49 protein-coding genes (2 of these 49 only partly in view) are annotated in these 57,671 nt (G+C 66.0%); 33 read left to right on the forward strand and 16 right to left on the reverse strand.

From position 1 onward, the window contains the following. Together BMX78_RS09895 and BMX78_RS09900 are read left to right on the forward strand one after the other, a co-directional pair. On the forward strand, positions 1 to 145 hold the 3' end of the coding sequence (locus tag BMX78_RS09895) for a glycoside hydrolase family 1 protein (protein WP_091419029.1). The gene continues 1,088 nt to the left of window position 1, outside the view; only the last 145 of its 1,233 coding nucleotides appear in the window; the start codon falls outside the window, past its left edge; its stop codon occupies positions 143 to 145. Next, a complete protein-coding gene (locus BMX78_RS09900) occupies positions 142 to 960 on the forward strand; it encodes an SDR family NAD(P)-dependent oxidoreductase (protein WP_091419030.1) in 819 nt (272 codons plus the stop codon). Before BMX78_RS09895 ends, BMX78_RS09900 begins: the two co-directional genes overlap by 4 nt. An 18-nt stretch (positions 961 to 978) precedes the next feature. Here the strand turns inward: BMX78_RS09900 and BMX78_RS09905 are convergent, their stop codons facing one another. Then, positions 979 to 1,701: an SDR family NAD(P)-dependent oxidoreductase gene (locus tag BMX78_RS09905; RefSeq protein ID WP_091419032.1), complete on the reverse strand. Its 723-nt coding sequence runs from the start codon at positions 1,699 to 1,701 to the stop codon at positions 979 to 981. Positions 1,702 to 1,784: 83 nt separating this feature from the next. Between BMX78_RS09905 and BMX78_RS09910 the strand changes: the two genes are divergently transcribed. Both BMX78_RS09910 and BMX78_RS09915 read left to right on the forward strand, forming a co-directional pair. Beyond that, the gene (locus BMX78_RS09910; RefSeq protein ID WP_091419034.1) at positions 1,785 to 2,450 is read left to right on the forward strand and encodes a GntR family transcriptional regulator; all 666 of its coding nucleotides are present in this window, start codon (positions 1,785 to 1,787) and stop codon (positions 2,448 to 2,450) included. Continuing rightward, complete coding sequence (locus BMX78_RS09915) at positions 2,447 to 3,622, forward strand: MFS transporter (protein ID WP_091419036.1); 1,176 nt, start codon at positions 2,447 to 2,449, stop codon at positions 3,620 to 3,622. Before BMX78_RS09910 ends, BMX78_RS09915 begins: the two co-directional genes overlap by 4 nt. An 18-nt stretch (positions 3,623 to 3,640) precedes the next feature. On the opposite strand, the gene BMX78_RS09920 is transcribed toward BMX78_RS09915, so the two are convergent. From BMX78_RS09920 to BMX78_RS09970, 11 genes are all read right to left on the reverse strand, one after another. Then, positions 3,641 to 4,213, reverse strand: a complete 573-nt coding sequence (locus tag BMX78_RS09920) for an MOSC domain-containing protein (RefSeq protein ID WP_091419038.1) — start codon at positions 4,211 to 4,213, stop codon at positions 3,641 to 3,643. A gap of 5 nt (positions 4,214 to 4,218) precedes the next feature. Further along, positions 4,219 to 6,624, reverse strand: coding sequence for an ATP-binding cassette domain-containing protein (locus BMX78_RS09925; protein ID WP_091419040.1), 2,406 nt, complete (start codon positions 6,622 to 6,624; stop codon positions 4,219 to 4,221). Positions 6,625 to 6,718: 94 nt separating this feature from the next. Further along, complete coding sequence (locus BMX78_RS09930; protein WP_091419041.1) at positions 6,719 to 7,138, reverse strand: VOC family protein; 420 nt, start codon at positions 7,136 to 7,138, stop codon at positions 6,719 to 6,721. Further along, the gene (locus BMX78_RS09935; RefSeq protein WP_091419043.1) at positions 7,135 to 7,584 is read right to left on the reverse strand and encodes a helix-turn-helix transcriptional regulator; all 450 of its coding nucleotides are present in this window, start codon (positions 7,582 to 7,584) and stop codon (positions 7,135 to 7,137) included. Before BMX78_RS09935 ends, BMX78_RS09930 begins: the two co-directional genes overlap by 4 nt. A 128-nt stretch (positions 7,585 to 7,712) precedes the next feature. Continuing rightward, positions 7,713 to 8,840, reverse strand: a complete 1,128-nt coding sequence (locus tag BMX78_RS09940) for a Gfo/Idh/MocA family protein (RefSeq protein ID WP_170850763.1) — start codon at positions 8,838 to 8,840, stop codon at positions 7,713 to 7,715. Further along, on the reverse strand, positions 8,825 to 9,523 hold the full coding sequence (locus BMX78_RS09945) for a ThuA domain-containing protein (protein ID WP_091419046.1): 699 nt from the start codon (positions 9,521 to 9,523) through the stop codon (positions 8,825 to 8,827). Before BMX78_RS09945 ends, BMX78_RS09940 begins: the two co-directional genes overlap by 16 nt. Before the next feature lie 51 nt (positions 9,524 to 9,574). Further along, on the reverse strand, positions 9,575 to 10,579 hold the full coding sequence (locus BMX78_RS09950; protein WP_091419048.1) for a sugar phosphate isomerase/epimerase family protein: 1,005 nt from the start codon (positions 10,577 to 10,579) through the stop codon (positions 9,575 to 9,577). Between the two features lie 5 nt (positions 10,580 to 10,584). Beyond that, entirely contained in the window at positions 10,585 to 11,793 is a 1,209-nt protein-coding gene (locus BMX78_RS09955) for a Gfo/Idh/MocA family protein (RefSeq protein WP_091419050.1), read from the reverse strand. A gap of 12 nt (positions 11,794 to 11,805) precedes the next feature. After that, the gene (locus tag BMX78_RS09960) at positions 11,806 to 12,711 is read right to left on the reverse strand and encodes a carbohydrate ABC transporter permease (RefSeq protein WP_091419052.1); all 906 of its coding nucleotides are present in this window, start codon (positions 12,709 to 12,711) and stop codon (positions 11,806 to 11,808) included. Next, the gene (locus BMX78_RS09965; protein WP_091419053.1) at positions 12,711 to 13,613 is read right to left on the reverse strand and encodes a carbohydrate ABC transporter permease; all 903 of its coding nucleotides are present in this window, start codon (positions 13,611 to 13,613) and stop codon (positions 12,711 to 12,713) included. Before BMX78_RS09965 ends, BMX78_RS09960 begins: the two co-directional genes overlap by 1 nt. Before the next feature lie 5 nt (positions 13,614 to 13,618). After that, positions 13,619 to 14,938, reverse strand: a complete 1,320-nt coding sequence (locus BMX78_RS09970; RefSeq protein WP_091419055.1) for an extracellular solute-binding protein — start codon at positions 14,936 to 14,938, stop codon at positions 13,619 to 13,621. A gap of 294 nt (positions 14,939 to 15,232) precedes the next feature. On the opposite strand from BMX78_RS09970, the gene BMX78_RS09975 reads away from it, so the two are divergent. From BMX78_RS09975 to BMX78_RS23095, 3 genes are all read left to right on the forward strand, one after another. Continuing rightward, positions 15,233 to 16,285, forward strand: coding sequence for a LacI family DNA-binding transcriptional regulator (locus BMX78_RS09975; protein ID WP_091419056.1), 1,053 nt, complete (start codon positions 15,233 to 15,235; stop codon positions 16,283 to 16,285). 25 nt (positions 16,286 to 16,310) lie between these two features. Next, on the forward strand, positions 16,311 to 17,222 hold the full coding sequence (locus BMX78_RS09980; protein ID WP_091419058.1) for an aldose-1-epimerase: 912 nt from the start codon (positions 16,311 to 16,313) through the stop codon (positions 17,220 to 17,222). 179 nt (positions 17,223 to 17,401) lie between these two features. Further along, positions 17,402 to 17,815, forward strand: a complete 414-nt coding sequence (locus tag BMX78_RS23095; protein ID WP_170850764.1) for a CBU_0592 family membrane protein — start codon at positions 17,402 to 17,404, stop codon at positions 17,813 to 17,815. On the opposite strand, the gene BMX78_RS09990 is transcribed toward BMX78_RS23095, so the two are convergent. Next, entirely contained in the window at positions 17,790 to 19,076 is a 1,287-nt protein-coding gene (locus BMX78_RS09990; RefSeq protein WP_091419059.1) for a glycoside hydrolase family 1 protein, read from the reverse strand. The genes BMX78_RS23095 and BMX78_RS09990 overlap by 26 nt on opposite strands. A 221-nt stretch (positions 19,077 to 19,297) precedes the next feature. Between BMX78_RS09990 and BMX78_RS09995 the strand changes: the two genes are divergently transcribed. The 7 genes from BMX78_RS09995 (at position 19,298) to BMX78_RS10025 (ending at position 28,786) form a co-directional block, all read left to right on the forward strand. Beyond that, positions 19,298 to 20,854, forward strand: coding sequence for an ABC transporter substrate-binding protein (locus BMX78_RS09995; protein WP_091419061.1), 1,557 nt, complete (start codon positions 19,298 to 19,300; stop codon positions 20,852 to 20,854). Between the two features lie 65 nt (positions 20,855 to 20,919). Beyond that, positions 20,920 to 21,873 (forward strand): ABC transporter permease, encoded by a 954-nt coding sequence (locus tag BMX78_RS10000; protein ID WP_091419063.1) that lies wholly within the window; start codon positions 20,920 to 20,922, stop codon positions 21,871 to 21,873. Continuing rightward, on the forward strand, positions 21,870 to 23,960 hold the full coding sequence (locus BMX78_RS10005) for a dipeptide/oligopeptide/nickel ABC transporter permease/ATP-binding protein (RefSeq protein WP_091419064.1): 2,091 nt from the start codon (positions 21,870 to 21,872) through the stop codon (positions 23,958 to 23,960). The genes BMX78_RS10000 and BMX78_RS10005 overlap by 4 nt, the downstream gene beginning before the upstream one ends. After that, a complete protein-coding gene (locus BMX78_RS10010; RefSeq protein ID WP_091419066.1) occupies positions 23,957 to 24,964 on the forward strand; it encodes an oligopeptide/dipeptide ABC transporter ATP-binding protein in 1,008 nt (335 codons plus the stop codon). Before BMX78_RS10005 ends, BMX78_RS10010 begins: the two co-directional genes overlap by 4 nt. A 37-nt stretch (positions 24,965 to 25,001) precedes the next feature. Then, positions 25,002 to 27,287, forward strand: coding sequence for an alpha-L-rhamnosidase (locus BMX78_RS10015; protein WP_091419068.1), 2,286 nt, complete (start codon positions 25,002 to 25,004; stop codon positions 27,285 to 27,287). Positions 27,288 to 27,298: 11 nt separating this feature from the next. Beyond that, positions 27,299 to 28,102 carry a nucleoside hydrolase gene (locus tag BMX78_RS10020; protein WP_170850765.1) on the forward strand — a complete coding sequence of 268 codons (804 nt, stop codon included), beginning with the start codon at positions 27,299 to 27,301 and terminating at the stop codon, positions 28,100 to 28,102. Positions 28,103 to 28,210: 108 nt separating this feature from the next. Further along, positions 28,211 to 28,786, forward strand: coding sequence for a hemerythrin domain-containing protein (locus tag BMX78_RS10025; protein WP_091419071.1), 576 nt, complete (start codon positions 28,211 to 28,213; stop codon positions 28,784 to 28,786). A 22-nt stretch (positions 28,787 to 28,808) separates the two neighbouring features. Here the strand turns inward: BMX78_RS10025 and BMX78_RS10030 are convergent, their stop codons facing one another. Continuing rightward, positions 28,809 to 29,648, reverse strand: coding sequence for a helix-turn-helix transcriptional regulator (locus tag BMX78_RS10030; protein WP_091419300.1), 840 nt, complete (start codon positions 29,646 to 29,648; stop codon positions 28,809 to 28,811). Between the two features lie 87 nt (positions 29,649 to 29,735). On the opposite strand from BMX78_RS10030, the gene ilvD reads away from it, so the two are divergent. From ilvD to BMX78_RS10055, 5 genes are all read left to right on the forward strand, one after another. Further along, complete coding sequence (ilvD, locus tag BMX78_RS10035; protein WP_091419072.1) at positions 29,736 to 31,601, forward strand: dihydroxy-acid dehydratase; 1,866 nt, start codon at positions 29,736 to 29,738, stop codon at positions 31,599 to 31,601. Positions 31,602 to 31,630: 29 nt separating this feature from the next. Continuing rightward, positions 31,631 to 32,095: a DUF8821 family protein gene (locus BMX78_RS10040; protein ID WP_091419073.1), complete on the forward strand. Its 465-nt coding sequence runs from the start codon at positions 31,631 to 31,633 to the stop codon at positions 32,093 to 32,095. Between the two features lie 135 nt (positions 32,096 to 32,230). Beyond that, positions 32,231 to 33,952, forward strand: a complete 1,722-nt coding sequence (locus tag BMX78_RS10045) for an HNH endonuclease (protein ID WP_091419075.1) — start codon at positions 32,231 to 32,233, stop codon at positions 33,950 to 33,952. A gap of 374 nt (positions 33,953 to 34,326) precedes the next feature. Further along, entirely contained in the window at positions 34,327 to 36,729 is a 2,403-nt protein-coding gene (ppsA, locus tag BMX78_RS10050) for a phosphoenolpyruvate synthase (protein ID WP_091419076.1), read from the forward strand. Between the two features lie 18 nt (positions 36,730 to 36,747). Further along, complete coding sequence (locus BMX78_RS10055) at positions 36,748 to 37,581, forward strand: pyruvate, water dikinase regulatory protein (RefSeq protein ID WP_091419302.1); 834 nt, start codon at positions 36,748 to 36,750, stop codon at positions 37,579 to 37,581. Between the two features lie 35 nt (positions 37,582 to 37,616). Here BMX78_RS10055 and BMX78_RS10060 read toward each other — a convergent pair whose 3' ends face one another. Then, positions 37,617 to 38,447, reverse strand: a complete 831-nt coding sequence (locus BMX78_RS10060; protein WP_091419078.1) for an IclR family transcriptional regulator — start codon at positions 38,445 to 38,447, stop codon at positions 37,617 to 37,619. 150 nt (positions 38,448 to 38,597) lie between these two features. Here BMX78_RS10060 and BMX78_RS10065 point away from each other — a divergent pair, with 150 nt between their 5' ends. The 13 genes from BMX78_RS10065 to BMX78_RS10125 all read left to right on the forward strand — a co-directional run bounded on the left by BMX78_RS10065 (position 38,598) and on the right by BMX78_RS10125 (position 54,896). Continuing rightward, positions 38,598 to 41,342 (forward strand): alpha-L-rhamnosidase, encoded by a 2,745-nt coding sequence (locus tag BMX78_RS10065; protein ID WP_091419080.1) that lies wholly within the window; start codon positions 38,598 to 38,600, stop codon positions 41,340 to 41,342. Next, positions 41,339 to 42,331 carry an alpha/beta hydrolase gene (locus BMX78_RS10070; protein WP_091419082.1) on the forward strand — a complete coding sequence of 331 codons (993 nt, stop codon included), beginning with the start codon at positions 41,339 to 41,341 and terminating at the stop codon, positions 42,329 to 42,331. The genes BMX78_RS10065 and BMX78_RS10070 overlap by 4 nt, the downstream gene beginning before the upstream one ends. Beyond that, the gene (locus BMX78_RS10075) at positions 42,328 to 43,272 is read left to right on the forward strand and encodes an alpha/beta hydrolase (RefSeq protein WP_091419084.1); all 945 of its coding nucleotides are present in this window, start codon (positions 42,328 to 42,330) and stop codon (positions 43,270 to 43,272) included. The genes BMX78_RS10070 and BMX78_RS10075 overlap by 4 nt, the downstream gene beginning before the upstream one ends. A 727-nt stretch (positions 43,273 to 43,999) precedes the next feature. Continuing rightward, positions 44,000 to 45,244: an ABC transporter substrate-binding protein gene (locus BMX78_RS10080; RefSeq protein WP_091419086.1), complete on the forward strand. Its 1,245-nt coding sequence runs from the start codon at positions 44,000 to 44,002 to the stop codon at positions 45,242 to 45,244. 259 nt (positions 45,245 to 45,503) lie between these two features. Beyond that, positions 45,504 to 46,241, forward strand: coding sequence for an ABC transporter ATP-binding protein (locus BMX78_RS10085; RefSeq protein ID WP_091419087.1), 738 nt, complete (start codon positions 45,504 to 45,506; stop codon positions 46,239 to 46,241). Continuing rightward, positions 46,238 to 47,116: a branched-chain amino acid ABC transporter permease gene (locus BMX78_RS10090; RefSeq protein WP_091419089.1), complete on the forward strand. Its 879-nt coding sequence runs from the start codon at positions 46,238 to 46,240 to the stop codon at positions 47,114 to 47,116. The genes BMX78_RS10085 and BMX78_RS10090 overlap by 4 nt, the downstream gene beginning before the upstream one ends. Before the next feature lie 47 nt (positions 47,117 to 47,163). After that, positions 47,164 to 48,144, forward strand: a complete 981-nt coding sequence (locus tag BMX78_RS10095) for a branched-chain amino acid ABC transporter permease (protein ID WP_170850766.1) — start codon at positions 47,164 to 47,166, stop codon at positions 48,142 to 48,144. After that, positions 48,141 to 48,911, forward strand: a complete 771-nt coding sequence (locus BMX78_RS10100) for an ABC transporter ATP-binding protein (protein WP_091419092.1) — start codon at positions 48,141 to 48,143, stop codon at positions 48,909 to 48,911. The genes BMX78_RS10095 and BMX78_RS10100 overlap by 4 nt, the downstream gene beginning before the upstream one ends. Positions 48,912 to 49,015: 104 nt before the next feature. Further along, positions 49,016 to 50,014 carry a bile acid:sodium symporter family protein gene (locus tag BMX78_RS10105; protein WP_091419093.1) on the forward strand — a complete coding sequence of 333 codons (999 nt, stop codon included), beginning with the start codon at positions 49,016 to 49,018 and terminating at the stop codon, positions 50,012 to 50,014. A 79-nt stretch (positions 50,015 to 50,093) separates the two neighbouring features. Continuing rightward, positions 50,094 to 51,029 (forward strand): alpha/beta hydrolase, encoded by a 936-nt coding sequence (locus tag BMX78_RS10110; protein ID WP_286138897.1) that lies wholly within the window; start codon positions 50,094 to 50,096, stop codon positions 51,027 to 51,029. Between the two features lie 51 nt (positions 51,030 to 51,080). After that, on the forward strand, positions 51,081 to 51,938 hold the full coding sequence (locus BMX78_RS10115) for a fumarylacetoacetate hydrolase family protein (protein WP_091419097.1): 858 nt from the start codon (positions 51,081 to 51,083) through the stop codon (positions 51,936 to 51,938). Then, entirely contained in the window at positions 51,938 to 53,686 is a 1,749-nt protein-coding gene (locus BMX78_RS10120; protein WP_091419099.1) for an FAD-dependent monooxygenase, read from the forward strand. The genes BMX78_RS10115 and BMX78_RS10120 overlap by 1 nt, the downstream gene beginning before the upstream one ends. Beyond that, on the forward strand, positions 53,664 to 54,896 hold the full coding sequence (locus tag BMX78_RS10125) for a DUF3500 domain-containing protein (protein ID WP_091419100.1): 1,233 nt from the start codon (positions 53,664 to 53,666) through the stop codon (positions 54,894 to 54,896). The genes BMX78_RS10120 and BMX78_RS10125 overlap by 23 nt, the downstream gene beginning before the upstream one ends. A gap of 76 nt (positions 54,897 to 54,972) precedes the next feature. On the opposite strand, the gene BMX78_RS10130 is transcribed toward BMX78_RS10125, so the two are convergent. Beyond that, the gene (locus BMX78_RS10130) at positions 54,973 to 56,043 is read right to left on the reverse strand and encodes a quercetin 2,3-dioxygenase (RefSeq protein ID WP_091419102.1); all 1,071 of its coding nucleotides are present in this window, start codon (positions 56,041 to 56,043) and stop codon (positions 54,973 to 54,975) included. A gap of 167 nt (positions 56,044 to 56,210) precedes the next feature. Between BMX78_RS10130 and BMX78_RS10135 the strand changes: the two genes are divergently transcribed. Further along, positions 56,211 to 57,671 carry the 5' portion of a carboxylesterase/lipase family protein gene (locus BMX78_RS10135; protein WP_091419104.1) on the forward strand. 114 nt of this gene lie beyond the right edge of the window, so only the first 1,461 of its 1,575 coding nucleotides appear in the window; its start codon is at positions 56,211 to 56,213; its stop codon lies beyond the right edge, outside the window.

A 57,671-nucleotide genomic window follows, 5' to 3' on the forward strand; every position in this document is an offset into this window, starting at 1 on the left:
CAACTTCGAGTGGGGACACTGGGAGCCCACCTTCGGCCTGATCGCCGTCGACCGGGATACCTTCGTACGGACTCCAAAGCCGAGCCTGGCGTGGCTCGGCGGGGTGGCCCAACACAACGCACTGGACGCCGGGGTACTCTCGTGACCACCGCGTTCGCCGACGTCTCCGCCGCGCCCCTCGCCGAGCTCCTGTCCCTGGTCGGCCGGCAGGCGGTGGTCACGGGCGGAGCCCAGGGGCTCGGCAAGGCCATCGCGCTCCGGTTGGCGGAGGCAGGCGCCAACATCCTCATCGGTGACCTCAACGCCGACCGGGCGCAAGCCGCGGCAGACGATATAGCTGCACGTTTTCCGGTGCGGGCACTTGGCGCCGCCATGGACGTTGCGGACTCCGAATCCGTCCGCGCCGCCGCTGCATCCGCGGTCGAGGAGCTCGGCGGAATCGACATTTGGGTGAACAACGCGGGCATCTTCCCCAGCGTCCCGGTCCTGGAAACACCGGATGGGACCTGGGAGCAGGTGTTCGCCGTGAATACCCGCGGGGTCTTCAACGGCTCCCGCGAGGCTGCCCGGCACATGACGGGCGCTGACCGGGGCGGCGTCATCATCAACATCGTCTCCACCGCCGGATTCACCGGGACAGCTCCCGGACTCTCCGCCTATGTCGGATCCAAGCACGCCGTGCGCGGCATGACGAAGCAGATGGCCCTTGAGTTCGCGCCCCTCGGGATCCGCGTTCTTGGCGTCGCGCCCACCTTCGTGCCTACTGAAGGCAACATGGCCGCGGCCGCCGCGCATCCGCCCAGCGACTCGGGGGCGGCTATGGCCGTCATGACCAACAGCCTCATTGGCCGGATGGGCACCCCGGACGACATCGCACGCGTTGTCCTTTTCTGTGCGAGCGATTTATCCACCATCATGACCGGAAGCACCCTCCTCGCCGACGCGGGGCAGACCATCTGAGCCTCAGGAGGCGCCGGATCAGGCCAGGCGCTCGCCGGTGATTCCGGCCAGATGGTCCAGGAGCGCGTTCTGGAACCGCTCGTCGCGGGCGGCGTGGTGCGGCTTCTCCCGGTTCTGATGGAACCAGTAGCCGCCGCTGGTGAGCGCCGCCGGGTCGTCGCTCGTGGCGAGCCATTCCTGGGTGAGATGTCCGAGCCGGAGATCGTCCGGGGCGCTGGCGCCGCCCATCCGGGTGGGCACCCAGCCTGGATCGACGGCGTTGCTGAGGACGTCGGGCCATAAACGGGCGACGGCGGCGGCGAGGGCTGTGAGGTAGAGCTTGCTGTCCGAGTAGGTCACGTTGTCCGTGCCCGGTTCGAGCCTGCTGAGCTCGGCGTGCCCGCCGCGGTGCATCCCGCTGCTGAGGTAGACCAGCCGCTGCGGGCGTTCGATGAGCACGGTGAGGAGGTACGGAGCGACAACATTCACCGTGAAGATGTCCGGGCTGTGCAGCACTCCCGCGTTGTGGATGACGGCATCCATGTGACCGATCGCGTTGACCTGACGGGCGAGATCGCGCGTCTGTTCCAGGTCCGAGAGGTCGCCCACCACGGCTGCGGCCCCGCCGTCCACCAGATCCTGGACGGCACCCAACCGGGCAGTGCTCCGTGCATGGACAACAATCTCATGGCCGTTTTCCAGGAGAGTCTGGGCGGTAGCCCGTCCAAGCCCGTCTGCGGATCCGGTGATAAAAACACGCATCCCTACACCTTATCGGTCGCATTCCCCGAGGGAATCATACTTGTATACATCTATACAAGTATGATGGATGCCGGAGGTCGAACATGACTGATTTACCTGCACGGAACACCGGGGCACATTTTGTTTATGCGGAACTGAAACGGCAGATCCTCAGCCTTGAACTGAAGCCGGGGGAGCGGATCTTTGAGCCTGCAATGGCGGCTTCATTGAAGGTGAGCCGTACGCCGCTGCGTGAGGCCATGAGGCGGCTCATCTCGGAGAACCTCCTGGAGCAGCAGCCCACGGGGGCCGTCCTGGTGCCAAACCTGGATGAGGCAGTCATTTCGGAGTTATACGAGGTCCGGGCGGCCATGGAGTCGTTGATGGCACGGAACGCCTGCATTAAGGCGACGCCTTCTGACATCGAAGCGCTCCGAGGCATCCTGGCACGTAACGCTGCAGTGGTGGAGTTCGCCGATGACGCCATGCGGCAGGGCATGGCACTGCACAGCAGGCTTGCGGAGATCGCCGGAAATTCCTGGGCCCGCCGTTTCCATGAGCAGGTGTCAAGCCAGATGGAGCGGTACCGGCACTTCACCAACAGCACCCAGGAACGGCGTGACCAGGCGCTGGCCCAGCACCGGGCCCTCGTTGACGCCGTGGCCGCGGGCGATCCGGACAACGCTGCGAAGATTGCTTTCGAGCATGTCATGGGCGCCCGGGATGCCGCGGTGCGTGCCATCTCAGGCAGCGGCCTGGGCATCTCATGATCGGCGAACTTGGACGCCGCACAACAACTTCCCTCCTGGTCCATTCCGCGCTGATCCAGGCCGTGACCTTCCTGGTCCGGCCCGCGGCAACATACCGTGCGCTTGAACTGGACGTTCCCGGCTTTGCCCTGGGCCTCCTTGCTGCAAGCTATGCTGTTTTCCCCTTGCTGCTCGCGGTCCCGACAGGCGGCCTGGTGGACCGCCTGGGTGAGCGCCGGCTGATGGCCATTGGGTCCGCCGTCGTTCTTGCCTGTTCTGCTTTCCTGCTGCTGTGGGGCTCGTCAATCGTCGCCCTGGTCATCGGAACCGCGCTGCTGGGTGCCGGGCAACTCGCCTGCGTTGTAGGGCAGCAAGCCGTGGTGGCCAACAACGCTCCCCCAACCCGGATGGACGCAGCTTTCGGTTACCTGACTTTCGCCGCATCCCTGGGCCAGGCCCTGGGACCCCTGGCGATTTCCCTCGTGGGAGGCGCTTCCATCCGCCCCGACACGCAGGCGATCTTCTTCCTGTCGACGTGCATGAGCCTGGCGCTTTTCGTGACCACGTTTGGCGTGGCAGCACATGTCAGCGGCGCGAAGAGGAAGGCAGTTGCAGGAGACGGCAACACCGGCAACGCACTCTCGCTGCTTCGGACTCCTGGCGTCGCCCGCGCATTGGCCACCAGCGCCACCGTGCTTGCCGTGGTGGACCTGACCATGGTGTACCTCCCGGCACTCGGATCCGAACGCGGGCTTACTGCGGCAACGGTGGGCGCCATGCTCACTGTCCGGGCAGTGTTCTCCATGGTTTCCCGGATCCTGCTGGGCCGGGTGTCCCGGAAGCTGGGCCGCATGAGGCTGCTGGTGTTGAGCCTGGCACTGTCCACCGTCGCCTTGGCCGTGGCGGCGATTCCCATGCCGGCGTGGCTGTTGTTTGTTGTGATGGCCGTTCTCGGGCTGGGCCTGGGCATCGGCCAGCCACTGACCATGTCCTGGCTTTCGGCGCAGGCCCCCGCTGGGCAGCGTGGACGGGCGTTGGCTCTGAGGCTCGCCGGGAACCGGGTGGGCCAGGTGGTGCTGCCGAGTGCCATCGGGGTGGTCGCGGCAGGACTCGGTGCAGGGGGTGTTTTCCTTGCGTCAGCCGCGGTGGTGGGCGGGACGATGCTGCTGCTCCGCGGCGTGGAGTTGGACTAGGGCGTGCAGCTGGATTAGCTACGGCAGCCGGCTCGGCCGGAGCACCGAAGGCACGCCGGCCTGTGCCGGATCCAGCGGAACGGGACTGACCAGAACCGCAGGGCCGCGGTGCAGGGTGCCGTTGGAGAGTGCCCGGCAGCGGATGCCGCCCCTGCCCCGCATCGCGGCATGGGCCCCCGGCGCAAGCACCTCGTTCATCCAGGCGCATGGGTGGGCAGGCCGCCCGCCGTGGAGCTCCACTACGGAGCCGCCGGATTCCAGCGCGAAATCCTGCCCCAGCAGTGGAGCCAGGTGCGCGCCCCGCAGGATCACGTTCCGGCGCGTCGCCAGCGGATCGAACGGCCCCGCCTCCAGCTCCACGGCCATGGCTTCCAGGGCCTCGACGGCGAACAGGGTCACCGCCGCGTCCATGTGCGCGGCCTTGCCAAAAAACCGGTCGCCCACAATGCCCTTGCCGGCCACCACCTCCGCCGTTTCGGCGTCGAAAGTAGGCACATCTGCCGCGCCGTCCTTGGCCCGCCCGAAGTAGGCATGCTCCGGTGACACCAGAAGGTGGAGGATTTCGACGTCGTACTTATAGGTCTCCGCCATGCCGCCTAGCCGCCAACGTAGGCCGCAAGGTGCTTGCCGGTGAGGGTGGAGGCGTCAGCCACCAGCCCAGCCGGCGTGCCCTCGAAAACGATCCGCCCGCCGTCGTGCCCTGCTCCCGGGCCCAAGTCGATGAGCCAGTCAGCGTGCGCCATCACCGCCTGGTGGTGCTCGATGACGATCACGGACTTGCCGGAATCAACCAGCCGGTCCAGCAGGCCCAGGAGGTTCTCCACGTCGGCAAGGTGCAGGCCCGTGGTGGGCTCGTCCAGGACGTACACGTCGCCCTTTTCGGCCATCTGGGTGGCCAGCTTGAGCCGCTGGCGCTCGCCGCCGGACAGTGTGGTGAGCGGCTGGCCGAGGCTGAGGTAGCCCAGGCCGACGTCCGCGAGCCGGTCAAGGACTGTGCGCGCCGCCGGCGTTTTGGCCTCGCCTTCGGCGAAGAAGGCGGCGGCCTCCGTCACGGACATCGCCAGGACGTCGGCGATGTTCTTCCCGCCGAGGGTGTATTCCAGCACTGATGCCTGGAAGCGGCGGCCCTCGCAGTCCTCGCACGGCGACTCCACCGTGGCCATCACACCCAGCTCGGTGAAGATGACACCGGCGCCGTTGCAGGTGGGGCAGGCGCCCTCGGAGTTGGAGCTGAACAGCGCCGGTTTCACCCCGTTGGCCTTTGCGAAGGCCTTGCGGATGGGCTCCAGCATGCCCGTGTAGGTGGCGGGGTTGCTGCGCCGGGAGCCCTTGATGGCGCCCTGGTCGATGACCACCACGCCCTCGCGCTTGGCCACCGAACCGTGGATCAGCGAGCTCTTTCCCGAGCCCGCCACCCCGGTAACTACCGTCAGGACGCCCAGGGGGATGTCGACGTCGACCGCCTGCAGGTTGTGCGTGGACGCCCCACGGACTTCCAGCGCGCCGGACGCTTTCCGGACCGCGTCCTTGAGCGTCGCCCGGTCCCCCAGGTGGCGCCCGGTGATGGTGTCGCTGGATCGCAGGCCCTCGACGCTGCCCTCGTAACAGACAGTGCCGCCGGCGGTGCCGGCCCCGGGACCGAGGTCAACGACGTGGTCGGCGATGGCGATGGTTTCCGGCTTGTGCTCCACTACCAGCACGGTGTTGCCCTTGTCGCGCAGCTGCAGCAGCAGCTGGTTCATGCGTTCGATGTCGTGCGGGTGCAGCCCGATGGTGGGCTCGTCGAAGACGTAGGTGACATCGGTGAGGGACGAGCCGAGGTGCCGGATCATCTTGGTGCGCTGGGCCTCGCCGCCGGACAGGGTGCCGGCCGGACGGTCCAGGCTCAGGTAACCCAGGCCGATGTCGGAGAACGAGTCGAGCAGGTGCTGGAGGCCCTTGAGCAGCGGAGCCACCGAGGGGTCCTTGACGCCGCGGATCCACTCCGCGAGGTCGCTGATCTGCATCTGGCACAGCTCGGCGATGTTCTTGCCGTTGATCTTCGAGGACAGCGCCTGCTGGGTCAGCCGGGTGCCGTGGCACTCGGGGCAGGTCTGGAACGTTACGGCCCGCTCCACGAACCGGCGCACGTGCGGCTGCATGGCCTCCGGATCCTTGGAGAGCATGGACTTCTGGATCTTGGGGATGATTCCCTCGAAGGTCAGGTTGACGCCCTCCACCTTGATCTTGGTGGGCTCCGCGTACAGCATCGTTTCCAGCTGCTTTTTGGTGAACTTGGCAATGGGCTTGTCCATGGGCAGGCCCATGCCCTCGAACAGGCGCCCGTACCAGCCGTCCATCGAGTAGCCCGGAACGAGCAGCGCTCCGTCGCTGAGGGACTTGTCGTCGTCGTACAGTGCCGTGAGGTCGATGTCGCTGACCGCCCCCATGCCCTCACACCGCGGGCACATGCCGCCCAGGTAGACGGCCTGCTGGACGACCGCTTTCTCCACCCGGCCGCCACTTTTCTCCGTGGACATCACGCCGCTGGCCTTGCGGGTGGGCACGTTGAAGGAAAAGGCCGTGGGCGGGCCACCATAGGGGGAGCCGAGCCGGCTGAAGAGGATGCGCAGCATCGCGTTCGCGTCGGTGGCCGTGCCCACGGTGGAGCGCGGGTTGGCGCCCATCCGCTCCTGGTCCACGATGATCGCCGTGGTCAGGCCCTCCAGGAAGTCCACCTCGGGCCGGGCCAGCGACGGCATAAAGCCCTGCACGAACGCGCTGTAGGTTTCGTTGATCATCCGCTGCGACTCTGCAGCGATGGTGGCGAACACCAGGGAACTCTTGCCCGAGCCGGACACACCGGTAAACACCGTCAACCGGCGCTTGGGCAGCTCGACGCTGACGTCCTTGAGGTTGTTTTCCCGTGCCCCCTGCACCCGGATCAGGTCGTGCGTGTCGGCAACGTGCAGCCCGTTGGTTTGGGGATCGGTGTTCGTGGCGGTACTGGTGTCCGTGCTCATCGGGTCTCCATCTGTCGGGCTGCGATATGTCCTGCGAGGGGGAGAGCCGTGTCCTCAGCCTCCCCCTCGTGCCGCTGGTTCCTATCCTTCCAGCTCAGGACTGCTGGTTGATGCGGACGGTGTTGCCGGCCGGGTCGCGGAAGGCGCAGTCGCGGATTCCGTAGGGCTGGTCGACGGGTTCCTGGACCACGTCCGCTCCGGTGGCCTCCACCGAGGCGAATGCAGCGTCCACGTCCGGGGCGGACAGGACGATGGTGGCATAGGTGCCCTTGGCCATCATCTCAGCGATGGTTCGGCGCTCGTCGTCGGTGATGCCGGGGTCGATGGCGGGCGGGCACAGGACGATGGAGACGTCCTTCTGGGCGGCCGGGCCAACCGTGATCCACCGCATGGTGCCCCGGCCGACATCGTTGCGGATTTCGAAGCCCAGGGCGTCGCGGTAGAACGCCAGGGAGGCGTCAGGATCGGTAGCGGGAAGGAACGTTGTGTTAATGGTGATGTTCATGGCAGTCATGCTAGTTGCGGCTCCTGCGCGGGCGCTTCTCGATTCCTGACCGGTCTGGTGACCTGTTTCGCCACGCAGGCGGGGATGCCCGCCGTCGACATTTCTGCCTCCTGTTTGTAGACGCTGGGCGGCATGCCCACCAGTTCCGTGAAGCGGGTGCTGAAGGTTCCCAGCGAGGAACAGCCGACGGCGAAGCACACCTCCGTGACGGAAAGGTCACCGCGGCGAAGCAGCGCCATGGCCCGCTCGATGCGCCTTGTCATGAGGTAGCTGTAGGGCGATTCCTGGTACGCAGCCTTGAAGCGGCGGCTCAGGTGCCCGGCGGACATGTGCACGCCGCGGGCCAGGGACTCAACGTCCAGCGGCTGCGCATATTCCCGGTCGATCCGATCCTTGACGCGGCGAAGATCCGTAAGCTCACGGAGGCGGGCGTCGGAGAGGGGGCTGGAGGTCACCCTTCAGATCGTGCTACGGCCCGGCGGAGTTGTCCAGAGTCCCGGAACCTGCGGACCGGACACAGCACAATGCCGGGCAGGGACCGCTTTCACGGACCCTGCCCGGCATCGAGTTGCTGACGCCTTGGCTAGGAAGCGGCTTCCTGCGCCTGGAGTTCACGCACGTTTCCGGCGAGGACTGTCAGCTCCACGCCGGCGGGCCGTTCCGCGGTGCTGCTGATGCGTATCGCGGTGCCTGTGTGGGCTGATTCGAGCACTGACTCCATGACCTCAAGGACATGGAAGGCCAGGGTGCCGCCCGCGCGGGGCTCGGCACCTTCCGGGGTGGATGCGAGGTCGGCGATGCCGAAACCGCGCCCCGAGTCAACGTAGCCGGCGGACACCGGGAGGGTCTCCCACGCATCGGCGCCCAGCGGGAACAGCTGGACCTCGCCGTCGAAGTGGTTGGGGTCCGGCACCACGAGGGAGCCTTGTTCGCCGTGGATTTCAATGTTCGGGGACTTCGACTTCACGGCGTCGAAGCTCATGAACAGGGTGGAGAGCGCGCCGGAAGCGTGGGTCAGGACGCCGGTGACGTGGGAGTCGATCGCAACGGGGACCTTTTCGCCCTGCCGGGGGCCGGAGCCGATGGTCCGTTCGTTGCGGGTATGGCTTGCGGCGCCCGTCACCGAAACCACCGGGCCCAGAAGGGTCACCAGGGCGGTGACGTAGTAGGGGCCCATGTCCAGGAGCGGGCCGCCACCGGGCTGGTAGTAGAAGTCCGGGTTCGGGTGCCAGCGCTCGTGGCCTGGGGTCACCATGGTGGCGGACGCGGAGATGGGAGCGCCGATCAGGCCGTCGTCGATCGCCTTGCGGGCGGTCTGGATGCCGGTGCCCAGTACCGTATCAGGCGCGCAGCCGACGACGACGCCCGCCTTCCGTGCCGCCTCCAGCACTGTGCGTGCCTCCGCAGTGGTGGCGGCGAGCGGCTTCTCGCCGTACACGCTCTTGCCCGCTGCGATGGCCTTCAGCGCCACGTCGGCGTGCGCCGCAGGGATGGTGAGGTTCAGGACCAGTTCGACGTCGTCCGCGGCGAGGAGTTCGTCCACAGAAACGGCGCGGACGCCGTCGTACTGCTCCGCTACCGCCTGGGCACGTGCGGGATCCAGGTCCGCCACCGCTACAAGTTCGAGGTCCTGGAGCTTGCGGAAGTTGGTGAGGTACTGCGCGATGATGGCGCCGCAGCCAATGATTCCTACTTTCAACGGCTTGCCCACAGCAGGCCCCTTTCGATGATGGTGCGGACGTTGGTGTCCTGGAGGATTTCGACCCGGTGGCCGGGGGTGGCGACGAAGATGCGGCCCTTGCCCCATTGGCGGGTCCAGATGGCGGGGGAGGTGACTTCGCGGTTCCAGGGGTCCCATTCCCTGACCTTCTGGGTGGTGGTGGCGAGGACGTCGATGTAGTCGTCGGAGAGGACCCAGTACTGTTCGGTGACCAGGTCGAAGTCCTTGATGCCCGTGGTGATGGGGTGTTCCGCGGCTGCGGGCAGCATGTTCACGGTGTAGGGGACGTAGTTGTCCGACTGCTCGCCGATGCACTCGTCCGGGTGCTTGCCCGGGTGGCAGGCGAACTGGCCGCCGATCAGGTGCAGGTAGTCGGAGTTGTTGCGGTAGGAATCGGCGATCCCGCCGTGCCAGCCGGCCAGGCCGGTGCCGTTTTCCACCGCCGTCAGCAGCCCGGCGAACTCGTCCTTTTCGATGGTGGTCATGGTCATGCACTGCATGATCAGGTCCACGCCTGCCATGTATTCGGCGTCGGCGTAGACCTTCGGGGATTCCTCCACGCGGACGTCGTAGCCGTTGTCCTTGAGGTAGGGGATGAACAGCTCGGTGGCCTCGTAGGGCTGGTGGCCGTCCCAGCCGCCGCGGACCACCAGGGCATTCTTGGGTTCTGTCATTGGGTTTCCTTTGGTTGGCTGCCGGCTTTTGTTTTGCCGGCACAGGTCGGGTCAGCGGCTGGAGAAGGCGGCGTCGAAGGCTGCTGCGGGTGGGGCGATCCGGGCCAGTTCCTGCACCATGGCCAGCGCCTGCGGGGCCCCGACGAGGCGGTCCATGCCGGCGTCCTCCCACTCGATGCTGGTGGGGCCGTCATAGCCGATCGCGTTCAGGGTCCGGAAGATGCGGTTCCACTGCACATCCCCGTGGCCCGCGGTAACGAAATCCCAGCCGCGCCGGGGATCCGCCCACGCGAGGTGGGAGCCCAGACGTCCATTGCGGCCATCGAGCTGGCGGACCGATTCCTTCACGTGGACGTGAAGGATGTGTTCGGCGAAGTCCTGCAGGAACATCACGGGGTCCAGGTCCTGCCAGATGAAGTGGGATGGATCGAAGTTCAGCCCGAAGCTGCTGCGGTGCCCGATGGCTTCCAGGGTGCGTTTGGTGGTCCAGTAGTCGTAGGCGATTTCGGAGGGGTGGACCTCCAGGGCGAAGCGGACACCCTCTTCCTCGAAGACGTCAAGGATGGGGTTCCAGCGGTCCGCGAAGTCCCGGTAGCCGGCGTCGATCATTGACTCCGGGGCGGGCGGGAACATCGCGACGGCCTTCCAGATGGAGGACCCGGTGAATCCGGTGACGGTTTTCGCGCCGAGGCGGGCCGCGGCCCGTGCGGTGTCCTTCATCGACTCGGCGGCCCGGGCGCGGACTCCCTCCGGATCGCCGTTGCCCCAGATTTCGGCGGACAGGATGCCCTGGTGGCGTTCATCGATGGGGTCGTCGCAGACGGCCTGGCCGGTGAGGTGGTTGGCGATGGCGAAGACCTGGAGGTTGTTCTTTTCCAGGATGTCCAGCCGGCCCTGGAGGTAGTTGTCGTCCTCCGCCGCCCGTCGCGGGTCCAGGTGGTCTCCCCAGCAGGCGATCTCCAGCCCGTCAAAGCCCCACTCGCCGGCGAGCCGGGCCACCTCTTCAAACGGCAGGTCGGCCCACTGGCCGGTGAAAAGAGTGATTGGTCGTGTCATCGTTTCTAGACTTTCTGCCAGTGGCTGGAGTTGGCGGCGCTGGACTCCACGGCTGCCAGGACGCGCTGGACCTGCAGGGCATCGGCGAACGATGGTTCCGGCTGGCGGCCTTCGCCAATGGCCGTGACCAGGTCCACCACCTGGTGGGTGAAGCCGTGTTCATACCCCAGCCCGTGGCCGGTCGGCCACCAGTTGCCGACGTAGGGGTGCTCGGGCTCGGTGACGTAGATCTTGCGGAAGCCGGCGTCGGGGGATTCGGCTGCGTCGTAGAAGGACAGGACGTTCATGTCCTCGAAGTCGAAGGCCAGTGACCCCTTGCTGCCGTTGACCTCCAGGCGCATGGCGTTCTTCCGGCCCAGCGCGTAGCGGGTGGCTTCGAAGACGCCAACGGCTCCCGCGGAAGCAGCACCGCCGTCGAACTTTGTGTCTTCAAAGCGGGCACTGAAGATGGCAGCATCGTCCACCGTGACGCTGCCGCGGGGAGTGTCGCTGCTGAGGTCGCCGTGCCCGCCCAGGCCCACGAGGTCCCCGGCGAGCGGCCGCTCCGGCACGAACGTTTCGAGCAGTGCCGAGACGCCGGTGATGTTCAGCCCGGTGACCCATTGAGCGGCGTCGATGCTGTGCGCTCCGATATCGCCCAGGGAGCCGGACCCGGACTTGCTCTTGTCCAGCCGCCACGTCATGGGGGCATTTTCGTCCGAGAGCCAGTCCTGCAGATATTGCGCGCGGACGTGCCGGATCTCGCCCAGCCTCCCCTGTTCCACGAACCGCTTGGCCAGTGCCAGGGCGGGGGTGCGCCGGTAGCTGAAGCCGCACATCGAAGCGACGCCCTGCTTGGCGGCGGATTCCGCCGCCAGGGTCATCCTCTCTGCCTCCTCCACGGAATTGGCCAGCGGCTTCTCGCACAGCACATGCTTGCGGGCCTCCAGGGCGGCGACCGCAATCTCGGCATGGGTATCGCCCGGCGTGCAGATATCGATCAGGTCGATGTCGTCCCGCTCGATCAGGCGCCGCCAGTCTGTCTCAACCGACTCCCAGCCGAGCTTGTCCGCGGCGGCCCGGACGCCGTCGGCATTCCTTCCGGCCACCGCGGCCAGCTGGGGCTGCAGCGGCAGATCAAAGAACCGCGGTGCGGTGCGCCAGGCGTGGGAGTGGGCCGCACCCATAAAGGCATAGCCCACCATGCCGACGCGCAGTGGCTTTTCGCTGGTCATGAAAGTTCCTTTCTACTTGCTGAAGCCGGCTGTGAGGCCGGCGAGCAGTTGGCGGCGCGCGACGACGTAAATCACCAGGAGGGGGAGCGTCGCCAGGACCACGGAGGCCAGGATCGCGGGGATATTGACGCTGAACTCTCCCTGGAAAGTCCAAAGCGACAACGGCAGGACCCTGGTGGCGGGGCTTTGGGTCAGGATCAGCGGGAAGAGGAAGCCGTTCCAGACATGCAGGGCGTTATAGATACCCACAGTGATGACGGCCGGTTTGGTCATGGGGAGGGCGAGCCGCCACATCATGGCCCAGTCCGAGCAGCCATCCAGCCGCATCGATTCGAACAACTCGTTCGGGACATCGCGCATGAAGTTGGACAGGATGAGCACGCTGACCGGGATGGCAAACGCCACGGACGGCAGGATCAGGGCGAGCAGGGTGTCATACAGGTGCGCCCGGGTGATCATCCAGTAGATGGGGATGATGGTGGCATGGAGCGGGATGGCCAGGCCCAGGAGGAACAGGTTGTTCGTCATGGACAGGAACCGGCCCCTGCCGCGGACGATTGCGTAGGCGGCCATAAATGACACCAGCAGGGCCGGGAGCACCGTGCCAAGCGTGACGATCAGGCTGTTGGTGAAGTAGCGGACAAAATTGTTCTCCAGCACCAGCTTGTAGTTGTCCAGCGTCGGCTCCGTTGACGGAAGCATCGGGTTGGACGTAAAAAAGCCTGCCTGGTTCTTGAAGCTGGTGATCACCACGTAGTAGATCGGGATGATGATGATCGCGAGCCAGAGCCAGCCTCCCAGGCCGCCCAGAAGGTTTGGCCGCAGCCGTCCCGGTCCCTTGCTGCGGGTGACAGGTGCTGCTGCGACGCGGCTGGCGGCCGGGGAAGGCGGAACCGGGAGTTGTGTTGTGGACGCCATCAGACACCTTCCAATTGGCTTGCATTACGGTTTTTGCCGCCCAGGCGCTGCAGCAACAAAGCCAGTCCGAGGCCGATGACAACGAGCATCACGCCGAGGGCGCTCGCCGCTCCCATGTCGTTGGCCTTGAACCCCGTCAGGTACATATGCAGCGGGAGCAGCCGGGTGCTGTAGCCGGGGCCTCCGCCGGTAAGCACAAAGATGAGGTCGAAGTACGCCAGGCTTCCCACCACCATGAGGGTGGACGACGTGATGATCGTGTACTTCAGCTGGGGCAGCGTGATGCTCCAGAACTGCCGGAACCGTCCGGCGCCGTCGATCTCTGCTGCCTCATAGAGCGACGCCGGGATCTGCCTCACGCCGCCCTGGTAGATCAGCGTGTGGAAGGGGACAAACTGCCAGGCGATGACGAAGACCACCACGAACAGCACCAGGTCCGAATTCCCGAGCCAGTCCTGGGCCAGGGCAGGAAGCCCGAACCCGGGGCCCAGGCCGAAGTTCGGATCCAGCAGGGCCTTGAAGGCAATGGCGACTGCGGCGGAGGAGAGCAGCAGGGGCAGGAAGTAGAGCACGGCCAGGGCGGCACGGTATTTCTGGGCGCCCGCCGTGAAGACGCCCAGGAGCAGGCTGACCGGTGCCTGGACGATGAACGAGAAGAACATGATTTTGGCCGTCACTACCAGGGCGTTGCCTGTCACGGGATCGGTCAGGACGGTGGTCCAGCTGGACAGTCCGTCCAGTTTGATTTCGCCCAGGCCGTTCCAGCTGGTGAAGCTCAGGAAGACCACCCCGATGAGCGGGACCACCGCAAATACGAGGAAGAAGATCAGCGCCGGAGCGGCCAGCCACCCCGAGGGGCCCGCGTCGCGGACCCCTCGGCCAGCAGTAACTGGAGATGCCACGGTTCCTACTTCCCCACCGTGGCGTTCATCGTGGTGATGAACTGTTCCGGGGTGATCTTCTTCAGGAAGATCTGGTCCAGGTTGGAGAGCATCGCATCACCCTGCGCCGGGCTCAGCGCCTGGTCCCAGGAGAGCGTAAAGCTGGGGGCGTTCTTGGCCAGCCCGTAGACGAACGTCAGGAAATCCTTGTCCGGCGAGGCTTCGAGTTTGCTTTCGATGCCTTGGACCACGGGCACGGCTCCGGAGTTGATCAGGGCATCGGTGTTGGCATCGGTGAACATCCCGTCCTTGACGTAGTCCAGGGCGGCCTTCTTCTGGGCGTCCGTTGCTTTGGCGGAGATGGACCAGAAGTTGGACGGGTTGCCCACCACGTTGGCGGGGTCACCCTTGCCCCCGGGCACCGTGGGGAACGTGGTGTAGCCAAGCTTGCCGCTCTTGACGAAGTCCGCAGCATCCTTCTTCATGCCCTGGTAGATCCAGCCGCCCTGCAGGATCATGGCTGACTTGCCCGTGTACATGAGAGCCTGGTCAGCGTTGCTGTCCGCGGCAATGGACGAGAAGCCGTTGATGAATCCGCCGGCGTCAACCAGCTCCTGGATCTTGGTGAGTGCCTCTTTTACTGCCGGGTCTGACCAGGCGCCGGGCTTATTGGCCGCGATGTTGGCGAAGACTTCCGGTCCGCCGATGCGCTCGACGAGGTACTCAAGCCACATCAGGTCCGGCCATTTTGACTGCCCGCCGAGCGAGAACGGGGCGATGCCGGCGTCCTTGAATTTCGGCACGAGGGCCATCAGTTCGTCCCATGTCTTGGGAGGCTGCGCGCCCGCCTTGTCGAAGGCTTCCTTGTTGTAATAGAGGACCACAGGCTGCACGTTGTTGTTCGGCAGGGCGTAGGTTTTGCCGTCCACCTCGCCGTTCTTCAATACCGAGGGAAGGTAGCGGTCCTTGACCTCCGGGTTGTCCTTCAGGAAACCGGACAGGTCATCCACCTGCCCGGCGTCCACGTACGATTTCAGAACGCCGCCGCCCCAGCCGTAGATGAAGGTGGGGCCTTCGCCGGCACCGACGGCGGTGCGGACCTTGGTTTTGTAAGCATCGTTGGCGAAGAAGTCGAGCTTGATCGACTTGTCCGGATTTGCCTGGTTCCAATCGTCCACGGACTTCTGCAGGACCGGCTGGTTGCCGCCGGTAAGACCCCACATGGTGGCCGCGTCACTGCTCACGTTTGAACCGGCAGGACCTGCAGAACCGCAGGCGGCCAGGCTGATTGCCACTCCCGCAGCGGAAATTGCCATGGCTGCCGAGCGCAACTTTCGAATGTTCATTTCGCTTCCGTTCATCCTCCGGGCTCAACGCTGGGTCCCGGTAACGTGTAACGCGGGCATGCACTTCGGCTTCGAAGCGGATGCCTGCATCAATTCGGTTCTGGGCCGCACTGGCAATATTCGAAACTTTTCGAAAAGCTTGCGACCGGTGAAGCAAATCTAACGGTGAGGCGCATCACAGTCAAGGGGGCGTTCCGGCGAAATTTCCTCTGGATTTACTGCACCGTTGACGCCGTTGCTCTGTTGGATGCAGAATTGGAACTATCGAAATATTTCGAAAGACGGGACTGACCCTTGGCTACAAATGTGCGGCCGGAAAAAACCACCCTGGCAGCTGTTGCCCTGCAGGCCGGGGTTTCAACACCCACGGTTTCCAAAGTGGTGAACGGCCGGGAGGACGTGGCGCCTGAAACCCGTGCGCGGGTCCTTGCCGCACTTGAACAGGCCGGGTACCAGTCGCCCCTGCAGCGCCGCACCGCAACGAAGACCAGCACTGTGGTGGAGGTGGTGGTGGACGTGCTCACCGCCGCCTACACCGTTGAAGTCCTTGACGGCATATTGCAGTTCGCCGCGAAAGCAGACGTTGAAGTCCTCATCAGCGCCACCGGGCCGGCGGCATCGGGCATGGCCTCCACGGCGCAAAGCCCTGAGCGGCGTGCCCAGCGCATGGTGGACGAGGGCAGGGCGGGAATGATTGTGGTGACATCAGCCTTCGGCGAGGCGCAACTGCAGGCGTTCCGGCGCCGCAAGCTGCCCGTCGTCGTGATCGACCCGCTCAACCCGCCCCCGGCGGACGTGGTCAGCGTCGGTGCCACCAACTGGGCAGGCGGCAAGTCCGCAACCGAACACCTGCTGGAGCTGGGGCACCGGCGCATCGCCTACATCGGCGGCATCGAACAGGCTGAATGCAACCAGGCGCGGCTGCACGGCTATATGGCCGCCCTGACGGCACACGGCGTCCCGGTGGATCCCCAGTACATCGTTTCCGGTGGCAGGTTCCGCCGCGACAGCGGAACTGCGGGGCTGCAGGCCCTGCTCAAGCTGGACCAGCGGCCAACGGCCATCTTTGCCGCGAGCGACAGCATCGCGTTGGGTGTCCTGGGCGAAGCAGCCCGCCAGGGAGTCAGGATCCCCGAGCAGCTGAGCCTCATCGGGTTCGACGGGACAATCCAGGGCGAGGAGTCGGTCCCGGCCCTCACCTCAGTGTCCCAGCCGCTCGAGGAAATGGGCCGGACGGCATTGCGGTCATTGCTCCGCCAGGCCCGCGGCGAGGTCCTGGATTCCCGCCGCGTTGAGCTGGCCACGCAGGTGATCGTCCGCGACTCCACCGCGCCGCCCGCGGCTTGAGCCCGGCTTTTCGAAAGGAACACCCATGTCATCCAACACTCCTCCCAACGGTGAGCTGACCGTCCTTCGCGCGGGGGACTACGAGGCAACCGTCGCGAGCGTGGGGGCGGGGCTGGTGAGCTTGTCCTTCCGTGGCGCGGACCTTGTCCTGCCCTTCCCGGCGGACGAACTGCCCCCGGCCTATGCCGGAAAGGTGCTGATGCCCTGGCCGAACAGGGTGGCCGGCGGCGCCTACAGCTTTGCCGGGCAGCGTTTCGAACTGCCGGTGAACGAGGCGGGCACCGGCAGTGCCCTGCATGGGCTGGCACTGTGGAATGCCTGGCAGGTGGAACGGCGCTCGGACGCCGAGGTGGTGCTGACGCACCTGCTGCATGGCGAACCGGGTTACCCGTTCCAGCTCGCGCTGACGGCCCGTTACGTGCTGGACGCCGAGACCGGGTTGACCATCGAACTCGGGGCCAGGAACCAGGGAACCGCCCCCGCCCCCTATGGCTGCGGCTCCCACCCCTACATCACCGTGGGCGGCGATGACATCTCCGCGTGTGAGCTCACCTTTCGCGCGGGCAAGGTGCTGATGACGGATGAAAAACTCCAGCCCACCGAGCTCCGGGACATCGCGGGCATGGAGTTCGATTTCTCCCAGGCCCGCATACTGGCTGGGCAGCAACTCGACCACGCCTTCACTGCCCTCCCCGCGGGGACATGGGACGTCCGGCTGCGGCACCCGGCCCGGCAGCTTTCGGCGGTGGTGGAATCAACGGGTACGGATGCCCCTTGGCTGCAGCTTTACTCAGGGGAGCTGCGGGGCCGGAAAGGGCTCGCTGTTGAGCCCATGACCTGCCCGCCCGATGCCTTCAATTCCGGCCAGGACCTGGTTGTCCTTGCGCCGGGACAGTCACACGCGCTGGCCTGCAGGATCCACGCTGTGGAGGGCTGAAGGCGGCAGTCGCAGAGGTGGAGTTAACCGCCCCTTCCGGCAGGTATGATTATCCCGCCGACCCACAAACGAGGTCCTCGCCCTCCCGGGCTCGAGTCAACGGTTTGTCCGGCACAACCAACCTTCAAAACCCTCATCACCCCTGCCCGGCTCCGGCTGGCAGGCCCTGAAAGGACACCATGGAACTGCTGTGGGAAATCGCCGGGTGGGCCGGCGCGGTTGCGATCCTCACTGCCTACCTCGCCGTTTCCATGGGCTGGCTGAAGGCCGGCAAAGGCTTCCAGACCGCAAACCTGTTCGGCGCCGTCGCCTTCATCATCAACGGCACTGTCCACGAGGCCTGGCCTTCTGTGGTGACGAACGTGGCCTGGTTTCTGATCTCCGCCATCGCCCTTTTCCGCATGCGCGCAGCGGCTCCCCAGCCGGTGGTGCCGGCTGAGGAGCCGCAGGTTCAATTCCCCGGCGTCCCGGACACCACCGGCCAGCTTGCCGTTGTGGAGGTCCTCACCGGTTCCGTTCACGGTGAGGCGGACGTGCACCGGGCGCCGGTGGAATGCACGACGGCGGTCAGGCCGGCTGGGGTGCCCTGCTGACCTCGGCGTCGTTTGCCTGAGCTGTGCACAGCTGCGCGTGCCGGCCCAGCCAGTGGGCGCTCTCCTTGGGCCTCCGTTCCTGGGTTTCGCGGTTTACGGCGATGAGGCCGAACTTCGGCCCGTAGCCGAACACCCACTCGAAATTGTCGAAGGCCGTCCAGGCGATGTAGCCGCGGACGTCGATGCCGTCCGCCAGGCAGGAGGCCACGCAGTCCACCGCGGTACGCAGGTAGTCCACCCGCTGGGCGTCGTCCTCGGTGGCCAGGCCGTTTTCCGTGACCATCACGGGAATGCCGGCGATCCGGTGGGCTTCCCGAATGGTGGCTTCCAGGGCCTGCGGGTAGATCTCCTCGCCCATCTGGTTCGTGGGCACCCCTTCGGGCGCCGGTGCGTGCCCGTCCCGGCCGTAGACGGTGCGGCCGTAGGTCTGGATCCCCACAAAGTCGTCGCCGCGTGACGCCTCGAGGAAGCGCTCGTTCACGCCGCGGCGGACCTTTTCCGCAAGTTCCTCGCCGCCGTCGATGGCCTGAATGTCGGAGTTGGCGAGCGTCCAGCCCACCAGCAGGTCCGGCCGGTGTGCCTTGATCGCTGCGGTAGCCGCCCGGTGCGCCGCCAGCTTCACCTCGAACCCGGCCTCCGTGGAGCAGAACTGGAATGGGGCAACGGTGCTGGCATCAACGCCAAGGCGTTCGGCTGCCGCCGCCCACACGGGTACTGAACCGCGGTTTTCCGGGGCCACGCCGCCGATGCCGAAGGACTCCAGCAGCCACGGCAGGTTGGGTTCGTTCAGGGTGCAGGCGACGCCGATCAGGTCGCCCAGGTGCGCCATCACCCGGTCGCAGTAGCGGGCAAAGAGCTCAGCGGTGCGCGGGCCCTCCCACCCGCCCAAGGCCAGGAGCCAGCGCGGGGACGTGAAGTGGTGGAACGTCACCACGGGGGTGAGGCCGCGCTCGTGGCAAGCCTCCAGCATGCGGCGGTAATGGTCCAGTTCGGCCTCCGAGAACAGCCCCTCCTCCGGCTCAACGCGCGCCCACTCGATGGAAAAGCGGTAGCTGGTGAACCCGAGGTCCGCGATCAGGGCGATGTCCTCGCGGTAGCGGTGATAGTGGTCCACGGCATCCCCGGACGGCTCGGAAAACATGCTGCCCGGCAGGTGTTCGAGGAACCAGGTGTCGCTGTTGACGTTGTTCCCCTCCACCTGGTGCCCGGCGGTGGCGACGCCCCAGAGGAAGTCCTGCGGGAATGCTGATGCGGTGGTCATGTAGTTCCTTTCGGTTCAGCGCCGACGTACAGCGCACGGGGCCTCTCTGCCCTGGCTTTCCATCCTGACCGCCCGCGTGACCGGGGCCACAATACTTTTTCAATCAATGACATTCTCATGTGAGCGCCTGCAGCCACCGCTTGATGCTTGGAAGGAGCCGGCCAGCAGCCAGCCCCAAGACATTCCCTCCGTTGTCACATCAGAATGCAAAGGCGCACTACATGAAACTCCTGAACTCCACTGCCCGTGCGAGCTCCGCCGTTCTGGCCGGAGCGCTCCTGCTGGGATCGCTGACCGCCTGCGGCGGCGGCTCCAGCCAGGCCACCGCCAAGGCAGACACCAGCTCCCTGACGCTCGCCATCGACAGTGACTCGGCCTCGTTCGGCTTTGATCCACTGCGGGTTTCAGCTGCACAGCGGCAGTTCTTCGAGGGCCTCTACGAGAGCCTGATGACGCTGCAGTCGGACGGTTCCGCGGGGCCTGGCCTGGCCAAGGAGTTCAGCTACAACGCTGACAACACTGTCCTGACGCTCACCCTCAAGGACGGCGTGACCTTCACGGACGGCTCCAAGCTCGACGCCGAACTGGTCAAGGCCAACCTTGACCGCCGGTCAGATCCCGCGCTGAGCGCCTACTCCGCCGTCGCCAAGGGCGGCGCCCAGGAAATCACGTCCGTGGACGTAGTCAGCCCCACGCAGGTGGCCCTGACCTTCGCTGCGCCGCAGCCGGGCTTCGAGAAGAACCTGGCTTCCACCACGGGCATGATCGTGGGCAAGAACGGTGTCGCTGACTCGGCTAGCCTCGCCGCCACCCCTGACGGTTCCGGCCCCTACACCCTGGATCCCTCCACGGTGAAAGGCAACAAGTACGTGCTGGTGAAAAACGAAAAGAGCACGGAGGCTTCGAAGTACGCCTTCAACAAGGTGATCTTCAGCGTGGTCCAGGACCCGCAGGCCCGCGCGAACGCGCTGGTATCCGGCCAGGCGGACGTGGCCATGCTGACCTCCTCAAGCGTTGATTTCGCCAAATCCAAGGGCGTGGGTGTGTCCCAGATCGGCGGCACCGTCAACACCATGATCTCCTTCGACAAGATCGGCAAGACCGCCCCGGCATTCGCGGAGGAAAAGGTCCGCCAGGCTATCCAGTACGCCATCAACCGCCAGGCCCTGGTGGACGCCCTGCACAAGGGTGACATTCCCGCCTGGAACGCACTGCCCAAGGACTCCGCAGGCTTCAGCAAGGACATCGAAACGAAGTTCGCCTACAACCCGGACAAGGCCAAGAGCCTGCTGGCCGAAGCCGGCTACCCGAACGGCTTCGACTTCACCATCATCGCCAGCGCCCAGACCCAGACAGACCTGCAGGCCGTCCAGAAGGACCTCGCCGCCGTCGGCATCACCATGAACGTCAAGATGGCCTCCTCCACTGACGAAGCTTTCGCCGCCGTCGCCACCACGCCCCTCGGCTACGCACCGCTGAACTGGGACAACCCCGTCGGCGTGATGTACGGCGCCATCCTGAACGGTTTCACCAACGTGCAGAAGGCAACCGACGAGCAGCTGAGCGCCGCCACCGGCGAGCTGGCCGCCGCGAAGGACGACGCCGCCGTCAAGGCCGCGGCCACCAAGCTGAACAACCGCCTGGTGGAATCCGGCTGGATGATCCCGCTGTACGAGGCCCTCACCAACCAGGGCTACAACACCAAGAAGGTGGCGCCGGTGGAGTTCGCCGGAACCAACGCCTACCCGCTCCTCTCGTCCTACAAGCCGGCCAGCTGATACCCGCACCTGCCGGGCGGGCGCTCCCCACCAAGGAGGAGCGCCCGCCCGGCAGGGCCTGACCGATGGAGGTCACCATGGCACTATTCATCACCAAGCGCCTGCTGATGGCGTTGGCCACCGTGCTGGTGGTTGCGGTACTGGCGTTCCTGCTGGTGCACGCAATGCCCGGCAGCCCGGGCGCGGTGTCCCTCGGCGCCGGCGCCTCCGAGGAAGCCATCGACGAAGTCAACCAGCGCCTCGGCTGGAACGATCCGCTCCTGCTCCAGTTCGTCAGCTGGCTCGGCGCCGCAGTTCAGGGTGACCTAGGCATCTCGCTCATCGACGGTCGTTCCGTCAGCGCGGACCTGGCCAGCAGGCTCCCCGTCACGGCATCGCTCGCTGCCGGAGCCACGCTCCTCAGCGCAGTCCTCGGCATCGCCTTGGGCGTCACCGCAGCCGTCCGCGGCGGAACCGTGGACCGGATCATCGGCGGTGTGGCCGGTATGGCCGTAGCCCTTCCGGCATTCTGGATCGGCATCATCTTCGTCTACCTCCTGGCCGTCCAGTCCTCCGTCTTCCCGGCCACCGGCTACGTCCCGTTCGAGGTCTCACCCCAGGACTGGGCACTGTCCCTGGCACTGCCGGTGATCACCCTTGCCGTGGGCGGCGGAGCGTTCATCGCCCGCCAGACCAGGGCCTCCATGCTCGAAGCGCTCCAGCAGGAACACATTCGGACCCTCCGGGCCACGGCCACCCCCACCTGGAAAATCCTCTACATCCACGCCCTGCGCTACGCCAGCCTCCCCATCGTGGCCGGCATCGCACTGCAGTTCATCCAGCTCTTTGGCGGTTCGGTCATTGCCGAGCAGCTGTTCGCCATGCCGGGCCTGGGCCAGGCCGTCCAGAACTCCGTCAGCACCCATGACGCCCCGTCCGTCCAGGGCGTCGTAGTGATCGCCACCGTGGTGGTGGTCGCCGTGAACCTGGTGCTGGAACTCGCCACCAAGTTCCTCGACCCGAAGTTGCGTGCCTCATGATCCCCAACGTTGCCCCCGCACCTGCAGATTCAGCGGAGCCGACGGCGGCTGCCGTCCTTCCCAAGGCCCCGCGCCAAAGCGCGGCCAAGAAATTCTCCGGAAGCAAGCTGTTCGCCTCACCGGCGAGCATCGCCGGAGTGATCTGGCTGGCCGCGCTGGTGGTCGCCTCCCTCACCGCGCCGCTGTGGTTGCCGTTCAAGACTGAGGACCAGGACTTCACCGCCGTCCTGTCCGGACCCACCGCCGCCCACTGGCTCGGCACCGATGAACTGGGCCGGGACCTCCTCAGCCGCATCTTCGCTTCGGCGGCCGGCACGCTGGGGACGTCCATGATCACGGTGATTGTCGCCGTCGGCCTCGGAACGTTGTTGGCGATGCTGGCTGCAGCCGCAGGCGAACGCGTGGAAACCGTCATCAGCCGCGTCACCGAAATCATGATGTCCCTGCCCGGCACGGTGATTATCCTGGCCGTCATCGGCGCGGTGGGAACCAACATTCCGCTGATTATGGGCATCCTGGGCGTGCTGATCTCCGCGGGCATTTACCGGGTGATGCTGGGCCAGGCCAAGTCCCTGCAGTCCCAGCTGTACATTGACGCGGCCAAGGTGGACGGCGTGAGCACGGCCGGCATCAGCCTGCGGCACGTGCTGCCCGGCCTGACCAACACCATTGTGGTGCAGGCAGCCTTGATCTTCGCCGTCGGTATGCTCATCCAGGCCGGCCTGGCATTCATCGGCTTCGGGCCGCCCATCCCGCAGCCCAGCTGGGGCGGAATGATTCAGGGCGCCTCGCAGCACGTCTACGACGCCCCCTGGCTGATGGTCCCCACCGGCGCTGTGCTGGCCCTGACAGTCCTGGCCGCCAATGCCATCGGCAACGCCCTCGGCAAGGCACCCAACGCCACCGCCTCACACCTGCCCTCAGCTGCAGCCCGGCGCCAGCGCGGGAAAGCCGTCGCGGCGATCGCAGCAACTGCGCCGGCCTCGCAGGACGTCGCGAAGAACACACTCAGCGTCCGCAACCTCTCTGTGGGCGTGGACTCCGTGGGTGCCGGCAAGGGAGTCCGCCTGGTCACGGATGTCTCCTTCGACGTCGAACCCGGCACCGTCCTTGGCCTGGTGGGGGAATCCGGCTGCGGCAAAACCATGACGGCACTGTCGCTCCTGGGCCTGCTGCCCTCCGGGGTTTCCGTGACCGGCGGCCAGATCCTCTGGAACGGCAAAAACCTGGCCGCGGCCACCGAGAAGGACATGGAAGGCATCCGCGGACGCGGCATCGCCCTGATCTCGCAGGAACCCATGCGCGCCTTGGACCCCATGTTCACCGTGGGCTACCAGCTCACCGGCACCGTCCGGCGCCTCCGCGGGATAGGCCGGGCCGACGCGAAGGCCGAAGCCCTGGGCCTGCTGGAAAAGGTAGGCATCGTGGACGCCGCCCGCATCCTCAAGACCTACCCGCACCAGATCAGCGGCGGCATGGCCCAGCGCGTGGCCATCGCCCTGGCGCTCGCCGGCCGTCCCCGCCTGCTCGTGGCCGACGAACCCACCACCGCACTCGACGTCACCGTGCAGGCCGAGATCCTCTCGCTGCTGCGGTCCCTGGTGAAGGACACCGGAATGTCCGTAGTAATGGTGACGCACGATCTTGGCGTCGTGGCCGACCTCTGCGACCAGGTGGCCGTGATGTACGCCGGCGAGGTAGTGGAGAACGGCCGGACGGACAGCATCCTGGACAACCCGCGCCACCCGTACACCCTCGCGCTGCTCGCCGCTGATCCGCACGCCAACCACGGCGCGGACATGCCAGAACGGCTGGCCACCATCAGCGGACAGGTCCCGCAGCCCAAGGACTGGCCCAGCACCTGCCGGTTCGCCGCCCGCTGCCAGTTCGCCGGGTCCGCCTGCCTGGTCCCCATCCCGCTGCTTCCCTCCGGAACCGGCGACGGCGTGGTGCGCTGCGTCAAGGCGGACGAACTCGCCGTCGAAGGCCTGGATTGGTTGGCCACGGACGTCCCCAGCCACCACATCCTGAACCTGGTTGAGGCCCCGGCTGCTGCAACCCGAACTGCTGAAAAGGATCCCGCATGAGCACCGCAACCTCGGTCCGCCCCGAAGCGCCGCTGCCCGCCGCCGCCCAGCCCCTGCTGGAGGTCAAGGACCTGGTGGTCCGCTATGGACGCGGCCGCAAGGCAGCCGCCGCTCCCGCCGCCGTCGACCGCGTCAGCTGCAGCATCGCCCCCGGGGAAACCGTGGGACTGGTGGGGGAGTCCGGCTCGGGCAAGTCGACCATCGGCAAGGCGATCCTGGGCCTGCAGAAGGTGTCCGGCGGGTCCATCACGTACCAGGGCAAGGACATCACCTCCGCCGGAGCGTCCCAGCGCAGGGCCCTGGGAAGTGAACTGCGGGCTGTCTTCCAGGACCCCAACTCCTCCCTGAACCCACGCAACACCGTGGGGTCCTCGCTGGCCGAACCGCTCCGGCTCCGCGGCGTTGGAGCGGCGGAGGCGCGGCAGCGCGCCGAGGACATCCTGGAACGCGTTGGCCTGCCCCGCGAGGCAGTGGACCGGTACCCCAGCCAGTTCTCCGGCGGCCAGCGCCAGCGCATCTCCGTGGCCCGCGCCCTGATCTGCGACCCCAAGCTGGTGGTCTGCGACGAAGCCGTCAGCGCCCTGGATCTCTCCACCCAGGCCCAGGTGCTGAACCTCCTGGCCGATCTGCGCGACGAGCGCGGCCTGGGCTACCTGTTCATCGCGCACGACATCGCCGTGGTCCAGTTCCTGGCCCAGCGCGTGGTGGTCCTGTACCGAGGCCAGGTGATGGAAAGCGGACCTGCCGCCGCCGTCACCGAGAACCCCAGGCACCCGTTTACCCAAGCCCTCGTGGCCGCGTCCCCGGTACCCCGGCCCGCCGAGCAGGCCGCCCGCCGGGAGGCCCGCGAGTCCCTCGGGGTGCGGACCGGAGCGGCCGCGGTGCCCGGACCCGGCGGCTGCCCCTTCCGGCTCCGTTGCCCGCTGGCCACCGAGCTCTGCGCCTCTGAACGCCCGGCCCTGCGCACGGTGGGCGGCTCCGACGTCGCCTGCCACTACGCCTGAATATTTTTCACACAGACTGCAGAACGGAACATCCCGCATGACTTCGACTCCCTGGCACGCCGCCATGATCACCCCTGACGAAGAGTTCGACGGCGCCCCGCTGCTCCGTAAGGAATTCCGGCTGGCCGAAGGGCACGGCGCGGTGGCTAAGGCGACGCTCCGTGCCACCGCTTTCGGGGTTTACGAAGCCCTGATCAACGGCGTTCCGGTGGGCGAGGACGTACTGAGCCCGGGCTGGAGTTCCTACGAGTGGCGGCTCCGGTACCGCAGCTACGACGTGACGGCGCTCGTGCTGCCTACAACTGTCATCGGGGTAGCGCTGGGTAACGGCTGGTACCGCGGGCGGCTGGCCTGGCACGGCATGTCCAACCTCTACGGCGATGAGCTTGGCTGCTTCGGGCAGCTGGATATCGAGTTCGAGGACGGGCACGTCCAGACCGTCGCGTCGGATTCCTCCTGGCAGTCCGGCCCCTCCGCCACCACCTTCAACGATCTTTACGACGGCCAGACCATCGACGCCCGCCGGAACCAGCCGGGCTGGGCGGAGCCGGGCTTCGACGCCGGCACCTGGGCCGGGGTGCGCACGCTGGAGTTCGACGCCGGCCGGCTTGCTGAGCCGGCGGGCCCGCCCGTGGTGCGTACCGCCGTCGTCCGTCCCGTTGAAATTCTCACCTCGCCGAGCGGCAAGACGCTGGTGGACTTCGGCCAGAACCTGGTGGGCTGGCTGCGGTTCACCGTCCAGGGCGAGGCAGGGGAGACCATCACCGTGCGCCACGCCGAAGTGCTGGAGAACGGCGAGCGGGGCGTCCGCCCGCTGCGGTCCGCCAAGGCCACGGACACGTTCATCCTGTCCGGTGGCGAGGACTCCTTCGAGCCCACTAAAACGTTCCACGGGTTCCGCTACGCCGAAGTTTCCGGCTGGCCCGGCACGCTCTCCGAAGATTCACTCGAGGCGGTGGTGGTGCATTCCGAGCTGGAGCGCACCGGCACCTTCAAGTGCTCCAACGAACTGGTGAACCAGCTGCACCGCAACATCGTGTGGGGCCTGCGGGGCAACTTTCTGGACCTGCCCACGGACTGCCCGCAGCGCGACGAGCGGCTCGGCTGGACCGGGGACATCGCCGTCTTCGCGCCCACCGCGGCGTTCCTCTACGACGTCAAGGGCTTCCTGCAGGACTGGCTCCTGGACCTCGCTGCCGAGCAGAAGGCGGCGGATGGCCTTGTGCCAATCACCGTCCCGGATGCGCTGAAGTACTGCCCGCAGCCGCCTGAATTCCCGGCGCCGGAATCGTCAGCGCTCTGGAGCGAGGCCTCGGTCTGGGTGCCGTGGGCGCTGTGGGAGGCCTATGGCGACCTCACCGTGCTGCAGAACCAGTACGAATCCATGACCTCCCACACCCGCCGGGTGGAAGGCCTGCTCTCGCCCACGGGACTCTGGGATTCAGGGTTCCAGTTCGGCGACTGGCTGGACCCGGACGCCGATCCGGACAAGCCGTGGGACGCGAAGGCGGACACCGGCGTCGTTGCCACCACGTGTATGTTCCGCACGGCGAGCATCACGGCCCAAACTGCCCGGTTGCTGGGGCGTCAGCAGGACGCCGAGTACTTCGAGCAGCTGGCCGCACGGGTCCAGGCGTCGTACCTCGAGCACTACGTGGCCGCCGACGGCACCATCCGCAGCGACTGCACCACCGTCTACGCGCTGGCCATTGCCTTCGGGATCCTGCCCAGCGCTGAGCACGTCGACTTCGCCGGGGAGCGCCTCGCCGAGCTGGTCCGGAAGAACAACTACCGCGTGTCCACCGGCTTCGCGGGCACCCCGTTCATCACCGGCGCGCTCACGGACACGGGCCACAGTGAGGAGGCTTACCGCCTGCTGCTGGAGGAGGGCTGCCCGTCGTGGCTTTACCCGGTGACTATGGGCGCCACCACCGTGTGGGAGCGGTGGGACTCCATGCTCGAGGACGGCACCATCAACCCGGGCGAAATGACCAGCTTCAACCACTACGCCCTGGGCGCGGTGGCCGACTGGCTGCACAAGACGGTCGGCGGCATCAGTGCGCTCGCACCCGGTTACAGCAAGGTGCGGATCGCGCCGGTGCCGGGCGAAGGCATCGACTGGGCCAAGACCTCCCTGAAGACGACGCACGGAACCGTCCGTGTGGAATGGAAGCACGACGACGGCGCGTTCCGCCTCGAGGCGACGGTACCCGGGGGAGCGGAGGCCGACGTCGTACTTCCGGGCGGTGAGCAGCGCACCGTCGGTGCCGGCACGCACAGCTTCAGCGTGCCTGCCGCGCTGGCCGTCCCGGCCGGAGCGTAGGAGTGGCGGCTTTGCCGGAGCTGCTGGTCGTGGATAACGACTTCGCCGGCGATCCCGACGGGCTTGTGGCCCGGGCGCACATCCTGTTGCGCTGCGGCCCCGACGTGACTGTGCTCGTGACGAGCTCGCCGCTGGATCCGGGACTTGCCAAGGCAGCAGGAGCCGACCCTGCAACCACAGCCAGCCGGGGGACGGAACTGGCCGAGGAGCTCCTGGAGCTGATGGGGATCGACGACGTCCGGGTGATGACGGGTGTCGAGGATCCCGGAACCGGCGCAGGGCAGGTCAGCGCCGCGGCGCGCGAGATCGTAGAGATGTCCGCACGCTTTGAGCGGACCATGATCCTGTGCGGAGGACCGCTGACCAATGTTGCTGCCGCGCTGGAGCTGGACCCGACGCTCGCCGATCGCGCAATGCTGGTGTGGGTGGGCGGCACGCTGGCCGAAGCGGACCGCGGGGAATACAACTCGGACACGGACGCCGCATCCGCCGCGGAGGTGATGGCGTCGAGGATGGCCCTGGTCCGGATCCCGTGCGAGGAGTACACGCAGATGACCGTTGCGGTGGACGCGGTGAAGAACGAGCTGGCTGCCGCATCGCCGGTGGGGTCCTGGTTGGCGGAGCGGCTGCTGGACGTTCCGTCCTTTGTGCAGCTGGGCAGCAAGCTGACCGTCGGCGATAGTGTCCTGGTGCCCTTTGTGCCAGGCCCAGGCATGGCCGGGATCGTGGCTGATTCGGGACCCGTGATCCACAACAGGATCGATAGTGCCGCGCTGTGGGAGGACCTGCTCGAGCAGCTTAAAGCAGTGCGTTAGGTAGCCTGATCCGGGGCACCTTTCCACCTATGGATCGCCCTGTTGCCGCATGGTATTTTGACCCTCTTACGTCGCTTAAAGGGAGCGATCCAGGAGGAGGGCAAGCTCATGAGTGATACCAATTCCGCCGGAGCGAACGTGGACGTTGTGGACATCCTGACCAGTGATCACCAGGACATGATTGCGCTGATCGCGCAGATCAGGAGTGCGTCCGGGGACGGCGCACGGGATCTGGCGGACACCCTGATCGCGGAGGTCATGCGTCACGCGGTTGCCGAGGAAATGTACGTTTATCCGGCCGTCGAGGACCACGTGCCCAACGGCAAGGAAGAAGTGGAACATGACAAGAAGGAGCACGACGAGATCGTCAAGCTCATGAAGCGGCTGGAGAAGGCGGAGCCCGCCGAACCGGCCTTTATGGAGCTGGTCAATGAGCTTGAGGCGCAGCTGAGCCATCACGCAAACGACGAGGAGACTGAACAGTTTCCAAAACTCCGGCTGCACATCCCCCGGGAGAAGCTCGTCGACCTCGGCGAAAAGGTGGAGAAAGCGAAAAAGCTGGCACCCACCCGGCCGCACCCCAGTGCGCCGCATTCGGAGTTGTTCCACAAAACCCTGGGACCGGGCGTTGGCATGGTGGACCGGATCCTGGACAAGCTGAAGGGCAGGCACACGGACTCGTAGGCTTGCCGCGGCGGCTCTCGGCCTAGCTGCCGGCCGAGAGCAGCCGCTGGATCTGCACCGCGGCGTCGCTGTCCGGCGCCGGGGTGTAGACCACAAGATGCAAGTCGGGGCGGTCCGAGGGCGAGACCTGGTGGTGCTCCAGCCGGAGCACGCCCACCCAAGGGTGGTGGAAGAGCCTTTCGCGGGATTCGAAGCCGAGGATGTCGTAGCGGTCCCAGCCTTCCTTAAATTCCGGACTGGTCTCCTTGAGCCGCTCCACCTGGTAGGCCACATCCGGATCGCCCAGCCGCTGACCGGCTTCGGCCCGGAACTCGGCCAGGAAGCGCCTGCTGGTGACGTCCCAGTCGGGGAGCAGCTCCCGGACGTACGGGTCGGTGAAGACCAGCCACAGCAGGTTCCGTTCCGGGGCGGCAACGTTGGCGATGTTCGGATACAGCGCGGCGTAGGCCCTGTTCCAGCCAGTGACGCTCCAGTCAGGTGCCAGCGCGAAGGCGGGGTTGGGGCCGAGGGCGTCGAGGAGGCGCTGGATGTGGGCGGGAGCGTCAGCTGCGACCGGACCGGCTGTGACGGGCACTGAATAGCCGCCCAGTGACAGGACGTAGGAACGACCGGTTTCCGAGAGGTGCAGGGTGCGGGCCACGGCTTCCAGGACTTCGCGGGAGGGCCTGATGTCCCGGCCCTGCTCCAGCCATGTGTACCAGGTGACGCTGACGCCGGAAAGGAAGGCGACTTCCTCCCGCCTCAGCCCTCTCTCACGCCGGCGGGCGACGGGCGGTAATCCATACTCGGACCGCAGTGCCTGGTCCCGGCGTGCGCGCAGGAACAGGCCGAGCTCCTTGCGTCTGTCCCCGGCATCTTTCACGGGAAACAACACTAGTACTCTGGTACTCCTACTACTAGTATCAGCACTGTCTTCCGCGCGAGCGCCGGGCACGGCAGGATCGGTAGCATGCCTGCACTCCGTTCCCGCACTGTCACCCATGGCCGCAATATGGCCGGCGCCCGCGCACTGCTGCGCGCCTCCGGCGTCGCCAACACAGACATCGGCAAGCCGATCATCGCCGTGGCCAACTCCTTCACCGAATTCGTCCCCGGCCATACCCACCTCGCTCCTGTGGGCCGGATCGTCTCCGACGCCATCCTTGCGGCCGGCGCTGTGCCGCGTGAGTTCAACACCATCGCCGTGGACGACGGCATCGCCATGGGCCACTCCGGGATGCTCTACTCCCTGCCGTCCCGCGACCTGATCGCCGACTCCGTGGAGTACATGGTCAACGCACACTGCGCCGACGCCCTGGTCTGTATCTCCAACTGCGACAAGATCACGCCGGGCATGCTCATGGCCGCGCTGCGCCTGAACATCCCCGTAGTGTTCGTCTCCGGCGGGCCCATGGAGGCCGGCCGCGTGACCCTGACCGACGGCTCCGTACGCTCCCTGGACCTGGTGAACGCGATTGCCGACGCCGTGGACGAGTCCATTTCCGATGAAGACATCAACCTCATCGAAGAGAATGCCTGCCCCACCTGTGGTTCCTGCTCCGGCATGTTCACCGCCAACTCCATGAACTGCCTCGCCGAGGCAATCGGCCTGGCCCTGCCGGGCAACGGCTCCGTGCTGGCGACCCACACCGCGCGCAAGGCGCTGTACGAGAAGGCCGGCGCCACCGTCGTCGAGCTCGTCAAGCGCTACTACGACGGCGACGACGACTCAGTTCTGCCGCGCTCCATCGCCACTGCCGAGGCCTTTGACAACGCCATGGCCCTGGATATCTCGATGGGCGGCTCCACCAACACGATCCTGCACCTGCTGGCTGCGGCCCAGGAAGCGGGCGTGGAGTACGGACTGGCCGAGATGGACGCCAAGTCGCGCCAGGTGCCCTGCCTGGCAAAGGTGGCCCCGAACGTTGCCAAGGACAAGACCTATTACATGGAGGACGTGCACCGCGCCGGCGGCATCCCTGCGCTGCTGGGCGAACTGAATCGCGGCGGCCTCCTGCACAAGAACGTCCACTCCGTGCACTCCGCGGATCTGGACGGCTGGCTGGATGACTGGGACATCCGCGGCGGCAAAGCCACGGAAGAAGCGAAGGCCCTGTGGCATGCGGCTCCCGGCGGCGTCCGCTCCTCCACCGCGTTCTCCCAGTCGAACCAGTGGACCTCCCTGGACACCGACGCTGCGGAAGGCTGCATCCGGTCCGTGGAGCACGCCTACTCCAAGGACGGCGGCCTGGCTGTGCTCCGCGGCAACGTGGCCTTGGACGGCGCCGTGGTGAAGACCGCCGGCGTGGACGAGTCCATCTGGGTCTTTGAAGGCCCGGCAGTCGTATGCGAGTCCCAGGACGAAGCCGTGGAAAAGATCCTGAACAAGGGCGTCAAGGAAGGCGACGTAGTGGTCATCCGCTACGAAGGCCCGCGCGGCGGCCCCGGCATGCAGGAAATGCTCTACCCGACGTCGTTCCTCAAGGGCCGCGGCCTGGGCAAGAAGTGCGCCCTCATCACGGACGGGCGCTTCTCCGGCGGCACCTCCGGGCTGTCGATCGGTCACATCTCACCGGAGGCTGCCTCCGGCGGCGCTATCGCCCTGGTGGAGGACGGCGACATCATCAGCATTGACATCACGCAGCGTTCCCTTCAGCTGCAGGTTTCGGACGAGGTCCTTGCCGAACGCCGCGAAAAGCTGGAGGCCAATGGCGGGTACAAGGCCAAGAACCGGGACCGCTACGTTTCCCCGGCCCTCCGCGCCTACGCCGCCATGGCACTGTCGGCCGACAAGGGCGCGGTGCGTGACGTGTCACTGGTGGAGAACTTGGTCTAGGCTGCGAAGAAAACTCCCGGGAGGACCCATTGCCGTACACCGTTGATTTCAAGGACGTCTCCACCATTGGTTTGGAGTCGTCACCCGTGGCGGAAGCGCTGGCGGGGCTGCGCGCCAACGAGGCGCGGTACTACAAGAACAAGTACGACCACGATTTCACCGTCACCCCTGCCAGTGAGGCGCCGGAGACAGTGGCGTATGTGCACAACATCCTCTCCACAGAGCGCAATCTCGTCATCGCGTCCCGTCCACTCGAAGTGTCCTCCTTCGAAGTGGACGGGCTGCGCATGGCGTACGTGTTCTATGAGTCCGGCCTGGCAATCAACGTGATGTACGGCCTCGAGGAAGGCGGGAAACGGGCAGTCGGGTTCAAGCTCTCCGACGGCATGGACGTTCCCGAGGAACTGGCATCCAGCTTCAAGTTCGCGCGCCAGAAGTCCAAGCTCGCCGGCGTCATCCGCGGCTCCTACTTTGTGATCAAGGGCGAGTACTGACCCAGGACCCCTTTCCGGCAGCACGAGGCTGCATGCCGCGGCGTGGACCGGTTGAAGGCTGCAATGTCAGACCCTCCTTCTAGTCTGAAAGTGTCCCGAGGAGGAGGGGCATTGGTTCCGTGAAGGGGGTGCAGCGTGGAGGTTCAGCCGTTCGTCGATGACGAGGAGGCGTGGGTTCCGGCTGTCGAGTTCACGGACGGGGAGGATTCGCTCCTGGCCGGGACGGTGAGCTTCCCGGTTCCGGCTTTCCTGACCGCTGATGGTGCGGTCCGCGTGGTCCAATCGGCTGACAGGCTTATTGCGTGGGCTACGGGCCTGAAGCAGGGCGCGCTTGCCCGGGTTGAGGAAGCTGTTGCCGAGGAAGCTCCCGCACGGGAGGAGAGCCAGCCGGTACGGTTTGGCGGGGACGAGGCCCATGCGCTTGCTGTCACCGAAGTGTCAACGGCGTGTGCCCTCTCGGAAGGCACGGCTGCGCGGTTGCTTAATGATGCGGCGGAGCTGACGACGTCGCTTTGGGAGGTCCTTGAAGCCCTGGAGGCCGGCGACATTTCCGAGGTGCATGCGCGGATCATTGTTGACCAGGCCCGTTCCCTCCCTGACGGGCAGGCTGAACGGTTCGCGTCGGTGGGGCTGCGGCGGACGCGGACGCGGAACGGGCGCAGGCGGACGCCGGCTGAATTGCGTGCCTGTCTGCGGCGGTTGCGGGAAGAGCTGCACCCTGAAAGCCTCGCAGCGCGCAAGGACGCGGCCCGGCGTGAGCGCGGCGTGTGGTTCAGGGCTGAGCCGGACGGGATGTGCACGCTCTCGGCGTTCCTCACCGCGGAGGTCGGAATGGCAATCTATAGCGGACTGGATCGTGATGCGCGGCTGGCCAGCGCACGGGCCGCGGAGCTCAAGGAGCTCAGGGACCTTCCTGGGCCCGGCTCGGCTTCTGGATCCAGCGGTGCAGAAGTCGGCGCTGCTCCTGGACCCGGCGCTGCTCCTGGACCTGGCACTGTTTCTGAAGCCGGCGCTGCTGTGGATTCGCCTACGCTGTCGGAGTTCCGCGCCGAGTCGCTGGCCTACCGCCTCTTGGGTGGCCCTGAAACGGGCGGGTCCGACAAGCTTTTTGGTGGCCCTGACGGGGTGGACTCCAGGGTGTTCCGCCCTGAAATCGTGGTGACTATCCCGGTGGGACAGGTTATGGGCGGCAGCCCAGGTTCCGGCGGCGGTCCGATACCCGCCGAACCAGCCACATGGCTCTCGGCGGCGGCTGGACTTGGTACGGCCGGACCTCCGGGTGCTGGTTTTGGTGCGGCTGGGTTTGGTACGGCCGGGCCTCCAGGTGCTGGTTTTGGTGCGGCTGGGCTTCGCGCGGCTGGGCTTGGCGCGGCCGGACCGCCGGGTGCTGAGTTTGGGACGGCTGAACTGGAAGGGTATGGCCCTCTTGATGCTGCCACGGCTCGGCGTTTGGCGGCGCTGGCGCCTGCCTGGTACCTGCTGTTCACGGACGGGACCACCGGGGAGGCGTTGGGTGTGGGGCGGCGGGCATATCGTCCACCGAAGGCGTTGCGCCGGTATTTGCAGTGCCGTGACGGGACCTGCCGGTTCCCGGGATGCACCCGCCGGGCCAGTGTCTGCGAGCCCGATCACACTATCGAGTGGCAGGACGGCGGGACTACCGATCCCGGCAATCTGGCGATGCTCTGCCGCAGGCATCATGCGCTGAAGTCCATCGGCGCGTGGAGCTACAGACACTCTTCCCCTTCCGGCAACCTGGAGTGGCGTTCACCGCTGGGCCGGAAATACACCACCGAACCAGCGGACCACGGAAAAGTCCTCAATATGCTCCAACAGCCAGAGCCACCACCGTTCTAGCCGGGAGGTGCTTCGGCTGTCGCAGTTTCGGCGCCACCGCATTCCCGCTGGCGTCCGTCACGGGCCGTCGTGTGTGTGGACTTGATCAGGGTGGACGTTCAGGACTTGAACCGCCCCAGTTCCGGGGCGGCTCAGTCCAGCGCGAAGACCTGGCCAGTCTGGATCCCTGAAACCGACATCACATGTGCGCGCCAAAATTGTCGGTGTGCCACGTGACGGCAGGCACGAATTCGCCTCTTTGGTGACTCTTCATTACATGGCCGGAGTGTCGCATAGGTCACATGCAGTTGCTTCTGGGCGACTTACCCGCCCAACCTTGCATCACATCTTTTTTCAGCGCTTGTCAGAGCGTGCCCAACGAAGGAGCACCACCTATGACTGACGTTCTTTGGTTTTCGGACCTCGGCCTGTCCGACCTCGATCAAGTCGGCGGCAAGAACGCCTCGCTCGGCGAAATGGTCCGAAACCTCGCCTCCTCCGGGGTCAAGGTCCCGGACGGTTTCGCCACCACAGCAGACGCCTACCGGCGTTTCTTGAGCGGGTCCGGCCTCGACACCCGGATCGAAGGCATCCTTAAGGACCTGGACAGCGGCGATGTAACCGCACTGGCCCTGGCCGGGAAGCAAATCCGGGACCTGATCAGCAGCACCCCCTTTCCAGCCGGATTCGAGGAGCAGATCCGGACCGCCTACCACCGTTTGACGGACAACCACGGCGGTGACGTGTCCTGGGCAGTGCGCTCCAGCGCCACGGCCGAAGACCTGCCTGATGCTTCCTTCGCCGGGCAGCAGGAGACCTTCCTGAACATCCGGGGCGTGGATAACATCCTGCTCGCCATCAAGGACGTCTTTGCCTCGCTCTACAACGACCGGGCCATCGCCTACCGGGTGCATCACGGCTTCACGCATTCAGAAGTTGCGCTCTCAGCCGGCGTCCAGCGCATGGTCCGCTCCGACGTCGGCGCTTCCGGGGTGATGTTCACCATGGACACCGAAACGGGCTTCAACGACGCCGTCTTCATCACCTCCTCCTACGGCCTCGGCGAGGCCGTGGTCCAGGGCGCCGTAAACCCCGACGAGTTCTACGTCCACAAGGCCGCCCTGGCCGCCGGTCGGCCGGCGGTGCTCAAGCGCGGCCTCGGCGAAAAAGCAGTCCAGATGACTTACACGGAATCCCGTGAGGTGGGCAGGACAGTGGACTTCGTTCCTGTGCCCCAGGACCTTCGCCGCCGTTTCAGCCTGACGGATGCAGAAGTCGAGGAGCTTGCCCGCCACGCGATGGCCATCGAGGCGCACTACGGCCGCCCCATGGACATCGAGTGGGGGAAGGACGGGGTGGACGGCGAGCTCTACATCCTTCAGGCGCGTCCTGAGACCGTTGAGTCCCGGAAGGCCACCGGCACCATCTCCCGGTACACGCTGAACGAGCGCTCGGCCGTCCTGGTCGAGGGCCGGGCCATTGGCCAGCGCATCGGCGCGGGCCAGGTACGGGTCCTCACCTCGATCGACCAGATGGCCTCGTTCCAGGCCGGGGACGTCCTGGTGGCCAACATGACGGACCCGGACTGGGAACCGATCATGAAGAAGGCCGCCGCCATCGTCACCGACCGCGGCGGGCGCACCTGCCACGCAGCCATCATCGCCCGCGAACTTGGCATCCCGGCCGTCGTCGGTACCGGCAATGCTTCCCGGCTCCTGGCTGACGGCTCACCGGTCACGGTTTCCTGCGCCGAGGGCGAGGCGGGCCTGGTCTACGAGGGCCTGCTGGACTACACCCTGAACGAGACCAGCCTGGACACCATGCCGCCGGCGCCGGTCAAGATCATGATGAACGTGGGAACCCCCGAGCAGGCCTTCAGCTTCGCCCGGCTTCCGCACCACGGTGTAGGGCTCGCCCGCCTCGAATTCATTATCAACCGCCAGATCGGTATCCACCCCAATGCCCTGCTGGCAGTGGCGGGAGAGATCGAACGCCCGGCCGGTCTCTCGGACTACACCGTGCGCCAGATCCGCGAGAAGACGGCTGCCTACGACGGGCCCCGGGACTACTACGTCCGGCGCCTGGCCGAGGGCATTTCCACCATCGCCGCGGCGTTTGCCCCCGAACCGGTCATCATCCGGCTCTCGGACTTCAAGTCCAACGAGTACGCCAACCTGCTGGGCGGTCCCGCATTCGAACCAACCGAGGAGAACCCGATGATCGGCTACCGGGGTGCGTCCCGGTACCTCTCGGACTCGTTCCGGCAGGCCTTCGAGCTTGAGTGCGAAGCCCTGAAGTTCGTGCGCAACGAAATGGGCCTGTCCAACATCAAGATCATGGTCCCGTTCGTGCGGACCCTGGACGAGGCCCGGGGAGTCACCGAGCTGCTCGCCGCCAACGGGCTGCGCCGGGGCGAGGACGGGCTGGAGATCGTGATGATGTGTGAACTGCCCGCCAACGCCCTGCTCGCCGATGAGTTCCTCGAGTACTTCGACGGCTTCTCCATCGGCTCCAACGACCTGACCCAGCTGACCCTGGGCCTGGACCGCGATTCGGCGCTGGTGGCCGAAGGCTTCGACGAACGGAACCCGGCGGTAACCAGGCTCCTGGAAATGGCCATCGCCGCCTGCCGTGCCAAGGGCAAGTACGTCGGCATTTGCGGGCAGGGCCCCAGCGACCACCCGGACTTTGCCGAGTGGCTCCTGGAAAAGGGCATCAGCTCCATCTCGCTGAACCCCGACGCCGTCACCGACACCTGGCTGCGACTGGCCCGCTCCGGAACGCGCTCAGCGGTCTAAGTGGCGGACCAACACCGGATGGATACCGTGGGGGCGGGCAGCTCGTCCGCCCCCACGGTGTTCTTCCTTTCCGACAGCACCGGCATCACCGCCGAAACGCTGGGCAATACCTTGCTCACTCAATTTCCCACCCGGCACCTGGAGCGCCGGACCATCCCGTTCATCACCACGGTGGAGCAGGCTCACGAAGTGGTCGCCGTCATCGACCGGCTCGCCGCCGCCGGGCCCCGGCCGATCATCTTCTCCACCACCGTCGATAACGATATTCGCGCCGTTCTTTCCCGGAGCCATGGGCACTTCTTCGACCTCTTCGGGGCACATATCGGCCAACTGGAACAGGCACTCCACGTCCCCGCCAGCGGGCAGCCCGGCCAGGCCCACGGCGTGGGTGACGCGGTCCGCTACCAGTCCCGCATGGCCGCCGTCGAATACGCCATCGAGCACGACGACGGCCAGTCCGTGCGTGCGCTGGAGCGCGCAGAACTGATCCTCATCGCTCCCTCGCGGTGCGGAAAAACCCCCACCACCATGTACCTGGCGCTGCAGCACGGCATCCTCGCCGCCAACTTTCCCCTGGTGGAGGAAGATTTCGCCAGCCTGTCCCTTCCGAAACCATTGCTGCCCTTTATGAACAAATGCTTTGGGCTGACCTCCCTGCCCGTGCGGCTGAGCCAGATTCGCCAGGAACGCAGGCCGGGCAGCGACTACGCCTCGCTGGGCCAGTGCACCTATGAGCTGCGCAACGCCGAGGACATGTACAGGGTCAACCAGGTGCCCTATGTAAATTCCGCGTCAATGTCGGTTGAAGAAATCTCCGCCACTGTCCTCCAGCGGATGCGGCTGCACCACTGACCAGGGCCGCGGCCCGCCCTGAGAATGGCCGGCGCCTACCCCTCCGAGTGCGTCCGCACGTCCGGGCTGACTTCGGCCAGGTAGCCCAGGTTCCTGGACACGGCACGCGCCGTGGCCCGGACCGCCGGGGCCAGCACGTTGGGCGGCGTTGAGCCGTCCGGCACCACGATGGACAGCGCGGCCACCACGGACCCCTGCGCGTCAAAGATCGGCGACGCGACGGACACTGTCTTCGAGGGCGCCGAGCGGCGGATCATGGCAATCCCGGTGCGCCGCACATCAGACAGGGTCCGGCGCAGCTGGCCTTCGGGCATGTGCTCCACGCCGGGTTCGTGCTCGGGCGGCTTCCGCAGCGTGGCCTCCTGGAACTGCTGGTCCGCGCCTGCCAGGAGAACCAGCCCGACGGCGGTGCTCCGCAGCGGCGCGCGTCCGCCCACCCGGTACGCCACTTCCGTGGCGTCCTTCGAGGACAGCCGCTCAATCAAGACGGCTTCCTCGTTGTCCCGCACGGCCAGCAGGACGTGGTGCCGGGTCACCTCGAACAGGTCCTCCAGGTAGGGCAGTGCGATCTCGCGCACGCCGTGGCCGCGCGGTGACAGGGATGCCACCTCCCATAGGCGGACCCCCACAACGTAACGGCCGTCGTCGAGCCTTTCCAGTGCGCCCCATGCAACCAGCCGGGCAATGAGGCGCAGCGCGGTGGGCGCGGGCATTCCGGCGTGGCGGGCCAGTTCCGAGAGGGTTAAAGCGCGACGGCGGTCGGAAAAGACCGCGAGCAGGCTCAGCGCCCGGTCAATCACCGGTTCGCCCTGCTTGGGCCGCTTCCCGCGGGCGGGAGTGCTGTCGGTGTCCGGGGTGACAGTCATGGCCGAAGGTCCTTGCGCGGTTGGAGGTGCGGACCGGAGTCCGTGAGCTGGAACACAATATCATTCCAACCAATGAAAGATGTCTGTGGAAGGCGGCCCGCCGGAAACGAAGCTGGAACTCCAGCTGTCCCACGTTCAGGAGCCTCCTGCATGACCTCCACCAGTCTCGACGGCGGCGTCGAGGTAGCCATCATGGCCCCGGCCGCTCCCACCCGGCTTCGCGTGGAGCATCTCCGCGAGGCGATGGGCATCACCACCACCCGGCCGCGCCTCAGCTGGACCCTCCCGGACGGCACAACAGCCCAGACCGGATACCAGATCACAGCCAGCAATGGCTGGGATACCGGCCGGATGGAGTCTGCGCAGCACCTGCTGGTGCCCTACTCCGGTCCGGAGCTGCAGTCCCGCAGCCGGTTCGAATGGCTCGTGCGGACGTGGGCTGCTGATGCCAAGGGCACCGAATCCGAGAGCGCCTGGTCCGAACCGATGCCGGTTGAACTGGGACTCCTGCACCCTTCTGACTGGATTGCGCAATGGATCGGGCCGGAGGAGCCGGCTGTTCCCGCTCCCGAGGAACGGCCCGGCTACGGCCTGTCCAAAACCTTCGGGCTGGAGGCCACCCCGGAGTCAGCCCGCATCTACGCCACCGCCCACGGCATCTACGAGCTGTTCCTCAACGGACAGCGGGTTGGCGACCAGCAACTCACCCCTGGCTCCACCAGCTACAACACCACCCTCCAGGTCCAGTCTTACGACGTCACCGCATTGCTGCGCCCCGGAACCAACACCCTGCGCGCAGTGCTCACCGACGGCTGGTACCGCGGGACCTTCGGTTTCACGCGCGACGCCGACATGTACGGCACGCACACCGCCCTCCTTGCGCAGCTGGAGCTGCAGTCGGGGGACAGCAGGACGGTCATCGGCACCGATGAGTCGTGGCTGGTTTCGCCAAGGGAGATCCTCAGTGCGGACCTGATGGCCGGCCAGCGGGTGGACTTCCGGGTGCCGGCAGCAAACGCGCCCCAGGTCAGCGCCGCCGTCGTCCGTGATGGAAGCTACGAAACGCTGACGGGACCGGTGGCGCCGCCCACCAGGATCGTGGAGGAGCTCGCACCGGTAGCCGTCACCCGCCTAGAGAACGGCCACCAGGTGGTGGACTTCGGCCAGAACATCCACGGCTGGGTGCGCCTCACCAGGCTTGGCGCGCCGGGGGAGAAGGTCACCCTTGTGTACGGCGAGGCGCTCGGCCCCTCCGGTGACGTGACGCAGGACCACTTGCGCCCCATCGACTTCCGCCGGCCGGGCCAGTTCCTGTCCGCAGGCCAGGTTGACGTGGTGACGGCGTCGGGCGCTCCGGGGGAAGCATTCGAACCGCGGCATACTACCCACGGCTTCCAGTACGTGTCCCTGCACGGCCTCACCACGGACCTCGCGCGGGAGGACATCACGGCGTGCCTGGTCCAGACGGACTTGGAGCCGCTGGGCACCTTCACTTGCAGCGATGAGCGGCTGAACAAGCTCCACGAGATTGTGCAGTGGAGCTTCCGGGACAACGCCTGCGAGGTTCCCACAGACTGCCCGCAACGGGAAAAGGCGGGCTGGACGGGGGACTGGCAGCTGTTTATACCCACTGCTGCATATCTCTTCGACGTTACAGGGTTCTCCCGGAAATGGCTGAACGACGTCCGCGCCGACCAGTGGGAGAACGGCGTTATTGCCAACATCTCCCCGTCGCCCGGTGCGGACATCACCTCGGGGGATTTCATGTCCTTCGTCAACGGCTCTGCCGGCTGGGGCGACGCCATAGTGATGGTGCCGTGGGAGCTTTACCTGGCCACCGGAGATGCTGAAATCCTCGGCGAGAACTGGGACGCGATGACCCGGTGGGTGAGCTTCGTCCGGACCGCCGCGGAGTCCCGTCGGCACCCGGAGCGCCAGGCCGCCAGTCCAACACCGGCGCCGCACGAACAATACCTTTGGGACACAGGCTTCCACTGGGGCGAATGGATGGAACCTGACGGTCCGGAACCGGACCTGTTCGCCGCTCGTACCGCTGACCACGGCCTTGTAGCCACGGCCTACTACCGGAACACCACGGCCCTGCTCGCCAAGGTTGCCGCCGTCCTGGGCCGCGAGGAGGAAGCCGCCGCGCTCGCGGAACTCTCGGTGCACGTAAGGCGGGCCTGGGAAGCGGAATACATCGACGCTGGCGGGCAGGTCACCCAGCCCAGCCAGGCCAACTGCGTCCGTGCCCTAGCATTTGACCTCGTCAGCCCGGAATACCGCGCCGCCGTGACGGCCCAGCTCGTCTCGCTGGTCAGGGGCGCAGGCACGCACGTGGGGACCGGCTTCCTCGCCACCCCCTACCTGCTGCCCGTCCTCGCGGACAACGGTGAACTGGAGCTCGCCTACGAGCTGCTGATGCAGGACACTGAGCCCTCCTGGCTGGTGATGGTGGACCGCGGCGCCACCACCATGTGGGAGCTCTGGAACGGCATCGACGCCGACGGTGCACCGCACCAGTCCCTGAACCACTACAGCAAGGGCGCTGTGGTGTCCTTCCTCCACCACTACACCGCCGGCCTGCGCCAGGCCCCCGGCAGCGCGGGCTACGAACGCATCATCATCGAGCCGCGCCCCGGCGCGGGCCTGGCCTCCGCGGCCACCTCGCATCAGGGACCTCACGGCCTGATTGAAGTGGAGTGGAGAACGGACGACGGCGGCCTGCAGCTGAGTGCCACCGTCCCGGCCGGCACCATCGCCGAGGTCCGCCTGCCCGGCCAGCCTCCCGCCGTCGTCGGACCCGGAAAGCACCACTTTGCCGCTGCCCGCGGCGGAACTGCTGAAACGCCCCAGCTTGCCAAAGACCCCGAACTTGTAAGGAGCACACCATGAGTGTCAACGAAGCCACCGAGGTCTACGAAACCAAACCCTTCGATCCTGCCCGGCCCGGTGGTGTGGACGTTCCCCCGTTCCCGGTCTTCGACGCCCCGGGCGTGCCCGAAAACGTCTCGGACATTTCTGCCGTCCACCGTGAAGTCACGTATGCGCGGGCCATCGGGTTCCGGCCGCTCAAGATGGACATCTGGCTGCCGCGCCAGGCCGCCACCCCCGTGCCGGTGGTGGTGTGGGTCCACGGCGGGGCCTTCCAGCTGGGTGACCGCCGCGAACTGCCGCCCACCTTTGCACCGGACTCGGTGTTCCGGCTGCTCAACGAGGCCGGAATCGCCTGCGCCACCGTGGACTACAGGCATTGCCTGGAGGCGCCGTTCCCGGCGCAGCTGCACGACCTGAAGGCGGCCGTCCGCTACCTGCGCGAATATGCGGCCGACCTCGGCGTGGACCCGGAACGGTTCGGCGCCTGGGGCGAATCCGCCGGCGGGCACCTCGTCGCGCTGCTCGGACTGACTGGCGCCAGGGAGGACCTGCACGGCGGGCTCGGTGCGCAGGGGCACTCCAGCCGCGTCAGCGCCGTCGTCGACTTCTACGGGGTCTCCTCGCTCGTGGACATCCCGCCGATGAACACCCCGGAAGGTCTCTTCCCGCCGGCGCTGACCGCCGCTGTTCCGGCTGGAATGTCCCTGCAGCCCGAGTACATGCTGGTGGGCGGCTCGGACGATCCCGCGCTGCTGGCTGCGGCAAGCCCGGTCAGCTACGTCACCGCCGGCGCGGCGCCGTTCCTGCTGATCCACGGCGACAGTGACGGCCTGGTGCCGCACTCGCAGACCGACCTCCTGGCCGCGGCGCTTGCGGCAGCAGGCGTGGAGCATGAAGTGGTCACCATCAAGGGCGGCGACCACTGCTTCTTCGGCGCGGAAGACCAGCTGGACAATATTCTCGCGGCCGCCGTCGGCTTCTTCACCGAAAAGCTGGGCCGGCCATGACAGTCCGGCAGGGGGAATCCTCCGTGCCGTCCGACGGCGGGAAGCTCGCGCCGGACGCGGGTTTCGCCTTGTATATGGCGGCACCCGAAGGCCCAGAAACCCTGCCCAGCCAGGTGGGCCCCGACGTGCCCATCCGTACTGTTACCGCGGAGGGCCGGCGCGGGCCGGTGGGCGTCCGGATCTACGGGGAGCCGTCCTCCACCGGTGGGCCAGCGCTCGTGTGGCTGCACGGCGGCGGTTTCGTCAGCGGCAGCCTGGATATGCCCGAATCCGACTATCTGGGCCGGGTGCTCGCCGCAGCCGGGATTCCGGTGCTGTCCGTCGATTACCGGCTGGCCCGCGACGGAGTGCACTTTCCGGTGCCCCACGAGGACGCGCTGGCGGCATGGTTCTGGATCCGCCGCAACGCCGCCGGACTCGGGTTGGATGCGGATCTCCTGTGCCTGGGCGGCGCAGGCGCGGGCGGCAACCTCGCCGTGGGCGCCGCGCTCTACCTGACCGACGCCGGCAAGCCGCTCCCTGCGAAACTCCTGCTGGCGTATCCCTTCCTCCATGCCGAACTGCCGCCGCCCGCGGGCGGACTGGACGAGGAGGTGATGGCGACGCTGCCCCGGCACCTCCGCTTCACACTCGAGGACTGCCTGCGGAATGCGGAGAACTATGTGGGCGGTCCCGTGAGCATGGCGTCCTCCTACGCGATGCCTGGCTACGCCGACCCGTCCGGGCTGCCGCCGACTGCCATCGTCGCCTGCGAGTACGACGACGTCCGCGGCTCCTCCGAGCTGTTCGCCGCCAACCTGGAGCAGGCCGGTGTTCCGGTGTCCTACTTCCTGGCCCGCGGCGCCGTCCACGGGCACCTCAACCACGCGGCCGGCAGCCCGGAGGCACAGCCCGTCCTGGATTTCCTGGCCCAGGAGCTGGCGTCCGTAAAGGCTGACTAGCTGCAGTTCATCGCTTCGAGTCGAACCGATGACGTACCCGGCCGCGCTAGCTAAGACAGTAGTCATAACGGCGACCGCGCACAGGACCTTGCGGCATGAAGGAGCGTCGTAAATCGACGGGTTTCCGCGGATGGCTAACACTATGCTGTGAGGGTGCGTCCAGCGCTGCCAGACGTGCTTCAACGTCCCTCGACTGGCCCCCGGCTCCCATAACCCCTTGGCACACAATAGGGCAGCCAACGGAAAGACCTCTGCGAACCCTGCGCTGTTCCATGCAGTACAGAGTTACTGTCATCTTGAATACCTATCTATAGATGTGTTGACATCGAATTCAACGCTCGATATCGTTGTGCCCGCTCGCTGTGGACCGCTTCGAGCCATTCGGATTCACAGGGCCGGATGCGCGTTCTAATCAATGGGGATGGAAGAACTGATGAGAAGCAGAGCAGGTCTGATGATGTCGCTAACGCTCAAGCCTGTGGATGCGGCCTCTTTCACCACGGAGCGAGGCGCGGGTGGCGGGAAATGCGTTCACGTATTGGACGCGGCCAGGGGGAAAGAAAGCATGACGATTCGAGGCCGGGCGCCCCGAATGGTAAAAGCGCCGCACTACTGACGGCGTAGGTCGTTGCGTTGACCCTGTGTTGAGGCTGTCCGCTTGTGAATCCACTGGGCGCTATCTAAGAGGCGCTTCTCGCGTCTTAGCGCATTCTCAAAGAGGAGAAGTATGAAAATCAGATCCGATCAGCCAAAATTCGGGCTTAGGAGCGGCCTCGTGATGCCGGGCATGGCACTTGCAGCAACGGTGGCTTTGCTGCTATCGGGCTGTTCTGCTGGAGGCAGCAGTAGCGGTGGCTCTTCGGGCAGTAAAGAACCCATCAAGATTGGGGCGACCGCACCCCTGAGCGGAGCACTCAGCCCAGGATGTCTCAAAACGATCGGGGGGGCCCGGGGATGGATCGACAAGGTCAACGCGGAAGGTGGGATCAATGGACGTCAAATCGAGTTCACTGTTCTGGATGATGAGGGTGACCCGCAGCGTGGCGTCAGCAATGCCCGCCGCTTGATTGGCGATGGTGTAGCCGCGTTTGTTGACAACTGCGCGAGTCCCGGCACGGTCGCGGCGATCCCTGTAATCGATGCAGCCGGCATCCCCAACCTGTTTCCCAACAGTGCGAGTGACGCGATCGTGCACCCAGGTGCGCCGACATTGTTCACCCTGCTCCCACCGTTTGACCAGCAATTGGCAACGGTCGTTCCGTACGCGATGGGCAAGAATGGCCCCGGCAAGGTTGCGCTCGTCTACATAGACGGTCTAAGCCCGAACATCGCGCCCGCCGCAGAATGGGCAGTCAAAAAATCCGATGGAACAATGGTCGCAGAACTCGGTGTTCCGGGTGCGACCACCGACTGGGGTCCGACGGTCATCAAGCTCAAGGAAGCCAATCCCGATTACGTGGCGATTGCACACGCGACACCTGCCACCGGCTATCTCGTGGCGGAGATGGACCGCCAGGGTCTCAAGCCTCCTAAGGGTATTATCGCCGCGTATCAGGGTGCCGACACGATCTACAGTAAGAACGCAGGTGCGGCCGCCACGGGTACCATCACCACTTTCGCCACAGTGATGAACACGGATCCAAAGGCGAAGGAGTGCAACGAGACGCTCCCCACAGACGTGGAGCAGGGTGGGTTCACGGTTCTGGGTTGCGCCTTTATGAAGGCGGCGCTCGAAATTCTGAAGAAGGCTGACGCCTCCGACAAAGGTCTGAGTTCTGAATCGATTCTCGAGGTGGTGAAGGGTTTCGATGGCGCTGGCTTGCCTGAGCTACCCGGAGTCGGCAACGAAGGAGGCGGCCGCCAGTTGGCCAATGCCATGTGGATGCTCAAGGTGCTTCCGGACGGGACTCTGGCCCTCGATTCCGACAAACCAGTAGAAATTCCTGATGACAGCAACTGGGGAGTCAAGTAGTGGCGGCGCCCGCCGAATCCACTGAGGGCGTCGCGTGAGTTAGAGGAGCGAGGGTTTCCGGGTATCGACTCGGGTTTTGTACCCGTAAGTCACCCGGAGGCCCCGCTCGCCACGGGCTCCGCGGCCGATGGCTGACGGCCCAGGTGGACGAGTCGCGTACCAATGAACGAGGAGAGCAAGACATGAAAGAAGTTGCACCCACGGAATTTGCGTTCAACTTTCCGCGTCGACCGACCGACGTGCGAGATAAGTAGGAACGGTGAACTCCGAGTCGAAAACCCCTATAGCACTGCCTCTTATCCAGCTCGATCATATCGGGGTCCGTTACGGCTCGGCCTTGGCGTTGAGGGAGATCAACCTGTCGATAGCGCCTGGCAGCATTGCCGGGGTTGTCGGGCCGAATGGTGTGGGCAAAACTACGCTCTTGCGGGTGATGTCCGGACTGCTGCGCCCCTCGCAAGGGCGGATCCTCTGGAAGGGCGAAGATTTGGGACGTTTCTCTCCGCATTCAGCTGTGAGGAAAGGAATCGCCCACGTGCCGGAAGGTCGCCGTCTGATCGCAGAACTCGAGGTGATCGATAACCTTCACCTGGGTGCTGTCGCTGCCGGCCTGTCACCGAAGCACGGGGTTGACAAGGTCATCGAGATGTTCCCAGCCGTGGAGCGGCTGCTGAACCGCAAGGCCGGACAGCTGAGCGGCGGTGAGCAGCAAATGGTGGCGGTGGGTCGCGGCCTGATGTCGAAACCGGAGCTCTTGCTCATCGATGAACTCTCTCTCGGACTGGCGCCAAAGATAACCGTCGAGCTCTTTGAAGCGTTGAGGACCCTTGCGCGCACCACTGGCCTTACACTGCTCCTGGTTGACCAGAGCGTACGTCTTCTCAACAAATATGTCGATGACCTCTGGGCGCTAAGCCACGGCCAGTTGGTTCCCGTGGACCGGACCGCCGGTATCACCTCACTCGATTCCTACATCGCGGAAGGAACCACTGAATGAACGTGGCTGTCCAGGCTGCTGTTTCAGGCCTCACACTGGGCGCGCTTTACGGCTTGTTCGCACTCACAGTTGTTGTGCTGTGGCGCACGGCTGGTTTAGTGAACTTCGCGCAGGGAAGCATGGCGACGCTGAGCGCGTTCATCGCCTATTTCTTGCTCATACCGCTGGGTTTACCGCTGTGGGTCATGTTCCTCTTGTCGTTGCTCATTGGGGCGGTTCTCGGTGCAGTTATCTACACCGTCGTTTTGCTTCCTCGCTCGACCGGCGATCACTACAACGAACTGTTCAGAACGATGGGACTTTCGCTGTTTATCGTCGCCTTCGTCCAGCGCTCTTGGGGATCCGGCGAACCGTACCCGTTCCCCAGCTTGATCGGATCGGGAAGCGTCGACGTGCTGGGATTCCGGGTGCAGTGGCTTCAGTTGCTCACCCTGGTGATTGCGCTCGTTTTGACCTTCGCCTTCGCGGCGTTCCTGCGAACACCGCGGATCGGATTGACGATGCGTGCCGTCGCATCAGACCGAGAGGTCTCCACCATCCTGGGTGTCCGAGTCCGCTTTGTGATCATGATTGCGTGGCTCATCGTGGGGGCTATCGGCGCTGCCATCGCGCTGTTGTTTACTCCGCTGTATTCGCTCTCCTCGGACTTGATGGAGCCTTTCCTTCTCAAAGGATTCGCTGCGGCGCTTCTGGGGGGGCTCTCGAGCTTCCGGGGCGCGATCATTGCCGGGCTCATTGTCGGCGTGATGGATGCGGAGGTTGCCGTGTTCCTCGGTCCTGAGTGGCGCGATGTCGCAAGCTTTATCCTCCTGCTCGGAGTCCTTCTCATCCGTCCGTCCGGAATCTTCGGACAGGCCAATACGGTTAGGGTGTAACCGCTGTGATGTTACGTCGCCAAATTCCTGCCACCGTGGCGTGCCTGGTGCTCGCCATCATTGCGCCTTTTTTCTCGGGGTATGCCGTGGGTGTACTCGTTCATTTGGTTGCTCTGGCAATCGCCGCCGTGGGGCTCGACCTCATCATTTCCAGGGCTAACATGTTGTCCTTCAGTCACGCGGCCTTCATGGCGATAGGCGCCTACGTTTCCGTCATCCTGATGCGGAACGGTTGGGAGTTTATTTTCGCGGCACTCGTTGGCATCGCTAGCGCGGCTATCGCAGGTTTCCTGTTGGCGATCCCGGCGAGCAGGCTCTCCGGCTTCAGTTTCGCCCTCGTGACGTTTGCCTTCAGTGCCGTCGTCACAGGGCTGGCTGCCGGTTCGCAGCTCATCAGCATTGCAGGCGGCGAGAGCGGTCTGTCCGTGCCTCCTGGCAAGTTGTTCGGCCTCAATCTGTTCAATCCGCACACCCTCTTCTACATGGCTCTTGTCTTGTTGCTTGCGACAATGCTCGTGTGCACAACGCTGATCTACTCGCGCACGGGGCGCGCCTTCCGCACAATGAAAGAGAGTGAGGCGGTTGCCGTTGCACTGGGAGTGAACGTCGCGGGGATGAAGATTGGCGTGTTCGCGCTCTCGGCGGGTATTGCCGGTGTCGGTGGCGTCGTCCTCTCGCAAGCATTGGGGGCCATCAGTGCTCCAACATTCAGCCTGGAACAATCCACTATTCTCGTGGCGGCAGTGACGGTAGGGGGCTTGGGTCGCTCACTTGGCCCCCTCGTCGGGATCACGATCTTTGTTCTTCTCCCCGAGATTTTTCAGGGCTTGCAAGACTACTCAGCCCTGGTTTTTGCCGCTGTCTTTGTTGTGACGCTGATCGTCGCGCCCAACGGTGTAGTCGGATTGGTCACATCCTTTCCCTCGTCCGTCCGTCAAATACTCGCGCGAAAGGGAGAAGGTCCTGGCGGCTTCGGAACGCAGACGCCTTCCCTATCCTCTGACAACTCAAGCAAGGTGGCGTCGTGACTGGATCCATCCTGGATGTTCGCCAGGCGAGTGTACATTTCGGCGGTGTGGTGGCTGTTGACGAAGTCAACCTTGCGGTTGGAGCCGGGAGCACGCACGCGATCATCGGCCCGAATGGGGCGGGTAAGACAACGTTGCTGAACGCGATAAGCGGGCTGGTGCCGCTCTCCGGCGGGGAGGTTCTGTTCGAGGGCGCTCCACTGAATAAGCTCCGCGCACGTCAGCGGGCGCGGCTCGGTGTGGTTCGAACCTTCCAAAACCCCGCCCTGATAGACGCCCTCACCGTGCGAGAGAATATTCAGGTCGGGCTTTACACGCAGACGAAGTCCAGCAGCTTCGAAGAGGCGCTCGGGCTTCCGCGCGCGCTTCGCCGCGAACGGGAGGCTCGAGCGCGGGCCGACGCAGTGCTCGAGGAACTTCGGATACCCGTGGAAGGGTCTACACCCGTTGGAGCGCTCCCTCTCGGGCTGCGGAAGGCTGTCGACATTGCGCGGGCTTGGGTGGCGAAGCCCAAGTTGTTGCTGCTCGACGAGCCGACCGCGGGACTCGATGAAAGTGAGATCGGCGAGATTGAGTCGGCTTTAGCGCGAGTTAAGGGTGAAATCTCGGTTGTGGTCATCGCCCACCACCTCGACTTCGTCATGCGCCTTGCTGATGAAGTCACCGTGCTCGAGTTTGGCCGAGTGATCGCGAACGGGCCGCCGACCGAGGTCCGTTCGGATCCCGCAGTGATCGCTGCTTACATCGGTGCAGCAGATGACGACTAGCGCCGGGCTCCAATTTCCCCAAACGCCTGTCCCCGCCGGGGTTGGTATTACCGGCCGGAGTCACGAACTGGCACAGGACTACCGCCTGGTGCGAGCATGGTTGGATGCTTGAGGCAACCAAATCCCAAAACACCCCTGCAGAAACGCCACTGAACCCGGCCTTGGCCGCGGAAAGCAGGATCGCCCGGATCGCGGTGACAGTGTTTCCGCTGCTGGTGGTTGTTGCGGGCATCGTTGGCTTCCTGGCGCCCGGGGTCTTCAAGCCGATGGCGCCCAGCGTGCCCTACCTGCTCGGGATCATCATGTTCTGCATGGGCCTCACGCTGACCCCGCCGGACTTCGCCGCCGTGGCCAAGCGCCCGTGGGCGGTGGCCCTGGGCATCGTGGCGCATTACGTGATCATGCCGGGAGCAGGGTGGCTGATCGCCCTAGCCCTGAACCTCGAGCCGGAGCTGGCCGTGGGCCTGATCCTGGTGGGCTGCGCGCCTTCCGGCACCGCCTCCAACGTGATGGCCTTCCTGGCCAAGGGCGACGTTGCCCTGTCCGTGGCAGTTGCCTCCGTTTCGACTCTCATCGCCCCCATCGTTACGCCCCTGCTGGTCCTGTTCCTGGCCGGCTCCTACCTCCAGATCGACGCGGCAGGCATGGTCCTGGACATCGCCAAGACAGTCCTCCTGCCGGTGGTCGCCGGCCTGCTGGCCCGGCTGTTCCTCAAGAAGCTCGTGGCGAAGGTGCTGCCCGCACTGCCCTGGGCTTCCGCCGTCGTGATCTCCCTGATCGTGGCCATTGTGGTGGCCGGCAGCGCCGGCAAGATCGTGGCCGCGGGCGCCATCGTGTTCCTGGCCGTGGTGCTGCACAACGGCTTCGGACTGGGGCTGGGCTACCTCGCCGGCAAGATTGGCCGCCTGGACAGCAAGGCCCGCCGCGCTCTGGCCTTCGAGGTGGGTATGCAGAACTCCGGCCTCGCTGCGACGCTGGCCACCACCCACTTCAGTCCGCTCGCGGCCCTGCCGTCGGCTGTGTTCTCCCTGTGGCACAACATCTCCGGCGCCATCGTGGCCGCCTGGCTGGCCCGCCGCCCGCTGGGGGACAGCAAGGGCTGACAAGCAGGAAGCCCCGAAGCTGTTTCATTCAGTGAAAGCAGCCATGCGGAGCGGACTCCCTGTGCGCGAGTGTTGAGTAGTGACGCGGTCCACACTGGTGGCCCGGCGCATGAACGAAACGGCGCGGTTAGACATGAAGTCAACGATGACGGCAGGGCAGGTTCTTAAGGGGATCGAATTCGCCCACCCCGAGGGCTCAGCGCCGCTGTTGCTTGACCTCTACCTCCCCGCAAGCCGGGAGCAAACCGCTGCTTTGCCGGCCATTATCCACTTCCACGGCGGCGGCTGGCGGGTGGGCGGCCGTTCCTCCCTTGGCCCCCAGGTGGACGCGCTGGACCTGAGCCCCATCGAACGCCTGGTGGACGCCGGTTTTGTGGTGGCGTCCGCTGACTACCGGCTGAGTTCCGTGGCCCACTTTCCGGCCCAGCTATTGGATGCCAAGGCTGCGGTCCGCTGGGTCCGTTCCAATGCCGCCTCCTTCAATATGGACCCGGACAGGATCTACGCGTGGGGTGATTCTGCCGGCGGGCACCTGGCCAGCCTGGTGGGGCTGACCGCCGGGTCAGCGGAATACGCGGGTGATGAGGCGGGCCTCAGCGACGCCGTTGCCGCCGTTGCTGCCTGGTACCCGCCCACCGACCTTCTCCACATGGGTGAACAACGCCTCGCTAACGCCGTCGCCAGCGCCGATGATCCGGGCTCGCGCGAGGCGCTCCTCCTGGGGGCCCAGCCGGCCGAAGCGCCGGACAAGGCGGCCGCCGCAAGCCCCCTCACCTACGCGGGCAACCATGCCCCGCCGTTCTTCCTGGCGCACGGCACCGCGGACCGTTTCGTCCCGCCGGCCCAGTCCGCCACACTGGCCGCGGCCCTGGAAGCTGCGGGCGCCGACGTCGAACTTTTGCTGGTTGAAGGCGCCGACCACATGTGGCAACTGCCGGGGCAGGACCCTGCCGCCGCAGCGCAGGCTGCTGACGCCACCCTCGATTTTTTCCGCCGCCAGGCATTCAAACCCTGACCTAAGACATCCCGGGCATACAGTCCCGGGCAAGACCTGAAAGGCCCTCCCATGCAGTTTGTTGGCATCATTCACCAAGGCGAATCCTGGGCCGCGGCCCTCGTGGACTCGCACCTCGTCCCGCTCGCGCCCGTCACCGAATTCTGGTCCGACCCGGCGGGCTGGCAGGACAAGGCAGCCACCCTGACGGCCGACGCCGGCACCTCGCTGGAGCGCGGAAGCGTCACCGAAGTGCCGCTCGTCCCCGCCTCCGCCCGCGTGATCTGCGTGGGGCTGAACTACCAGGCCCACGCCGCCGAGGGCAGCTACAAGGACCAGGACCTGCCGCCCTATCCCACGCTGTTCGGCCGCTGGACAGCGTCGCTTTCCGTGGGCAACATCCCCGTTCCCGTGCCGGCCTGGGAGGACGGGCTGGACTGGGAAGGCGAAGTGGCCGCCTACATCGGCCACCGCGTGGAATCTGCGGACGAGGCCGAGGCAGCGGAATCAGTCTTTGGCTACTCCACCTTCAACGACCTCACCGCCCGCCGCGCCCAGAAACTCACCACGCAGTGGACGCTGGGCAAAAACGGCGACTTCACCGGCCCGCTCGGACCCCTGGTCAGCCGGGACGAGGTGGGAGACCTCCGCGACGGCCTGCAGGTCCGCACCCGGGTGAACGGCACCGAGGTCCAGAACGGCAACACCCGGGACATGGTCTTCTCCGTCCCTGCCATCATCTCGCTGATCAGCCAGACCCTGACGCTCCACCCCGGAGACGTCATCGCCACCGGCACTCCCGAAGGAGTGGGTTACGCGCGGACTCCGCAGTGGCTGCTGCAGCCCGGCGACACCGTCGAGGTGGAAATCGACAAACTCGGCACACTGACCACGCCGGTAGGCGAAGCCTCCCTGCGGAGCCGTGCCTGATGGTCGCCCACCGTTTCGCCTCCCCGGAGCACATCCCCGCGGAGGTGCAGATCCTGATTGCCGGCGGCGGTCCCAGCGGCCTGTTCCTGGCGCTGGACCTGGCCTCCCGCGGTATCCCGAGCCTGGTGGTGGAGCCGCGCGATGCGGTGGACCACGCCCGCCCGCGCGCCAAAACCACCAACGCCCGCACCATGACGCACCTGCGCAGGCTCGGCCTTGCCGATGCCCTTCGGGCGGCTTCCCCGCTTCCCATCGGTTACGCCCAGGACGTCATCTTCTGCACCGGACTCACCGGTCCCGGTGCGCATGAACTGCGCCGGTTCCGGAACGCTTTCCAGCTCGAGCCCGGCCGCTACGGCCCGCAGCCGGAGTGCGGCCAGCAGGTCCCGCAGCCCGTTCTGGAGGAAGTGCTGCGGGCCGCCGTTGCCGCCTCACCGCTGGTGACAATGGTGACGGGCTGGAGCGTCCAGTCCGTTGATGATTCCGGGACGGGCTACACCGCCGTGGTCTCTGATGCTTCCGGTGCCCAGCGCACCATCACCGCCGAGTACGTGATCGGTGCCGACGGCGCCACCTCCGCTGTGCGCCGGAGCCTCGGGATCCGGTTGGAAGGCGGTTCCGCGGCCCTGTCCAACATCAGCATCCTGTTCCGCTCCAAAGGGCTGTCCTCAGCAGTGAACCTCGATCCGGCCGTTCAGTACTGGGTGGTCGGCGCCAACACCTCGGGCATGCTGGGGCCGATGGACCTCAACGGAACCTGGTGGGCCATCATCCAGGGCGTCAATCCGGAGGAGACCGTGGATACCGCCAAAGCCGGCGGTATGGTCCGCTCCCTGGTGGGAGCCGACGTCGATATCGAGGTCCTGGCCACCGATCCGTGGACGGCCCGCATGCTGCTGGCCCCGGAGTACCGCCACGGGGGAGTGTTCCTGATGGGCGACGCCGCGCACCTCAACCCGCCCTGGGGCGGGCACGGGTTCAACACCTGCGTGGGCGATGCCGCCAACCTGGCCTGGAAGCTGGCCGCGGTGGTCACGGGCTGGGCGGGCGCAGACCTGCTGGACAGTTACGAAGCGGAACGCCGGCCGGTGGCAGCCCGCACCATCAGCGACGCCGCCGCAAACGGCAAGGCCCTTGCCTACCACTTCGCCGATCCCGCGCTCCTGGCCGACGATCCTGCCGGCGCTTCCGCAAGGGCCACCGCCCACGAAGGCCTTGCCGTGAAGCAGAGCGAGTTCGATTCCCTGGGCCTGGTCCTTGGATACGCCTACGGGGACTCGCCGGCGGTGGTCCCGGACGGGTCGCCGGCCCCGGTGGAGGACCCCATCGTGTACGTTCCCTCAGCCACCCCGGGAGCCCTGCTGCCGCACGCCTGGCTGGACGGGTCCGCCTCGGTTTACGACCTTTTGGGCCAGGATTTCACGCTGCTCGTTGATGAAGATGCGCTCGCCGGCAGGCCGGCCGAGGACGTCTTTGCCGCCGTGGTCGGCGCTGGGAAACGCAAGGGCATTCCGGTGGCGATTGCCGCCGTCGGACGTTTCGACGACGGGACCCAACCCTCCGAGCTATGGGGAGCCGACGCCGTCCTGGTCCGCCCGGACCAGCACGTGGCCTGGCGCGGGAGCACCGCAGAGGCAGCAGCGGATGCCTTGGCCGTGGCGGCCGGCCGGCGCACGGCAGAAGACCTGGACCAGAACCAGCACACCGACCAGGAAGGGGAGGCCCGTGTCCGCGTCGTCGTTCCGTGATTACCTCTTTGCACCCGACCACCCGCGCGTGGCGGAGATCCGCGGCCTGGACGCCCGCGGGTATGCCGAGGCGGCCACCAGAGATTCGTTCGCCGGGCCCATGATCGAAGGCTGGAAGACGCTGTATCCGCAGCCGTTCACAGGCATCACGAACGACGGCGTCCTCCGCCCCGGGCTGTTTCCGCTCGCCCCGGCGCGGGCGGGGGAGGAGGCGCCCACCGCGGCGATGACTGCTGCGGCCCGCAAGCTGGTGGACGCCCTGACCCCGGAGCAGGCGTCCCGGCTGGGCTACGCCGTGGACGCGCCGGAATGGCAGAGCTGGGCGAACCCGGAGTTTATGCAGCACGACACCGGCCTCCGCCTCGACGAGCTGGAGGCGCCGGTGCGGGACGCCGTGTTCGCCGTGGTGGAAGCATCACTGAGCCCGGCCGGTTTTGAGCTGGTCCGAAACCTCATGCGGATCAACGGCTTCCTTGGTGAGCTGGTGGAGCTGCCGCTGCTGATGAACGAGTTCAGCTACAACTTCGCCCTGTATGGTGAACCGTCCGAGACGGAGCCGTGGGGGTGGCAGCTGTTCGGCCACCACGCTGCGCTGAACTGCCTGGTGGCCGGAACGCAGCTGGTGGTTTCGCCGGTGTTTATGGGTGCCGAACCAGATGTGATCGACGCCGGGCCGTACCAGGGCGTGATGGTGTTCAAGGAGCGCATCGCCCTGGCCCGGCAGCTGATGGCGGCCTTGCCTGCGGAGTTGCGCGCCGAGGCCACGGTTTATGAATCGATGGTGGACCCTGCGATGCCTGAGGGCCGCCTCCACCCCGGGGACGAGCGTCACCTGGGAGGCTGCTTCCAGGACAACCGGGTGATCCCGTATGAAGGCATCCTGGTGGCCGACATGCCGGCGGAGGCCCGGGCCATCCTGGATGCCGTGGTGGAGGACTTCATCGCGTATCTGCCGGGCGGGCCTCGGGCTGCCCGGCGCCGGGAAATCCAGGAGCGGTACAGCGAAACCTTTTTCAGCTGGATCGGCGGCTGGGAAGGGGAAGAGGCGTTCTACTTCCGGCTGCAGAGCCCGGTGGTGGTCCTGGAACTCGACCACCACACCGGGGTGTTCCTCAGCAATGACGAACCCGCCCCGTTCCACATGCACACCGTGGTGCGGACACCCAACGGCAACGACTACGGCCGCGAACTGGTGAAGCAGGCCCGCTAGGAAACAGCAACGCGGGGTCACTTCCGGCCCGATAAATCGACTTTATTGGGCCGGGAGTGACCCCGCGTTGGGTTTGCTAGGAGATTTCCAGTGCCACGCGGCGCTGCGGCGGCGGGCCTACCACGGTGAGGTCCATCTCGGCTTGGGCGCGGCCAAAGCCTTCCATGTCCATATAGGGCTCGCCGCCCTCGGTGTACATGTAGTCCTCGGTGGGCTTGTTGAAGTACTCGAAGAAGCCGTTGAAGACCGACGGCGTGAGGAAGCCCAGCATCTGCGTGTTGTGCGAGTCCAGGGCGAAGGAGTGGATGGTGCCGGCCGGGGCGTGGACAAAGTCGCCCTTGGTCAGCAGCATTTCCCGGCCGTTGGCGTAGAGCCACATCCGGCCCTCGGTGACCAGGAAGTTCTCGGTGTGCTGCTCGTGGAAATGCAGCGGGATGTACGGGGTCTTGGCGCCCTTGGTGTGCACGGCGAAGTAGTTCGAGCCGGTATTGGCGGGCCGGGACAGGTAGGTGAACATGGTCTGGTAGCTGACCAGGCGCTCACCCTCATGGGCACTGAGGAAGTAGGGGCTCAGCGTGGGCGGCAGGCCGGCGTCGTGCTTAAAGGAAGGCTCCACCCGCTCGACGTCAGGGAAGGTGATCCCGAACTCGGCGCCAACCTCAGCCTGTTCCTGCATGCTGGCCGTGCGGCCGGCGCGGACGGGCGGGATGTGGGAGTCGATGGGGGTGCCGACGCGCTCGTAATAGGCCTCGGCGCCGCCCGGCGTCATCCAGTTGAGGAAGCGCGTGTAGTGGCTGGCCATGCGGTAGGCGTGGGGCGTGTTGGGCGGAATCACCACGGAGTCGCCGGGAGTGAGGATACGGCTTTCGCCGGGGAGCCAGACGTGCAGGATGCCATCGAAGACGTAGAGGGTCTTGTGTTCCACCGTGTGGCTGACGAACGGCGATTCGGCACCCATGCCGCCGGAGACGTAGGCGGCGCTGAAGATGCCGCCGGTGTCCGCCGCGCGGGCGATAACGGTGACCAGCTGGCCGTTGATCTCATAGCGCGCGCCTTCGCCCGACGCCATGTAGTAGGGGACAGCTTCGCCGGGCAGGGTGTTGGCCACCGGCAGCTGCTGGTTCATTTCCTCCACGCTGAGGGACATGGTTCCTTCTTTCCAGTCGTCCGGCTGCGCCGGAATGTGACCTCCATCATTGCTTGAGCTTGCGCGGCGCATGAGGCGGAATTCCAATGGTTGAAAGGCCAGTGTGCTGCTCCTTGGCGAGCTGCGATGCTGGCAGTTGAACCTACGCCACCAGGAGTTTTGCCGGCATGAGCCTTTCTCCCATCGTCACCGTCGCCGAAGGAAGCATCCGCGGCACTGCATCCATCCTCGAAGGGCGGGAGGTCAGCCGCTTCCTCGGCATTCCGTATGCAGGTTCTCCGGCGGGTGCGCGGCGGTTCAAGTCCCCGGCTCCTGTTGGTGGCTGGACCGGTGTCCTTGATGGCACGTTGCCGGGGCCCGCGGCGCCGCAGAACCCGGAGATTCCGGCTCCGCCCGGGCGCAAGCCCCGCACGTGGAGTGAAAGTGACTGCCTGAACCTTAACGTCTGGACGCCAGAGGTGGGCGGTTCGGGCCTGCCGGTGATGGTGTGGGTGCACGGCGGCGCGTATGTGTCGGGCTCGGGCAGTGACGCAATGTACGACGGCGGCAATCTCGCCGCTGCTACGGGCACCGTTATCGTGACCATCAATTACCGGCTGGGTGCGCTGGGCTTCCTGCACCTGGCTGAGCTGCTGGGTACCGAATATGAGGACTCTTCGAATGCTGCCCTGCTTGATGTGCTGGAGGCGCTGCAGTGGGTCAAGCGGAACATCGCGGAGTTCGGTGGTGACCCGGACAATGTGACCCTGTTTGGTGAGTCGGCGGGTGCTGCGGCGGTGGGGACGCTGCTGGGAATGCCTGCTTCGAAGGGGCTGTTCCGGCGGGCGATCATGCAAAGCGGAACCGCCGAAAGGTACCGGACTGCTGAGGATTCTTCCCGGATCAGCCGTGAGTTCCTGTCCCTGTGCGGGCTGGATGCGGCGCAGGCTCGGAACCTTTTGACGCTTCCCGTGGAGCGGCTGCTCGAGGCCCAGGAGAAACTCGTGCAGCGCTTCGGCGCGCAAACGTTCACCGTCCCGCTGCCGTTCCAGCCGACCATGGGGACGCCGTCGCTGCCGGTTCCGCCACCGGAAGCGGTGCGGAGCGGGCTGAATTCCGAGGTTGACCTGCTGATCGGGACAAACCTGAACGAGGGGTCCTTTGCCGTGGAAATGCGGCCGAAGAACCCGTCAGAGCCCTCCCATGCGGAACGCGCAGCGGCGGTGCTGGCCGATTCCGCCGCTCCAGGCCGCGAGGAGGAGCATGCCCGGGCGCTCGCTTCGGTTTTAGGTGCCGAACCCAGCGGAAAGCAGCTGCTGGAAGCCGCTATTTCCGACGTCGTCTACCGGCAGCCCAGCAACCGGCTGCTGGATGCCCGGCAAGGCTCCGCCGGGAACAACTTCGCCTATCTCTTCACATGGCGGAGCCCAGCGATGGGCGGGAAGCTCGGCGCCTGCCACGCCCTGGACATCCCGTTTGTCTTCCGGCAGCTGGCCTCGCCCGAAGCGGAGTTCCTCACCCGCGGCACAGCGCCGCAGGACCTCAGCGACATGATGAGCACCGCCTGGTCAGGCTTTGCCAGAACAGGCCAGCCTGCAGCTCCTGGCCTGCCTGACTGGCCGGACTACGGGCCCGAGCGCAGGACGATG

Source organism: Arthrobacter sp. OV608 (assembly GCA_900110595.1).
In the GTDB taxonomy this organism is placed as follows: domain Bacteria; phylum Actinomycetota; class Actinomycetes; order Actinomycetales; family Micrococcaceae; genus Arthrobacter.

What these genes read in the sequence shown, in the direction of transcription:
- BMX78_RS10070 (WP_091419082.1), top strand. Translation starts at nt 41,339, where the DNA reads ATGAGTGTCAACGAAGCCACCGAGGTCTACGAAACCAAACCCTTCGAT.
- BMX78_RS10000 (WP_091419063.1), top strand. Translation starts at nt 20,920, where the DNA reads ATGGAGGTCACCATGGCACTATTCATCACCAAGCGCCTGCTGATGGCG.
- BMX78_RS10080 (WP_091419086.1), top strand. Translation starts at nt 44,000, where the DNA reads ATGAAAATCAGATCCGATCAGCCAAAATTCGGGCTTAGGAGCGGCCTC.
- BMX78_RS09915 (WP_091419036.1), top strand. Translation starts at nt 2,447, where the DNA reads ATGATCGGCGAACTTGGACGCCGCACAACAACTTCCCTCCTGGTCCAT.
- BMX78_RS09950 (WP_091419048.1), bottom strand. Translation starts at nt 10,579, where the DNA reads ATGACACGACCAATCACTCTTTTCACCGGCCAGTGGGCCGACCTGCCG.
- BMX78_RS10005 (WP_091419064.1), top strand. Translation starts at nt 21,870, where the DNA reads ATGATCCCCAACGTTGCCCCCGCACCTGCAGATTCAGCGGAGCCGACG.
- BMX78_RS09990 (WP_091419059.1), bottom strand. Translation starts at nt 19,076, where the DNA reads ATGACCACCGCATCAGCATTCCCGCAGGACTTCCTCTGGGGCGTCGCC.
- BMX78_RS10010 (WP_091419066.1), top strand. Translation starts at nt 23,957, where the DNA reads ATGAGCACCGCAACCTCGGTCCGCCCCGAAGCGCCGCTGCCCGCCGCC.
- BMX78_RS09910 (WP_091419034.1), top strand. Translation starts at nt 1,785, where the DNA reads ATGACTGATTTACCTGCACGGAACACCGGGGCACATTTTGTTTATGCG.
- BMX78_RS09980 (WP_091419058.1), top strand. Translation starts at nt 16,311, where the DNA reads ATGTCATCCAACACTCCTCCCAACGGTGAGCTGACCGTCCTTCGCGCG.
- BMX78_RS10090 (WP_091419089.1), top strand. Translation starts at nt 46,238, where the DNA reads ATGAACGTGGCTGTCCAGGCTGCTGTTTCAGGCCTCACACTGGGCGCG.
- BMX78_RS09955 (WP_091419050.1), bottom strand. Translation starts at nt 11,793, where the DNA reads ATGACCAGCGAAAAGCCACTGCGCGTCGGCATGGTGGGCTATGCCTTT.
- BMX78_RS09930 (WP_091419041.1), bottom strand. Translation starts at nt 7,138, where the DNA reads ATGACTGCCATGAACATCACCATTAACACAACGTTCCTTCCCGCTACC.
- BMX78_RS10130 (WP_091419102.1), bottom strand. Translation starts at nt 56,043, where the DNA reads ATGTCCCTCAGCGTGGAGGAAATGAACCAGCAGCTGCCGGTGGCCAAC.
- BMX78_RS10055 (WP_091419302.1), top strand. Translation starts at nt 36,748, where the DNA reads ATGGATACCGTGGGGGCGGGCAGCTCGTCCGCCCCCACGGTGTTCTTC.
- BMX78_RS09925 (WP_091419040.1), bottom strand. Translation starts at nt 6,624, where the DNA reads ATGAGCACGGACACCAGTACCGCCACGAACACCGATCCCCAAACCAAC.
- BMX78_RS10105 (WP_091419093.1), top strand. Translation starts at nt 49,016, where the DNA reads ATGCTTGAGGCAACCAAATCCCAAAACACCCCTGCAGAAACGCCACTG.
- BMX78_RS09995 (WP_091419061.1), top strand. Translation starts at nt 19,298, where the DNA reads ATGAAACTCCTGAACTCCACTGCCCGTGCGAGCTCCGCCGTTCTGGCC.
- BMX78_RS09945 (WP_091419046.1), bottom strand. Translation starts at nt 9,523, where the DNA reads ATGACAGAACCCAAGAATGCCCTGGTGGTCCGCGGCGGCTGGGACGGC.
- BMX78_RS23095 (WP_170850764.1), top strand. Translation starts at nt 17,402, where the DNA reads ATGGAACTGCTGTGGGAAATCGCCGGGTGGGCCGGCGCGGTTGCGATC.
- BMX78_RS09960 (WP_091419052.1), bottom strand. Translation starts at nt 12,711, where the DNA reads ATGGCGTCCACAACACAACTCCCGGTTCCGCCTTCCCCGGCCGCCAGC.
- BMX78_RS10060 (WP_091419078.1), bottom strand. Translation starts at nt 38,447, where the DNA reads ATGACTGTCACCCCGGACACCGACAGCACTCCCGCCCGCGGGAAGCGG.
- ppsA (WP_091419076.1), top strand. Translation starts at nt 34,327, where the DNA reads ATGACTGACGTTCTTTGGTTTTCGGACCTCGGCCTGTCCGACCTCGAT.
- BMX78_RS10075 (WP_091419084.1), top strand. Translation starts at nt 42,328, where the DNA reads ATGACAGTCCGGCAGGGGGAATCCTCCGTGCCGTCCGACGGCGGGAAG.
- BMX78_RS09970 (WP_091419055.1), bottom strand. Translation starts at nt 14,938, where the DNA reads ATGAACATTCGAAAGTTGCGCTCGGCAGCCATGGCAATTTCCGCTGCG.
- ilvD (WP_091419072.1), top strand. Translation starts at nt 29,736, where the DNA reads ATGCCTGCACTCCGTTCCCGCACTGTCACCCATGGCCGCAATATGGCC.
- BMX78_RS10015 (WP_091419068.1), top strand. Translation starts at nt 25,002, where the DNA reads ATGACTTCGACTCCCTGGCACGCCGCCATGATCACCCCTGACGAAGAG.
- BMX78_RS09905 (WP_091419032.1), bottom strand. Translation starts at nt 1,701, where the DNA reads ATGCGTGTTTTTATCACCGGATCCGCAGACGGGCTTGGACGGGCTACC.
- BMX78_RS10115 (WP_091419097.1), top strand. Translation starts at nt 51,081, where the DNA reads ATGCAGTTTGTTGGCATCATTCACCAAGGCGAATCCTGGGCCGCGGCC.
- BMX78_RS10065 (WP_091419080.1), top strand. Translation starts at nt 38,598, where the DNA reads ATGACCTCCACCAGTCTCGACGGCGGCGTCGAGGTAGCCATCATGGCC.
- BMX78_RS10120 (WP_091419099.1), top strand. Translation starts at nt 51,938, where the DNA reads ATGGTCGCCCACCGTTTCGCCTCCCCGGAGCACATCCCCGCGGAGGTG.
- BMX78_RS09920 (WP_091419038.1), bottom strand. Translation starts at nt 4,213, where the DNA reads ATGGCGGAGACCTATAAGTACGACGTCGAAATCCTCCACCTTCTGGTG.
- BMX78_RS10025 (WP_091419071.1), top strand. Translation starts at nt 28,211, where the DNA reads ATGAGTGATACCAATTCCGCCGGAGCGAACGTGGACGTTGTGGACATC.